The organism is Paractinoplanes tereljensis, from assembly GCF_016862435.1.
Classification (GTDB): Bacteria; Actinomycetota; Actinomycetes; order Mycobacteriales; family Micromonosporaceae; genus Actinoplanes; species Actinoplanes tereljensis.
In genome coordinates, this window is the sequence record NZ_BOMY01000020.1 from 56,585 (window position 1) to 112,410 (window position 55,826).

The 55,826-nt window shown below is 69.7% G+C and carries 57 protein-coding genes (2 of these 57 running past the window's edge); 28 read left to right on the forward strand and 29 right to left on the reverse strand.

Features of this window, described 5'->3' with window-relative positions:
- From Ate02nite_RS13675 to Ate02nite_RS13690, 4 genes are all read right to left on the reverse strand, one after another.
- Window positions 1–397 carry the 5' portion of a CBS domain-containing protein gene (locus tag Ate02nite_RS13675; protein ID WP_203805235.1) on the reverse strand. It extends 41 nt beyond the left edge of the window, so the window shows 397 of its 438 coding nt (coding positions 1–397); it begins with the start codon at window positions 395–397; the stop codon falls past the left edge of the window.
- A gap of 139 nt (window positions 398–536) precedes the next feature.
- A complete protein-coding gene (locus Ate02nite_RS13680; RefSeq protein WP_239147381.1) occupies window positions 537–1,502 on the reverse strand; it encodes a helix-turn-helix domain-containing protein in 966 nt (321 codons plus the stop codon).
- Between the two features lie 9 nt (window positions 1,503–1,511).
- The gene (locus Ate02nite_RS13685; RefSeq protein ID WP_203805237.1) at window positions 1,512–2,480 is read right to left on the reverse strand and encodes an alpha/beta hydrolase; all 969 of its coding nucleotides are present in this window, start codon (window positions 2,478–2,480) and stop codon (window positions 1,512–1,514) included.
- An 87-nt stretch (window positions 2,481–2,567) separates the two neighbouring features.
- Entirely contained in the window at window positions 2,568–3,158 is a 591-nt protein-coding gene (locus tag Ate02nite_RS13690; protein WP_239147382.1) for a TetR/AcrR family transcriptional regulator, read from the reverse strand.
- A gap of 113 nt (window positions 3,159–3,271) precedes the next feature.
- Between Ate02nite_RS13690 and Ate02nite_RS13695 the strand changes: the two genes are divergently transcribed.
- The 5 genes from Ate02nite_RS13695 (at window position 3,272) to Ate02nite_RS13715 (ending at window position 8,734) form a co-directional block, all read left to right on the forward strand.
- Window positions 3,272–5,443: a glycoside hydrolase family 3 C-terminal domain-containing protein gene (locus Ate02nite_RS13695; RefSeq protein ID WP_203805241.1), complete on the forward strand. Its 2,172-nt coding sequence runs from the start codon at window positions 3,272–3,274 to the stop codon at window positions 5,441–5,443.
- Between the two features lie 143 nt (window positions 5,444–5,586).
- On the forward strand, window positions 5,587–6,579 hold the full coding sequence (locus Ate02nite_RS13700; RefSeq protein WP_203805243.1) for an NAD(P)H-dependent flavin oxidoreductase: 993 nt from the start codon (window positions 5,587–5,589) through the stop codon (window positions 6,577–6,579).
- A 297-nt stretch (window positions 6,580–6,876) separates the two neighbouring features.
- Window positions 6,877–7,365: a hypothetical protein gene (locus Ate02nite_RS13705; RefSeq protein WP_203805245.1), complete on the forward strand. Its 489-nt coding sequence runs from the start codon at window positions 6,877–6,879 to the stop codon at window positions 7,363–7,365.
- 2 nt (window positions 7,366–7,367) lie between these two features.
- A complete protein-coding gene (locus Ate02nite_RS13710; protein ID WP_203805247.1) occupies window positions 7,368–8,432 on the forward strand; it encodes a hypothetical protein in 1,065 nt (354 codons plus the stop codon).
- Window positions 8,433–8,533: 101 nt separating this feature from the next.
- Window positions 8,534–8,734 (forward strand): DUF397 domain-containing protein, encoded by a 201-nt coding sequence (locus tag Ate02nite_RS13715; protein ID WP_203805249.1) that lies wholly within the window; start codon window positions 8,534–8,536, stop codon window positions 8,732–8,734.
- On the opposite strand, the gene Ate02nite_RS13720 is transcribed toward Ate02nite_RS13715, so the two are convergent.
- Window positions 8,683–9,387: a DUF6082 family protein gene (locus Ate02nite_RS13720; RefSeq protein WP_203805251.1), complete on the reverse strand. Its 705-nt coding sequence runs from the start codon at window positions 9,385–9,387 to the stop codon at window positions 8,683–8,685. The two genes, Ate02nite_RS13715 and Ate02nite_RS13720, sit on opposite strands and share 52 nt — an antisense overlap.
- Window positions 9,388–9,520: 133 nt before the next feature.
- On the opposite strand from Ate02nite_RS13720, the gene lexA reads away from it, so the two are divergent.
- Window positions 9,521–10,162, forward strand: coding sequence for a transcriptional repressor LexA (gene lexA / locus Ate02nite_RS13725; protein ID WP_239147383.1), 642 nt, complete (start codon window positions 9,521–9,523; stop codon window positions 10,160–10,162).
- Here the strand turns inward: lexA and Ate02nite_RS13730 are convergent.
- Window positions 10,159–11,055 (reverse strand): AEC family transporter, encoded by an 897-nt coding sequence (locus Ate02nite_RS13730; RefSeq protein WP_203805255.1) that lies wholly within the window; start codon window positions 11,053–11,055, stop codon window positions 10,159–10,161. The genes lexA and Ate02nite_RS13730 overlap by 4 nt on opposite strands.
- A 41-nt stretch (window positions 11,056–11,096) precedes the next feature.
- On the opposite strand from Ate02nite_RS13730, the gene Ate02nite_RS13735 reads away from it, so the two are divergent.
- The gene (locus tag Ate02nite_RS13735; RefSeq protein ID WP_203805257.1) at window positions 11,097–11,672 is read left to right on the forward strand and encodes a dienelactone hydrolase family protein; all 576 of its coding nucleotides are present in this window, start codon (window positions 11,097–11,099) and stop codon (window positions 11,670–11,672) included.
- On the opposite strand, the gene Ate02nite_RS13740 is transcribed toward Ate02nite_RS13735, so the two are convergent.
- Window positions 11,636–12,181, reverse strand: coding sequence for a GNAT family N-acetyltransferase (locus tag Ate02nite_RS13740; protein ID WP_203805259.1), 546 nt, complete (start codon window positions 12,179–12,181; stop codon window positions 11,636–11,638). The genes Ate02nite_RS13735 and Ate02nite_RS13740 overlap by 37 nt on opposite strands.
- Before the next feature lie 105 nt (window positions 12,182–12,286).
- Between Ate02nite_RS13740 and Ate02nite_RS13745 the strand changes: the two genes are divergently transcribed.
- Window positions 12,287–12,985 carry a hypothetical protein gene (locus Ate02nite_RS13745; RefSeq protein WP_203805261.1) on the forward strand — a complete coding sequence of 233 codons (699 nt, stop codon included), beginning with the start codon at window positions 12,287–12,289 and terminating at the stop codon, window positions 12,983–12,985.
- Entirely contained in the window at window positions 12,985–13,158 is a 174-nt protein-coding gene (locus Ate02nite_RS13750; protein ID WP_203805263.1) for a hypothetical protein, read from the forward strand. The genes Ate02nite_RS13745 and Ate02nite_RS13750 overlap by 1 nt, the downstream gene beginning before the upstream one ends.
- Before the next feature lie 9 nt (window positions 13,159–13,167).
- Here Ate02nite_RS13750 and Ate02nite_RS13755 read toward each other — a convergent pair whose 3' ends face one another.
- From Ate02nite_RS13755 to Ate02nite_RS13765, 3 genes are all read right to left on the reverse strand, one after another.
- Window positions 13,168–13,962, reverse strand: coding sequence for a hypothetical protein (locus tag Ate02nite_RS13755; RefSeq protein WP_203805265.1), 795 nt, complete (start codon window positions 13,960–13,962; stop codon window positions 13,168–13,170).
- A gap of 91 nt (window positions 13,963–14,053) precedes the next feature.
- Window positions 14,054–17,959 (reverse strand): CARDB domain-containing protein, encoded by a 3,906-nt coding sequence (locus Ate02nite_RS49420; protein WP_203805267.1) that lies wholly within the window; start codon window positions 17,957–17,959, stop codon window positions 14,054–14,056.
- A 152-nt stretch (window positions 17,960–18,111) separates the two neighbouring features.
- Window positions 18,112–19,158: a LacI family DNA-binding transcriptional regulator gene (locus Ate02nite_RS13765; protein ID WP_239147384.1), complete on the reverse strand. Its 1,047-nt coding sequence runs from the start codon at window positions 19,156–19,158 to the stop codon at window positions 18,112–18,114.
- 111 nt (window positions 19,159–19,269) lie between these two features.
- On the opposite strand from Ate02nite_RS13765, the gene Ate02nite_RS13770 reads away from it, so the two are divergent.
- From Ate02nite_RS13770 to Ate02nite_RS13795, 6 genes are all read left to right on the forward strand, one after another.
- Window positions 19,270–20,508, forward strand: a complete 1,239-nt coding sequence (locus Ate02nite_RS13770; RefSeq protein ID WP_203805269.1) for a sugar ABC transporter substrate-binding protein — start codon at window positions 19,270–19,272, stop codon at window positions 20,506–20,508.
- A gap of 8 nt (window positions 20,509–20,516) precedes the next feature.
- Complete coding sequence (locus tag Ate02nite_RS13775) at window positions 20,517–21,443, forward strand: carbohydrate ABC transporter permease (protein ID WP_203805271.1); 927 nt, start codon at window positions 20,517–20,519, stop codon at window positions 21,441–21,443.
- Window positions 21,440–22,249, forward strand: coding sequence for a carbohydrate ABC transporter permease (locus Ate02nite_RS13780; RefSeq protein ID WP_203805273.1), 810 nt, complete (start codon window positions 21,440–21,442; stop codon window positions 22,247–22,249). Before Ate02nite_RS13775 ends, Ate02nite_RS13780 begins: the two co-directional genes overlap by 4 nt.
- 89 nt (window positions 22,250–22,338) lie before the next feature.
- Window positions 22,339–24,204: a glycoside hydrolase family 127 protein gene (locus Ate02nite_RS13785; protein WP_203805275.1), complete on the forward strand. Its 1,866-nt coding sequence runs from the start codon at window positions 22,339–22,341 to the stop codon at window positions 24,202–24,204.
- A 64-nt stretch (window positions 24,205–24,268) separates the two neighbouring features.
- The gene (locus tag Ate02nite_RS13790; RefSeq protein WP_203805277.1) at window positions 24,269–25,267 is read left to right on the forward strand and encodes a LacI family DNA-binding transcriptional regulator; all 999 of its coding nucleotides are present in this window, start codon (window positions 24,269–24,271) and stop codon (window positions 25,265–25,267) included.
- Between the two features lie 59 nt (window positions 25,268–25,326).
- Entirely contained in the window at window positions 25,327–26,160 is an 834-nt protein-coding gene (locus Ate02nite_RS13795; RefSeq protein ID WP_203805279.1) for a sugar phosphate isomerase/epimerase family protein, read from the forward strand.
- Here Ate02nite_RS13795 and Ate02nite_RS13800 read toward each other — a convergent pair.
- From Ate02nite_RS13800 to Ate02nite_RS13810, 3 genes are read right to left on the reverse strand one after another with little or no spacing between them, the layout of a single operon-like run.
- Window positions 26,157–26,309, reverse strand: a complete 153-nt coding sequence (locus Ate02nite_RS13800; RefSeq protein ID WP_203805281.1) for a hypothetical protein — start codon at window positions 26,307–26,309, stop codon at window positions 26,157–26,159. The two genes, Ate02nite_RS13795 and Ate02nite_RS13800, sit on opposite strands and share 4 nt — an antisense overlap.
- Window positions 26,302–28,077 (reverse strand): sensor histidine kinase, encoded by a 1,776-nt coding sequence (locus tag Ate02nite_RS13805; protein WP_203805283.1) that lies wholly within the window; start codon window positions 28,075–28,077, stop codon window positions 26,302–26,304. Before Ate02nite_RS13805 ends, Ate02nite_RS13800 begins: the two co-directional genes overlap by 8 nt.
- A complete protein-coding gene (locus Ate02nite_RS13810; protein ID WP_203805285.1) occupies window positions 28,062–28,754 on the reverse strand; it encodes a response regulator transcription factor in 693 nt (230 codons plus the stop codon). Before Ate02nite_RS13810 ends, Ate02nite_RS13805 begins: the two co-directional genes overlap by 16 nt.
- 80 nt (window positions 28,755–28,834) lie before the next feature.
- Here Ate02nite_RS13810 and Ate02nite_RS13815 point away from each other — a divergent pair, with 80 nt between their 5' ends.
- The 7 genes from Ate02nite_RS13815 (at window position 28,835) to Ate02nite_RS13845 (ending at window position 34,578) form a co-directional block, all read left to right on the forward strand.
- The gene (locus Ate02nite_RS13815) at window positions 28,835–29,359 is read left to right on the forward strand and encodes a hypothetical protein (protein ID WP_203805287.1); all 525 of its coding nucleotides are present in this window, start codon (window positions 28,835–28,837) and stop codon (window positions 29,357–29,359) included.
- Window positions 29,346–30,341, forward strand: a complete 996-nt coding sequence (locus Ate02nite_RS13820) for an efflux RND transporter periplasmic adaptor subunit (protein ID WP_203805289.1) — start codon at window positions 29,346–29,348, stop codon at window positions 30,339–30,341. The genes Ate02nite_RS13815 and Ate02nite_RS13820 overlap by 14 nt, the downstream gene beginning before the upstream one ends.
- Window positions 30,338–31,000: an ABC transporter ATP-binding protein gene (locus Ate02nite_RS13825; RefSeq protein ID WP_203805291.1), complete on the forward strand. Its 663-nt coding sequence runs from the start codon at window positions 30,338–30,340 to the stop codon at window positions 30,998–31,000. The genes Ate02nite_RS13820 and Ate02nite_RS13825 overlap by 4 nt, the downstream gene beginning before the upstream one ends.
- Entirely contained in the window at window positions 30,997–32,166 is a 1,170-nt protein-coding gene (locus Ate02nite_RS13830; protein ID WP_203805293.1) for an ABC transporter permease, read from the forward strand. The genes Ate02nite_RS13825 and Ate02nite_RS13830 overlap by 4 nt, the downstream gene beginning before the upstream one ends.
- 201 nt (window positions 32,167–32,367) lie before the next feature.
- On the forward strand, window positions 32,368–32,871 hold the full coding sequence (locus tag Ate02nite_RS13835) for a hypothetical protein (protein WP_203805295.1): 504 nt from the start codon (window positions 32,368–32,370) through the stop codon (window positions 32,869–32,871).
- An 85-nt stretch (window positions 32,872–32,956) separates the two neighbouring features.
- Window positions 32,957–33,418: a DUF427 domain-containing protein gene (locus Ate02nite_RS13840; protein ID WP_203805297.1), complete on the forward strand. Its 462-nt coding sequence runs from the start codon at window positions 32,957–32,959 to the stop codon at window positions 33,416–33,418.
- Window positions 33,419–34,131: 713 nt separating this feature from the next.
- Window positions 34,132–34,578 (forward strand): SRPBCC family protein, encoded by a 447-nt coding sequence (locus tag Ate02nite_RS13845; protein WP_203805299.1) that lies wholly within the window; start codon window positions 34,132–34,134, stop codon window positions 34,576–34,578.
- Window positions 34,579–34,724: 146 nt separating this feature from the next.
- Here Ate02nite_RS13845 and Ate02nite_RS13850 read toward each other — a convergent pair whose 3' ends face one another.
- From Ate02nite_RS13850 to Ate02nite_RS13870, 5 genes are all read right to left on the reverse strand, one after another.
- A complete protein-coding gene (locus tag Ate02nite_RS13850) occupies window positions 34,725–35,318 on the reverse strand; it encodes a hypothetical protein (RefSeq protein ID WP_203805301.1) in 594 nt (197 codons plus the stop codon).
- Window positions 35,319–35,985: 667 nt separating this feature from the next.
- Window positions 35,986–36,432: a DUF7002 family protein gene (locus Ate02nite_RS49985; protein WP_438871201.1), complete on the reverse strand. Its 447-nt coding sequence runs from the start codon at window positions 36,430–36,432 to the stop codon at window positions 35,986–35,988.
- Entirely contained in the window at window positions 36,348–37,247 is a 900-nt protein-coding gene (locus Ate02nite_RS13860; RefSeq protein WP_203805305.1) for a tetratricopeptide repeat protein, read from the reverse strand. Before Ate02nite_RS13860 ends, Ate02nite_RS49985 begins: the two co-directional genes overlap by 85 nt.
- Window positions 37,247–38,218 carry a hypothetical protein gene (locus tag Ate02nite_RS13865; RefSeq protein ID WP_203805307.1) on the reverse strand — a complete coding sequence of 324 codons (972 nt, stop codon included), beginning with the start codon at window positions 38,216–38,218 and terminating at the stop codon, window positions 37,247–37,249. The genes Ate02nite_RS13860 and Ate02nite_RS13865 overlap by 1 nt, the downstream gene beginning before the upstream one ends.
- A gap of 44 nt (window positions 38,219–38,262) precedes the next feature.
- Window positions 38,263–38,916: a hypothetical protein gene (locus Ate02nite_RS13870; RefSeq protein ID WP_203805309.1), complete on the reverse strand. Its 654-nt coding sequence runs from the start codon at window positions 38,914–38,916 to the stop codon at window positions 38,263–38,265.
- Window positions 38,917–39,355: 439 nt separating this feature from the next.
- Between Ate02nite_RS13870 and Ate02nite_RS13875 the strand changes: the two genes are divergently transcribed.
- Window positions 39,356–40,300: a WD40 repeat domain-containing protein gene (locus tag Ate02nite_RS13875; protein ID WP_203805311.1), complete on the forward strand. Its 945-nt coding sequence runs from the start codon at window positions 39,356–39,358 to the stop codon at window positions 40,298–40,300.
- Between the two features lie 21 nt (window positions 40,301–40,321).
- On the opposite strand, the gene Ate02nite_RS13880 is transcribed toward Ate02nite_RS13875, so the two are convergent.
- Both Ate02nite_RS13880 and Ate02nite_RS13885 read right to left on the reverse strand, forming a co-directional pair.
- Entirely contained in the window at window positions 40,322–40,963 is a 642-nt protein-coding gene (locus Ate02nite_RS13880; protein WP_239147386.1) for a hypothetical protein, read from the reverse strand.
- 8 nt (window positions 40,964–40,971) lie between these two features.
- Window positions 40,972–42,657, reverse strand: coding sequence for a serine/threonine-protein kinase (locus Ate02nite_RS13885; RefSeq protein ID WP_203805313.1), 1,686 nt, complete (start codon window positions 42,655–42,657; stop codon window positions 40,972–40,974).
- A 182-nt stretch (window positions 42,658–42,839) separates the two neighbouring features.
- Here Ate02nite_RS13885 and focA point away from each other — a divergent pair, with 182 nt between their 5' ends.
- On the forward strand, window positions 42,840–43,691 hold the full coding sequence (gene focA, locus Ate02nite_RS13890; protein WP_203805315.1) for a formate transporter FocA: 852 nt from the start codon (window positions 42,840–42,842) through the stop codon (window positions 43,689–43,691).
- Here focA and Ate02nite_RS13895 read toward each other — a convergent pair.
- The 3 genes from Ate02nite_RS13895 to Ate02nite_RS13905 form a co-directional block, all read right to left on the reverse strand.
- Window positions 43,665–45,257, reverse strand: coding sequence for an acyl-CoA synthetase (locus Ate02nite_RS13895; RefSeq protein ID WP_239147387.1), 1,593 nt, complete (start codon window positions 45,255–45,257; stop codon window positions 43,665–43,667). The genes focA and Ate02nite_RS13895 overlap by 27 nt on opposite strands.
- A 63-nt stretch (window positions 45,258–45,320) precedes the next feature.
- The gene (locus Ate02nite_RS13900; RefSeq protein WP_203805317.1) at window positions 45,321–46,310 is read right to left on the reverse strand and encodes a hypothetical protein; all 990 of its coding nucleotides are present in this window, start codon (window positions 46,308–46,310) and stop codon (window positions 45,321–45,323) included.
- Between the two features lie 99 nt (window positions 46,311–46,409).
- The gene (locus Ate02nite_RS13905; protein WP_203805319.1) at window positions 46,410–47,519 is read right to left on the reverse strand and encodes an acyltransferase family protein; all 1,110 of its coding nucleotides are present in this window, start codon (window positions 47,517–47,519) and stop codon (window positions 46,410–46,412) included.
- Between the two features lie 85 nt (window positions 47,520–47,604).
- Between Ate02nite_RS13905 and Ate02nite_RS13910 the strand changes: the two genes are divergently transcribed.
- The 4 genes from Ate02nite_RS13910 to Ate02nite_RS13925 are packed head-to-tail and all read left to right on the forward strand — an operon-like array spanning window position 47,605 to window position 49,898.
- A complete protein-coding gene (locus tag Ate02nite_RS13910; protein WP_203805321.1) occupies window positions 47,605–48,756 on the forward strand; it encodes an MFS transporter in 1,152 nt (383 codons plus the stop codon).
- Entirely contained in the window at window positions 48,753–48,896 is a 144-nt protein-coding gene (locus Ate02nite_RS13915) for a hypothetical protein (RefSeq protein ID WP_203805323.1), read from the forward strand. Before Ate02nite_RS13910 ends, Ate02nite_RS13915 begins: the two co-directional genes overlap by 4 nt.
- 20 nt (window positions 48,897–48,916) lie before the next feature.
- Complete coding sequence (locus tag Ate02nite_RS13920) at window positions 48,917–49,213, forward strand: diguanylate cyclase domain-containing protein (RefSeq protein ID WP_239147388.1); 297 nt, start codon at window positions 48,917–48,919, stop codon at window positions 49,211–49,213.
- A gap of 34 nt (window positions 49,214–49,247) precedes the next feature.
- Complete coding sequence (locus Ate02nite_RS13925) at window positions 49,248–49,898, forward strand: Bax inhibitor-1/YccA family protein (protein ID WP_203805325.1); 651 nt, start codon at window positions 49,248–49,250, stop codon at window positions 49,896–49,898.
- Window positions 49,899–49,911: 13 nt separating this feature from the next.
- On the opposite strand, the gene Ate02nite_RS13930 is transcribed toward Ate02nite_RS13925, so the two are convergent.
- The 6 genes from Ate02nite_RS13930 to Ate02nite_RS13955 form a co-directional block, all read right to left on the reverse strand.
- On the reverse strand, window positions 49,912–50,616 hold the full coding sequence (locus Ate02nite_RS13930) for a WXG100 family type VII secretion target (protein ID WP_203805327.1): 705 nt from the start codon (window positions 50,614–50,616) through the stop codon (window positions 49,912–49,914).
- A 2-nt stretch (window positions 50,617–50,618) separates the two neighbouring features.
- Window positions 50,619–50,933: a hypothetical protein gene (locus tag Ate02nite_RS13935; RefSeq protein WP_239147389.1), complete on the reverse strand. Its 315-nt coding sequence runs from the start codon at window positions 50,931–50,933 to the stop codon at window positions 50,619–50,621.
- 11 nt (window positions 50,934–50,944) lie between these two features.
- The gene (locus Ate02nite_RS13940; RefSeq protein WP_203805329.1) at window positions 50,945–51,352 is read right to left on the reverse strand and encodes a YbaB/EbfC family nucleoid-associated protein; all 408 of its coding nucleotides are present in this window, start codon (window positions 51,350–51,352) and stop codon (window positions 50,945–50,947) included.
- Between the two features lie 34 nt (window positions 51,353–51,386).
- Complete coding sequence (locus tag Ate02nite_RS13945) at window positions 51,387–52,181, reverse strand: metallophosphoesterase family protein (protein WP_203805331.1); 795 nt, start codon at window positions 52,179–52,181, stop codon at window positions 51,387–51,389.
- 135 nt (window positions 52,182–52,316) lie between these two features.
- The gene (locus tag Ate02nite_RS13950; protein WP_203805333.1) at window positions 52,317–52,994 is read right to left on the reverse strand and encodes a class I SAM-dependent methyltransferase; all 678 of its coding nucleotides are present in this window, start codon (window positions 52,992–52,994) and stop codon (window positions 52,317–52,319) included.
- Between the two features lie 97 nt (window positions 52,995–53,091).
- Window positions 53,092–55,826 carry the 3' portion of a S8 family peptidase gene (locus Ate02nite_RS13955; RefSeq protein WP_239147390.1) on the reverse strand. It continues 727 nt past the right edge of the window, so the window shows 2,735 of its 3,462 coding nt (coding positions 728–3,462); the start codon falls outside the window, past its right edge; the stop codon is at window positions 53,092–53,094.

The window sequence follows — 55,826 nt, forward strand, 5'->3', positions numbered from 1 at the left end:
GTTCGGCTTCCAGTTCGTCGATGCGGTTCTTCACCACGTCGCCGATGCTCACCACGCCGCGCAGGGCGCCGTTTTCCACCACGGGGACGTGCCGGAAGCGGTTGTCGGTCATCAGGCGCTCGACCTCTTCGACGGCGGCCTCGGGGGCCACCGACCGCACCTGGGTGGTGTGGATGTTGCTCACCGGCTGGGTCAGGATGGCGGCGCCGCGAGCGGCCAGGGCGCGCACCACATCGCGTTCGCTGACGATGCCCTCGACGCGGGTGCCGTCGGAGGAGACGATCACCGCGCCGATCTTGTGTTCGGCCAGGAGGGTCAGAAGCTCGGTTACGTCTGCGCCGGGTCGTACCGTGACGACCTGGTCGCCCTTGACGCGGAGAATGTCGCTGATACGCATCGTTGCTCCCCATCTCGTGCCGGTCCGCGGTAGCCGCTGGCGGGCCGTCCGGAGACGGAAGCGCCCCGCCACGTTGCGGGCATATGCCTAGATGCAGTCAAACACGCTTTGATGTCAAGGGTGTCAACATGAGGAGGCACTAACGGGGGTGGCGGCGGAGCCTGCGCAGGGTGAGTGCGACCTGCAGCCGCAACCGCCCGGCCGGCGTGGTGATCGACCAGCCCAGGAGGTGCGCGGCCTGAGCGATCCGGTCCTGCAGGGTGGAGTGGTGCAGGCGTAACGCGGTGGCGGCGGCCCGCAGGCTGGCCGCGTCGGCGTAGGCGTGCAGGGTGGCCAACGCCCACGGCGCGGCCGTGGTCGCGTGTTCCAGGCGGTGCAGGTCGGGCACGTCGGCGTCGGCCGGCAGGTCGGCGAGCAGCGCGAGCGCCCCGAGATCGTCGTACCGCACGACCGTCGGCCCGGGATCCTCGGGCGTGCCGTCGGCGGCGAAGCGCAACGCCACCCGGGCCGCCGCATAGGAGGCCGGCAGGTCGATCGCGGGCCCGATGCCGGCCCGGGCGAACGACGGAACCACCCCGGGCGGGAGAAGGGCCGGTCCACCCGGCAGTGCTACCGCGCGAACTCCGGGGACGGCGAGATTGAGCTGGTGGACGGCCTGGTCGCGTACATCCGAAGGAGCCGAGGCATCGACGACCAGCTCGACCAGCGCGGGGTCGGCGGCCGGCGCCCGGCCGCGAGTGCGGTCCAGGACCGCGCGGGCCGCCCCAGCGGCCCGCTCCAAAATCATCGCCTCGACCGGCCCGGGTTCACCGGCGCGCTCGAGAGCCAGCAGCGCCGAGCCGTCCGGAACCACCGCCAAGCACATCCAGCCGGGGTCGCCGGATGAGGAAAGCGGGGCGGCGGCACCGGAAGCGTCGACCCGCACGTGCACCCGGCGGGCGTGGTCGTCGAGGCGGGCCGGACAACCGGCCAGGACAGCGGCGCCGCGGACGATCGCCTGCAGGCCGGCCCGGGTCTCGGTCAGGCTGTCGAAGTAGGCGATCACCCGCAGTGCGGCACCGGCGTCCGCGTCGAGCGCCGCCAACCGCACCGCGAGGTCCCGCACGTCTCGAACCTAGCCGTTGAACAGGCGGTTCAGCCAGCGCACCCGGGCATCCTGGGCGTCCCGGCTGAGCGCGGCGGCCGGCGCCATCATGTCGAAGCCGTGGAAGCCGCCGGGCCATACGTGCAGCTCGGCCCGGCCGCCGGCCTGCCAGATCCGGGTGGCGTAGGCGACGTCCTCGTCGCGGAACGTCTCGGCCGAGCCGACGTCGATGAACGCGGGCGGCAGGCCGGACAGGTCGTCAGCCCGGGCCGGGGCGGCGTAGGGCGAGACCTCCGGGCCGCCGCGGCGGTCGCCGAGCAGCGCCGACCAGCCCATGAGATTGGCCTGCCGGTCCCACACCCCGAGCCCGTCCATCTGTACCGCCGACGGGGTGTCATTGCGGTCGTCCAGCATCGGGCACATCAGCATCTGCCCGAGCAGGGCCGGGCCGCCCTCGTCCCGGGCGCGCAGGGCCAGGGCGGCCGCGAGCCCGCCGCCGGCGCTGCCCCCGGCGACGATCAGCCGGTCCGGGTCGAAGCCGAGCTCGTCGGCGTGCGCGGCGGTCCAGAGCAGGCCCGCCCAGCAGTCGTCGATCGGGCCGGGATGCGGCGTCTCGGGTGCGAGCCGGTACTCGACCGACACGATGACCAGGCCGAACTGTTCGGCCCACGGCAGCAGGGCCTCGACCCCGATACGCCGGTCGCCGAGCACCATGCCGCCGCCATGCGTGTGGTAGATGCACCCGAGCGTGCCGGCGGCCGCGGTCGGCGTGCAGATCAGCAGCGTGATGTCGGGGTCGCCGCCGAGGCCGGGCACGACGCGCTCGGCGACGGTGAACGCGCCGTCGCGGCGCAGCTGCACGTCGGTGGGCCCGGCCACCGCACCGCCGCCACGGGCCTCGGCCAGGCTGTCGAGGGTGAACGGCGGCAGCATCTCCTGGATCACGCCGAGGGCGGCGGCGAGTTCCGGGTCGAAGGGCGGGGGCAGGGTTGTCGTCACGGCGGGCCTCCTGGTGGACGGGGATGTGACCGCTGTCACCCAGGATGCGGCGCCGGGGCCTGCCCTTCGAGCGCCATCCGGCGGAATCTACCCGCCGGTTGGCGGGTCGAGGTCCCGGAAGATCATTTCGGCGGCCGCCTCCCACTGCGCGACCAGGTCGATCTCGGCCGGGTTGCGCAGCCAGTGCACCTGGAGCCCGTCCATCATCGCGGCGATCCGCACGGCCACCCCGTCCGGATCCGGGGTGAGGTCCTTGAGCAGCCGGGCGAACCCCTCCAGGGTCTTCTGCTGGCGGGCCGCGAAGTAGTCGTGCGCGGGGTGTCCGGGGGTCAGCGACTCGGCCTGGAGCACGGCGAAAAGTCGTACGATCTCGGGCTGGTTTGCATTGCGGCGCACCAGCGCCGCGCAGATCTCCCGGGCCGAGGAGGCGTCGCCGATCGCCTCGTCCAGCGAGCGCACGTCGGCCTCGTCGCGGTGATCGAGAACCGCCAGCAGCAGGCCGTCCTTGGAACCGACGTGGTGCAGCAGGCCGGGCACGGTGAGCCCGCAGCCGTCCGCCACGTCCTGCATCGACAGGCCCCAGAAACCGCGCTCGGCGATCAGCCGGGTGGTGACGTCGATGATCTGCCGGCGGCGCTCGGCGGCGGGCAGCCGGGGACGTTCGCGGCGCAGTGTCACGCGCAAAGCTCCTTCACAGCCGGTGACCTCTTGTGAGGATCACTGTGTCGAGCATATGTTGCTAAGTAGTTAATACCTAGTAGGTACTCAGTAGTCCTCCTGAGGAGCCACCCATGGAACTCAAAGACCAGGCCGCCATCACGAGTGGCTCCGCCTTCTGGTCCACCACGGCCGCCGGCGGCGTCCCGGCGATCACGCTGACCGACGGCCCGCACGGCGTACGCCTGCAGGTGGCCGGCGCCGACGACATCCTGGCCGGCCAGCCCGCCACCTGCTTCCCGCCGGCCGTGGCGTCCGGCTCGACCTGGGACCCCGAGCTGCTGCAGCGGATGGGCGAGGCGCTCGCCGACGAGTGCCGGTCGATGGGCGTGCACGTGCTGCTCGGGCCGGGCATCAACCTCAAGCGCACCCCGCTCGGCGGCCGCAACTTCGAGTACTTCAGCGAGGACCCGCTGGTGGCCGGGGTGCTCGCCACCGCCTGGGTGCGCGGCCTGCAGAGCCGGGGCGTGGGCGCGTCGCTCAAGCACTTCGCGGTCAACAGCCAGGAGACCGACCGGATGCGGGTCAGCGCCGACATCGACGAGCGCACGCTGCGCGAGCTCTACCTGCGGGCCTTCCAGCGGGTGGTGACCGAGGCGCAGCCGTGGACCGTCATGTGTGCCTACAACAAGATCAATGGGGTGTACGCGAGCCAGAACCACTTCCTGCTCACCGAGGTGCTGCGGGACGAGTGGGGCTTCGAGGGCCTGGTGATGTCGGACTGGGGCGCGGTGGTCGACCGGGTCGAGGCGATCCGTGCCGGCCTGGACCTGACCATGCCCGGCCCGGACGACGGCGGCGACCAGGCCCTGATCGAAGCGGTCAGCGACGGCCGGCTGCCGGCCGACACGTTGGCGACGTCGGCCGCGCGGGTCCAAACGCTGGTTTCCCGTGCAGAAGCGACAAGTCCCGCGACTTACGACACTGACGCCCACCACGCGCTCGCCCGCGAGATCGCCGGCCGCGGCATCGTCCTGCTCAAGAACGACGGCGCCATCCTCCCGCTGAACCCCACCCAGACCATCGCGGTCATCGGCGAATCCGCCCGCACCCCCCGCTACCAGGGCGGCGGCAGCTCCCAGATCACCCCGACCCGCCTCGACAACGCCCTCGCGGCACTGGAAGAAGCCGCCCCCGGCCAGATCCGCTTCACCGCCGACCCGAAAGAGGCCGAGAAGCTGGCCCGCGAAGCCGACGTGGCGATCGTGTTCGCCGCCACCGACTTCGAGACCGAGGGATCCGACCGCGAGTCGCTGGATCTTCCGGCCGCCGAGATCGCCCTGATCGAGAAGGTGGCGGTCGCCAACCCGCGGACCGTCGTCGTCCTGGCCAACGGCGCCGTCGTCCGCACCACCCCGTGGGACAGCAAGGTCAAGGGCCTGCTCGAGGGCTGGCTGCTCGGCCAGGCCGGCGGCAGCGCGATCGCCGACGTCCTGCTCGGCACGGTCAACCCGTCCGGCCGGCTGGCCGAGACGATCCCGCTCAAGCTCGCCGACCACCCGTCCTACCTGGACTTCCCCGGCGAGGCCGGGCACGTCCGCTACGGCGAGGGCATCCACGTCGGTTACCGCGGCTTCGACGCCCGCGAGCAGGAGGTCGCGTACCCGTTCGGCTTCGGCCTGTCCTACACGACGTTCACCTACGGCCAGGCGCACGCGATCGCCACGGACAACGGCATCGACATCACTCTCGACGTCACCAACACCGGCGACCGCGACGGCCGCGAGGTCGTCCAGGCGTACCTCAGCCTCCCCGGCTCCCGCGTCCGCCGCGCCCCGCGCGAGCTGAAGGCCTTCGCCAACGTCGAGATCCCGGCCGGCCAGACGGTGCCGGTCAAGCTGCACATCGACCGCCCCGATCTCGCCTACTGGGAGATCCGTCTCAACCGCTGGATCATCGAACCTGGCGAGTACGCCATCGCGGTCGGCTCCTCCTCCCGCCACCTGCACACCCGGGTCACCGTCTCGCTGGAGGGCGACGGCGCCGACGCGCGCATCCCGCTCGCCACCGACTCGACCATCGGCGAGTGGCTCTCCGACCCGCGCGGTGCCGAGGTGCTCGGCGAGGTGTTCGCCAAGATGGCCACCGAGGGCAGTGGTGGCATGGCCGCCGCGATGACCGCCGACCCCGAGATGATGCAGATGGCGATGAGCTTCCCGCTCGACCGGATGGCGATGTTCCCCGGCAGTCCGTTCACCCCGGAAACCCTGCGCGGGCTGGCCGACGACGCCAACAACGCCTCTTAGAAAAGTACGCCCGCCGAACAGTCCCGTGGCACTCAGTTTTCCCTGGCTGCCACGCCAGGCCGTCCGCCCGCTACGGCCGGGTGGGCGGCCGGACTGTCCGCCGCGCGACAGGATCGCGGCGCGCTTTCCGACATGGTCGGAGGATGGAACTCAGAACAAGGTTCACCGAGGCGTACGGCCTGAGCACACCCATCGCCCAGGCCGGCATGGCCTTCGTAGGAATGACCCCCGACCTGGCCGTGGCCGTCGGCAACGCGGGCGGCATGGGTTCACTGGGCGTCGGGCTGATGCCCCCACCGGCGATGCTGCAGGTCATCGCGGCGATCCGGGCCGGCACCCCGGCGCCCTTCCACGTCAACTTCATCACCGTCTTCAGCGAGCAGCCCCAGATCGACGCGGTCTGCGAGGCTGGGGTGCCGGCCGTCTCGTTCCACTGGGGTCACCCGAAGCGCGCCTGGATCGACCAGCTGCACGCGGCCGGCATCCGCGTCTTCGAACAGATCGGCGACGTGGACGCCGCGAAACGAGCGGCCGACGACGGCGTAGACGTGGTGGTGGCGCAGGGCTCCGAGGCCGGCGGCCACAACTTCGCCACGCTGCCCACGTTCGCGCTGATCCCGCTGGTGGTCGACGCGGTCGCGCCGGCCCTGGTGCTGGCGGCGGGCGGCATCGCGGACGGCCGGGGCCTGGCCGCCGCCCTGATGCTGGGCGCCGACGGCGCCTGGATCGGCACCCGTCTGGTGGCCACCGACGAGTCCCTGGCCCACGAGGGCTACAAGTCCCGCCTGGTCGAGGCCGCCGCCGGCGACACGGTGGTGACGTCCCTGTTCGGACCGGAGACCCCGGATTTCAACCCGATGCGGGTGCTCCGCAACCGGGTGATCGACGAGAAGCCGCTGTTCACCGCCGAACGCCCGATCATCGGCCACACCGTCCTGGGCGGACAGCCCATCGACGTACCCCGCTTCTCGAATCTGGTCCCGATGCGCGACGTAACCACCGGCGACCTGGACGAGATGCCCCTGCTGGCCGGCCAGGGCGTAGGCCTGATCGACGCGGTGAAGAGCGCCGGCTCGGTGATAGCCGACCTGACCGCCCAGGCCCGCGACTCCCTGAACCGCTACGGCGCCGCGTAACGAAGAGGTGGATCGCTCGTTTCATCGTGGTGGACCCGAATTCGGTCCTAGACTGCGAGGGTGGCCGATCGGTCACACTTGACCGGTTATCAGACTGTATGTTAGCGTTCCGCTGAAATCATGAGCCTTGGTTAGCTATCCTTCGCGCCGGCTCGTGGGGGATCCACCCGATCCCCGTGGCGACGATCCTGTCAGGGTCCTCGCCAAGCCTATTTAGACTCTTTCTGATTAATGGCTGCCCGATACGGGCGGCCATTTTTTTGTTTCGGGGGCCGTCATGTTGTGCGAGTTAGAACCTTGACCGAGCGAACCAGAGAGCCCGAGGAAGAAAATGACCCGGATAACATCCGGCGATCGGCGCGCCGGGTGATGGCCAAACTCGCGCCGTTCAGCTGCACCAATATCGAATATCGGGTCGACAAGGCGATCGAGGACGCCAAGGTCTCCTATCGGATCGTGGATCGGAAAAAGGATTTCAACAGCGTTTTCAAGAATGCCCGCAAGCAGGCTGTGCAGGCGTGGCTGGACGCATACCGGGACCCGATCGACAACAAGCTGGACCTCGAGGATCTGCAACGGGGGCACCGGAAGAGGTTCCCGCCCGTGACCCACGACGCCTTGCTGAAACTCGATCCGGTGGATCAGTGGGTGTATCTGTTGCGGACGCTCCGGGAATTCAACCGCTTTGAGACGATGAAGATAACCGGATTGAAGATGTGGAAGGTCGATCGGGTTCTGGTCCGCGCCGAACGGCGAATCAACGGCGAAGACGGCCCGAAGGAGTAGTCTTGTTACGTTTCCAGAGGCATTTCCGGCCGGCCGTCCCGGATCGGCCGCACGAAGATTTCTATACCCTGCGAAGGACGGCGGCGTCACAGGTCCACCAGATCGCGCGCGATCTGCTGGCCGAGGGTGAACGGAGCCTGGGCCCCGATTGCCTGCGTCTCGCCGCCAGCCGCGAGGATCCCGGGGCCGAGGTCGATCTGCTGATCTGGCGGACCTCGAAGGGGCGCCGCATCTTCGGGCAGCCGGCCCTGGCCAAGCTGGCCTGGGCCGACCGTTGGCGGGCCCGGCTGCGATCACCCCTGCTGTGGCTGCCGAGCTGGCCGAAGCTGGGCCTGCTGGGCCTGACGGCCGCAACGGCGATCTCGGCCGGCGCCTTCCAGGGCGGGGTGACCTGGGCGGCGCAGGAGACCAACGGCCGGCAGACCAGGGTGCTGTCGCAGGCCGAGGTTCGGTTCCCGGCGGTGGTGAGCAGGACCGTGCATCCGCCGGCCCCGGCCGGGAACGCCGAGCCCGAGCTGCAGCTGGAGCTGCCCGCGCCGCCCGCGGAGGACTACCTGGTCGCGCTGCAGTCCGCCGTCGGCGACCAGGCGTGCAGCTGGCGGATCGTGCGGACGGCGCCGGACGGGCCGTCGAGCGACATCCGGTTCCATCTGAGGCCGGGCGAACTGCAGCAGGTCAAGGTGCGGGCGGGCGACTGGTCGCGGCTGTTGGTCTTCTCCGACATGCCGAGCCGATGCCCGGTGCTCGGCGGAATGTTCGTGTCGGGGCGTGTCCTGGTCGTGCCCGCGTCCGAGGCCGTCCCGACGACGCCGGCTCCGTCGCCCATGCTCACGCTCACCCAACTGGAGGCGAGGGAGCCGGCCCAGGCCGCGTTGACTCCCCCGGCGCCGGAACCGATCCCGGCGACGGCCGCACCACCTGATCGCACCGAGGCGGCGAGACAGACGCCGGCCTCGAGCGCCGGCCCGACCACCGATCCGCAGACCAGCACATCCACCAGCACATCGATCAGCACGGAACCAACCAGCGCCGGTACGGCGCAGCCGGAACCGACTCCGTCGTCCTGACCGGCTGAGCACCCGCTACCCCAACTTTCCGGGGGCGGTGCAGGGAACACCACGTTCCCGGCACCGCCCCTTTTTCTGTTTCCAGAAAGAGGCGCACGCCGATGTCCGACCCCAACGAAGACACACCGCGCTGGCGGAAGAGCAGCCGGTGCCCGGTGAACGAGCACTGCGTCGAGGTCGCCGAGGCCGGCGACCGGGTGCTGATGCGCAACTCCACCCATCCGGTGGACGAACTCAGCTTCGGCCTCGATCAGTGGCGCGAGTTCCTGCGGGCGGTGCGGTCCGGGAACCTGCCGGAATGACGGGACGGGCGGCGATGGCCACAGCACGCGACCGACTCGGGTGCCCGGAACGGCTCGGCCGGGCGAGCCGGCGGGCCGGCGGCCATCGCGGCCCGGAACTCCTCGTCCAGGATGCTCAGGAAGCGACGCTGGCGGCCGCGGGCACTCCGCAGCCGCCAGTCGCCGTGCAGAACCCAGTAGGCCCGCGAGATCTCGCTGGCGGCCATCGACCGGACATAGACCCGGAGCGCGTTGTCGCTGATATCGCGGCATTCCCAGGCGTAAAGCCAGTAATTAATGATCATGTTGGTGTAGATGAATAGCCGGTCGTCAATCTGCTCGGTCGCGACGCTCGCCCCCCAGCACTGGCCGTAGGCCGGCTCCTCCATTGCCGTATGCAGGACGTTGGTGTGCATCGACCGCACCATGAGCACGCGGTCCTGATGCAGCTGGCGGCGCTGCACGAAGATGGCGACGCACAACGCCAGCGCGGAGAGCAGGGCCGAGACCGGTCCGTAGGCCTGACCGATGTCACCCAGCCGGTTCCAGTCAAGACCGTCGCTGTCGATGAAGCGCAGAACCGCGGGCGAGACGAGAATCGCGACGGCCAGCAGCCCGACGGCCGCGAAGGAGAGCGCGGCCCGCAACGTGCCGCCGAGGAGATGGGAGGACATTCTTCGGTGCGTGATGGACGGCAGGGTCATGGGCTTCCCCTCGGTCGATACTCCGGTTACCTGGAGTGTCGGCGGCGCTGTCCAACCGGCGAGCCTCCCCCGGATGGGCGGTGTGAGCTGGAAGGATCTTGGGGTGCTACTGGATGAGGACTTCGACACGTCGGTGCTGACCGAGCGACAGCGGCAGATCCTCACCGTGATTCAGAAGTGGGCGCTGCGGTATGGATATTCGCCGTCCACTCGGGAGATCGCGGACGACGTCGGGCTGGCGTCCACCTCGGCGGTGGGGCGGCATCTGCGGGCGCTCGAGGAGCTCGGGTTCCTGCGGCGTGGGCGGGCCACCCGGCCGGTTGACGTGCGGATGTTCCTGCAACCCGTGGAGGAGTCGCGGGCCGACGTGAACACGATCGGGGTGCCGGTGCTCGGGGACATCGCGGCCGGCACACCGATACTCGCCGAGCAGAACTCCGACGAGGTGCTCTCGCTGCCGCGGGATCTGGTCGGGCGGGGCAACCTGTTCGGACTGCGGGTGCGGGGCGACTCGATGATCGACGCGGCCATCTGCGACGGGGACATCGTGGTGGTCAAGCAGCAGTCGGAGGCCTACAACGGCGAGATCGTAGCCGCGATGATCGACGACGAGGCGACCGTGAAGGTCTACCGGCGGCGCGGTGGGCACGTCGTGCTCGAACCCCGCAACAAGGCGTACGAGGACATCGACGGGGACCGGGCCGTGGTGCTCGGGAAGGTCGTCTCGGTACTGCGCCGCACCTAGAGCGTGAACAGCAGCGCGATCAGCAGCAGGACCGGGGCGCACGCGATGGTGGACAGGAAGATGGCGTCGCGGGCCAGGATCAGGCCGGTCTGGAAGCGCTGGCCGTACAGGAAGACGTTCTGGGCGGTGGGCAGCGCGGCGAGCACGGTCACCGCGTACATCTCCTGATGGGGTAGGCGCAGGAGGCAGGCCAGCAGGAAGGCCAGTGCCGGCATGCCGGCGGTTTTGATGGTGACCGCCACGATGGTGGTGGCGCGGTCGGGGCCGGGCGCGAGGATACGGCGGCCGTGCAGCGACATGCCGAACGCGATCAGCACCAGCGGCACGGTGGCCTGACCGATCACGGTCAGCGGGTCGGTGAGCACGGCCGGCAGCCGGACGTCGGTCGCGGCGACCACCGCGCCCAGCGCCACCGCGACGATCAGCGGGTTACGCAGCGACGACGTGACCGTCGAGCGGAACGAACCGGCCGCCAGCAGGGTCAGCGCGATCGGGGTGATGATCAGCAGCTGCACCATCACGATCGGCACGACCAGGGCGGCGTCGCGCAGCACGTAGGTGGCGACCGGGATGCCGATGTAGTTCGCGTTGACATAACCCGCGCACAGCGCGCCGATGATCTTCGTGCCTCGGTCGCGGCGGCGGAAGATCAGCGCGTACGCGAGGAAGACCAGCAACGCCGCCGCGGCCGACACCAGCAGCGGCTCGCTGAACAGGACGTGCAGGTCGGCGCCGGCCACCACGGTGAACAGCAGGCACGGGGCCAGCACCAGGTAGACCAGCCGGCCCAGCACGTCGTCGGTGCCCGCCGGCAGGCCCGCGAACCGGCCGACCAGCCAGCCGGCCAGTACGATCGCGCCGATGAGCGCGAACCCGGACAATGCGTGGAGCACTTAGTCTGAGACCTGTTCGAACGGCATCAGGGAGAGTCTAGATGGCTTCGGTAGTGCTGTTTCACCACATCCAGGGCCTGACCCCCGGCGTGCTCGAGCTGGCCGACCGGCTGCGGGCCGGCGGCCACGAGGTGCACACCCCCGATCTCTTCGACGGGGAGCTGCCCGCGTCGATCGAGGAGGGAGCGGCCCTGACCGGCCGGATCGGCGCGGCGGAACTCGACGCCCGCGCCGACGCCGCGGCCACCGCCGGGTCGGTCTTCGCCGGGATCTCGTACGGCGTGAAGGCGGCCCAGCGACTCGCCCAGACCCACCCCGGGGCGCGCGGCGCGCTGCTGTACGAGGCGTGCTTCCCGATCACCGGCGAGTGGGCGTTCGGCCCGTGGCCCACCGGGGTCGCGGTGCAGGTGCACGGGATGGAGCAAGACCCGTTCTTCGGCCTCGAGGGCGATCTCGAAGCCGCCCAGGAGCTGGCCTCCACGGTGCCGGGCGCGTCGCTGTTCGTCTATCCGGGCGACCGGCACCTGTTCACCGACAGCTCGCTGCCCTCTTACGACGCGCCGTCGGCCGACCTGGTCGTTCAGCGGTCGCTGGCCTTCCTCGACCGGCTGAACTGATCGGCCGGCACCTCGTAGACGATCTCCCGCCCGTCCTGTTCGTCCCACTGCTCCCCCACCTTCACGAACCCGTAGTGGGTGGCCAGTGAGTAGGACGCCACGTTGTCCGGCGCGATCGAGACCCGCACGGTCTTGACCCGCGGGTCGTCGGCGGCTCGTTCCAACAGCGCTTCGAGAGCCGCGCGGGCGTAACCCTGGCGGCGGTGGGCGGGCTCCACCGCGTACCCGATCTCGACCAGGCCGGCCCCGTCCGGGGGCGCGTGGAAGCCGGCCCGCCCGACCGATACTGCCTGCTCCTCGTCCCAGATGATCCCGGTGACCCACCCGGCGACCGCCGGGTCGGCGTCGCACTGGCGGGCGCGCATCGCCCACACCCCGCGGTTCTCCGGGCCGGCGAGAAAAGCCGATACGGGTACGGGGATGGCCGCGTTCGCGGCGTCGAGGTCGCCTCGGGCGAGCGCGTGGAAGGCCGGACCGGTCAGATGCACGATGCGAACGCGTGGGGTCACCCGGCAAACCTCTCAACTGTTCGGTCAATGTCGACGTTGGACGGAACCCCAATACTGTCCCGCCCGTCTATTCCACACTTTCATCTTCACTCGATCGGGGGCGCCATGGGAATTTCGAAGAAACTGTGGATAGCGCTGGCGGTGCCGGTGGCACTGCTGGCCGGCGGTTCCGCCGCGTACGCGGCAGTGACGGTAATTCACGGTCAGGGTGAGCTGGTCAGCCAGCCGCTGACCGGCGACATAGAGGTAATCGACGCACAACTGGAGCCGCTGCTCGTGCCGGGCGTTTCCAGCGATCTGGTGCTGACGGTCCGCAACCGCAGCGCCGCGAACGTGGTCGCCGACCGGGTCCGGCTGATCCAGCCGCTGCGCGACGCCAAACCGACCGGCTGCCTGACGGCGGTGTCCGGGCCGCTGCTGAGCCCGTTCGGGGTCACCCTGCTGGACGAGCGCCGGGTCGTGCTCGGCCCCGGCCGCACCGAGACCGTCGTGGTGCCGTCGGCGCTGACCCTGGCGGCCGGCGCGAAGAACGGGTGCGGTTTCCGGGTGCTCGTCGACATCCAGGCGGTGAAGGCTCCGCCGACAACGCCGACGACAACCCGGCCCACCACCAATACTCCTACTCCCCCCACCGACCCGCCCACCAGCGATCCGAGCAGCTGGCCGTCGGTCCCGGTGACTACCGTGCCATTCCCCGACCCGCCCACCGGCGAACCCAGCAGCTGGCCGCCGACCGTCCCGACCACGCCGCCGACCACGGCTCTGCCGCTGCCCGGCACCGAGCCGACGACCTTCGAATACTGATGATCGACGAGGTCGCCCGCCACTTCACACTGGGCCCGCTGACCGCGGCCCCGGTGCGAGTGGCGGGCGGCCTCTCCAACGAGCTGTGGCGGGCGCCCTGGCCCGGATGCGGGCCCTGGCCGCCAACCTGGACACACAGTCAGGACGCATCCGGCGAGGTCTCCGGCATTTGAGGCCTGGCCTCAGCTGAGGGTGGCGGCCTGCATGTCGATGTTTCCGCAGGTGGGGTGGAAGACCCTGGTGGCCGTCCAGGTGACTACCAGGTCGTTTCCGGTGGTGGCGCGGAAGCGGATCGTGAAGCGGCCGGTTCGGATCGCCTGCTGGTTTTCCAAGCCTGCCGTGGCTTGCTTGCCGGCCAGGCTCACCGTCATCTGGCCCTGGGCCATCCAGACGCCGGCGTAGAAGTGCAGCGTGCGGGTGCTGGGGGCGGCCGGGATGCGCAGGGTGAAGCGGCTGCCGGCGCCGCATGAGTAGACGCCGGTCGGGGTGCGGGTGGCGGCGGCGGTCGGGGTGCCGCCGGTCCAGCTGAACAGCTGCGGGTTGTTGTCGTAGCGGCCGCGCGTCGCGGTTCCCCGGTCGTCCTGGATCTCGCCGGTGCCACCGGACTTACGGTCCAGCGCCTCGGCGGTGTTGAGCCCCCAGTGCACCCAGTCGCGGGTGCCCTCGGCGGCCAGGTCGACCGTCGCGGGCACGTCGGCGACGGTCAGCGACAGGATCGGGGCGGCCGGTTTCGGGGCCGGGCTGGACGAGGCCGGCGATGTCGTGGCCGGGCTGTCGGCTACGACCGAGGTCGGCAGCGGGTCGGGTGGCAGCACGGTCACCGCCGGGCTGGGGGTGAACGGCTGCCACGGCGCCGCTGTCGACAGCACCGGCGCGACCTCGTCGTCCGGCTGACGAGCGATCGCGACAACCACGGTGGCGGTGAGCGCCAGGCCGGCGAAAGCGGCCGCGGCAACCAGGACGCGCTGCCCGTCCATCCGTCTCAAGGGTGGATCCTCCGCATCACGCTTCGACGCGGAAAGGATACGGGGCGGCGATCTCCATGGGATCGCCGCCCCTCGATGTTTGTTATGGGCAGTTGACTACGTTTTCACCGGTGGTGCAGGTGTCCGTACCGGGACCGCCGTCGATCCGGTCGAAGCCGGCGCCGCCGGCCAGGGTGTCGTTGCCGAGTCCTCCGTAGAGGGTGTCGTTGCCGATGTCGCCCTGGATGGTGTCGTTGCCGGAGCCGCCGTAGACGACGTCGTCGCCGGCGAAGGCGTTGACGCTGTCGTCGCCGCCGAGCAGGCAGATGACGTCGTTACCGGTGGTGCCGGCCAGGACGTCGTTGCCCGGCGTGCCGATCTTCGTGCAACCGAGTGCGTTGTTGACCGTCGTGGTCTCGACGACCGTGTTGTTCGCCGGCACCAGGTCGGGCAGCGAGCCGGTGACCTTGGCGGTGGCCGTGATCGTGCCGAGGGCCTGCGGCTCGACGACCAGGGTGATCGTCGCGGTGGCATTCTTGGCCAGGTTCCCCTGGACGCAGGTGGCCGTGGACCCGGCGATCGTGCAGGTGCCCAGGCTGCTGGTCGCGGTCAGGATGAGCGCGGCGCTGCCGGTCAGGGTGACCGTCGTGGTCACTGCGGTGGCCATGTCGGGGCCGCGGTTGGTGACCGTGCTGGTCGACTGGAACGTGTTGGCCAGAGCGACCGGGTCCGGGCTGTCGGTGGTGACCACGGCCAGGTCGGCCGACAGCGGCGCGCTGATCGTGGTCGACGCCACGCTCTTGTTGTTCGCCGGCACCGGGTCGGTCTGGGCGGCCTCGACCGTCGCGGTCGCGGAGATCGTCCCGGCGGCATCCGCCTTGACGACGACCGTGATCGTGGTCGAGGCGCCGCTGGCGAGCGAGCCGACCGGGCAGGTCAGCGTCGACCCGTTGACGGTGCACGAACCGGCACCCTCAATCGTGTGGGCGGCACCGGCCAGCACGATGGTGGCCTTGACGTCGGTGGCGGCGTTCGGGCCGTTGTTCTTCACGGCCGCCCGGTAGAAGTACGGGGTGCCGGCCGGGACCGGGTCGGCCGAATCGGTGGTGGTCACCGACAGGTCCGCGTACTGCACCGCGGCAATCGTGGTGCTTGCGGTGGCCTTGTTGTTGGCCGGTGCCGGGTCGGCCTGAGCCGCTTCGACCGTGGTGGTCGCGGAGATCGTCCCGACCGCCAGCGGCTTCACGGTGACCGTGATCGTCGTCGAAGCGCCACTGGCAAGCGCGCCGATCGTGCAGGTCACCGTGGAGCCGGTGATCGGGCAGGAACCGGCACTCTGAATCTGGTGGTTCGCACCGGTCAGCACGACGGTCGCCTTGACGGCGGTCGCAGCGCTCGGGCCATCGTTCTTGACCACCGCGGTATAGGTGTACGGCGTGCCGACCTGCACCGGGTCGGCCGAGCCGGTGGAGGTCACGGAAAGGTCGGCCGACGGCACCGCGGTGATCGTGGTGCTCTCCGTGCTCGTGTTGTTCGCCGGCGTCGGATCAGCCTGGGTGGCCTCGGCCTTGGCGGCGGCGTTGATCGTTCCGGCGGCCTCCGGCTTCACCGTGACGATCACCTCGGTCGACGCGTCGTTGGCGAGCGCGCCGATCGTGCAGGTCACCGTGGACGCGTTGATCGCGCAGTCATCGCCGCCGACGGTGGCGCTCTGGATGGTGTGGGCGGCGCCGGTCAGGACGACGGTCGCCTTGACGCCGGTGGCGTCGTCCGGGCCGTTGTTCTTGACGACCGCCTTGTACGTGTACGGCGTGCCCACCTCGACCGGGTCGGCCGAGCCGGTGGTGGTCACCGAGAGGTTCGCCGACAGCGGCCGGGCGTTCACGGTCGTGGTCTCGGTGGCGGTGCTGTTGGCCGGGGTCGGGTCGGGCTGCTCGCCGGTGGCGGTCGCCTTGGCGGACAGCGTGCCCGGCGCCTGCGACTTGACCGTGACGGTGACGTTGGCGGTGGCGCCGGCCGCGATCGAGCTGATCGTGCAGGTGATCGTCGAGCCGTCGAGGAAGCAGGGACCGGTGCCGCCCGAGCCGCTGAGGATCGCGCTGTCGGCGCCGGACATGGCGACGGCGACCTTCACTCCGGTGGCGACGACCGGGCCGTTGTTCTTGACCGCGGCGGTGTAGACGACGTTGCTGCCGACCTCGACCGGGTCAGGGGTGTCGCTGGTCGTCACGACCAGGTCGGCGGCCGGTGCCGGGGTGATCGTGGCGGTGGCGGCGCTGGTGTTGTTCGCCGGTGTCTTGTCGAGCTGGGTCGCCTCGACGGTGGAGGTGGCGGTGACCGATCCGGCCGCGTCCGACTTCGCCGTGACCGTGATGTTTCCGGCGGTGACGGTGGTGAAGGTCCCGAGGTTGCAGGTGACCGTGGAGTTCGCGAAGCTGCAGCTACCGCGGTTGCTGCTGACCTCCTGGATGGCGTGGGCGCCGCCGGACAGGACGACGGTGGCCTTGACGTTGGTGGCGTTGTCCGGGCCGGTGTTCTTGACGGCGATGCCGAAGGAGTATGCGGTGCCGGCCTGAACCGAGCCGACCGGGCCGGTGGTGGTCACCTCGACGTCCGAGGTCGGGGGCCGGGGCGTGATGCTCGTGGTGTCGGTGCGAACGTCGTTGGCCTCCACCGAGTCGACCACATCGGAGTCGACCGTGGCAGTCGCGGTGAGGATGCCGGCGCTCGTCGGGGTCGCCTTCACCTCGACCGTGGCCGTGCCGCCGTTGGCGAGCGTGTCGAGGGTGCAGGTGGCCGTTCGCCCGCTGACCGTGCAGGTGCCGTTGTCGCTGGTGGCGCCCTGGAGGGTGGCGATGGACGACAGCGCGACGGTGAGCTTGGCACCGGCGGCGTCCGGGCCGCGGTTGGTGACGACCGCCTGGTAGGTCATCGGGGTGTCGGCCTCGACGCTGTTCGTCGGGCCGCCGGGGTTGCCGTTGTCGCTGATGGTGACGCCCATGTCGGCCAGGGACGTGGTGACGGTGCCGATCGCCACGTAAAGCGACCGCTCGCCGGCGCCGAGCGCGACATTTTGGAAGGTGCCGTTCTCGGTGTCGAGGACGTGGGCGCCGTTGCCGGACGAGGCGAAGTAGACGTGCTTGCCGTCGGCCATCATCGCCGAGTCCCAGAAGGGAACGCTGGGGATGGTGCTCGTGGATTTATCGGCGGTGACGATCTCCGTCGTCCCGTTCACGCTGTGCCCGACGTAGAGGCGGGAGCCGTCCGGAGTGATCGACAGCGTCTGCGGCCCCTCGTTGACAACGATGCTGTCGGCGACCGTCAGATCGGCCGTGTTGATCACGTGTACCCGGATGTCGCCCAGACCGGTGACGTAGGCGCGGGAGCCATTGGGTGAGAAGGCGATGGTTCCGGGGGTGCCGACGGTAAGGCTCCGGACCGTGTCCCCGTCCGGGTCGATCACCTTCAACGTGCCGGTGGAGCGGCTGGGGAGGTACACGTTGCCGTCCGGCCCGGTCCACGCTCCGTCCGCACCGGTTCCGATGTTGATCGTCTTGACGACCGTGTCGTTCGTGGTGTCGATCACCGAGACGGAGTTGCCGTTCAGGTTGGGTACGTAGAGCTTCCGGCCGGAGTCGGCGAAGGCGGGCCGGCGCGGGTTGGCGCCGACCGCGATCGACTTGACGACCTTGTCGGTGGTCAGGTCGACCTTCGACACCGAGTTCGAGCCGCCGAGCGGGACGTAGGCGGTCTTCCCGTCGGGGGCGATCGCGATTCCGGTCGCCGCCGAACTGAGCGGGATCCGGTCGACCACCGAGTTGTCGGCGGTGTTGATCACGGTCAACTTCGGATTCCCGAGGCCGGAATCCGTCGTGGCGAAGTAGGCCAGCGTGCGGGTGACCGCCGCGGCGGCGGGGGTAGCCGGCAGGACGACCGTGATCATGCCGCCTAGCAGCGCCAGGACCACGGTCAGCGGCAATCGCCGCTGCGAGGTGGATCTGTATGACATGGGAATCTCCAAGACGTATTAGACAATACGTCCGGAATTAAACCATGTTGTCCGTTTTGTCGGACTCGGATTGACCGCCGGGCCGCAGCGGGCGGACGGCCCGGTGTGGCAACCAGCGGAAACTGCTCGGCGGGACTTTTCGTAGGGCGTACTCAGAAAGGGTTTACCGCTGTTGATGCTCTGGGGATCAGGCGGCCGGGTAGTGCGCGGCGGCCGTGCTCGGGATTGCCGTTTATGGCGGCCAGCAGGAGTTCGGCAGCGGTGCGGCCAATGCCCTCCAGGTCCATGTCGATGCTGGTCAGGGCAGGGCGGCTGCCGTCGACCATGACGTCCCAGTTGTCGAAGCCGACCAGCGCCACGTCGCGTGGGACGACGCGGCCGGCCTCCTGCAACGCCTCGGCCAGGCCCCGGGCGATCTGGTCGCTGCCGCAGAAGACCGCGTCGACCTCGGCGCCGGTCGACAGCAGGATGCCGGCCGCCTGGCGGCCCCAGGCCTCGCTCCACTCGCCGAACAGGACGTTCGCGGCCGGTTCCAGGCCGGCCGCGCTCAGCGTGCGCAGCGCGGCGTCGGCGCGGACCGTGGCGGAATGGTGGTGTTCGGGGCCGGTGACGTGGGCGATGCGGCGGCGGCCGATGGCCAGCAGGTGTTCGACGGCGCGGCGGGCGCCGTCCTGCTCGTCGGGGACCACCGAGCAGTCGTCGGGGTCGGTCGAGCTGATGAAGGCGTAGACGACCGGGACCGGCAGGCCGACGCCGATCGGCGGGCGGGCCTGGGTGCGGCGGCCGGTGACGATGATGCCGTCGACCTGGCGGCCGAGCAGGGTGCGTAAGTAGTACTGCTCGCGGATCGGGTCGTCGCGGGCGTCGCACAGGAAGACGCTGACCTGGCCGGCGCCGAGGGCATCCTCGGCGCCGATCAGCAGCGGGATGCTGAACCGGCCGATGCTGTCGGTGGTGATCATGCCGACCGTGTAGGTGCGGCCGGCCTGCAGGCTGCGGGCGGCCGCGTTGGCCACGAAGCCCAGCTGTTCGGCGGCTTCCTGCACGCGGCGGCGGGTCTCCGGGCGCAGGGCGCCGCGCCCGTTCAGCGCCTTCGACGCGGTGCCCGGGGAAACTCCGGCGAGGGCCGCGACCTCGCTGATGGTGGCGGCCCGATCGATGGTTCCCAGTGTTTCCTCCCCGTTTCCCGGTTCAAGCAACCAGACCGTAACTTCCTCTTGACACGCCCGCAAGAGCCTCCTTAGCGTCAGGGCAATCGTTTTCCTTCCGTTGCCTTCAGTCCTCTCCTCGGAAGCCAAGGGGTACCGAATATGACCCTCCCCCGCCGAGGGCTGCGCGCCATCGCAGCCCTCTCGATCGCGGTTTGCCTCTCTGCCGCGTGCTCCAACGCCGACTCCTCCTCCCCTGAGGGAGCGAGCAGCGGCGGCACCTACAACATCTGGGATCCCTACCCGCAGTTCGATGACTCGTCCGACTGGGTCAAGCTGCTCACCAAGTGCGGCACCGACGCCGGTGTCACGGTCAAGCGCACCGGCTATGACACCACTGACCTGACCAACAAGGCGCTGCTGGCCGCGCAGCAGGGCAACTCGCCGGACGTGCTGATCGTCGACAACCCGGTGGTCTCCACCCTGGCCGAGGCCGGCGTGCTGAACACCACCGACGCCACCGCCGGTATCGAGCCGAACCTGCTCGCCGCCGGCCAGCAGGACGGCAAGACCTACGGCATCCCGATCGGCGCCAACACCCTCGCGCTCTACTACAACAAGAAGGTCCTCGACGCGGCCAAGGTCGACCCGGCCACCGTCAAGGACTGGGCCTCACTGACCGCCGCCCTGGAAAAGGTCAAGGCGGCCGGTAAGAAGGGCATCACCTTCTCGGCGATCGGCACCGAAGAGGGATCGTTCCAGTTCCTGCCCTGGTTCTGGGGATCGGGCGCCCAGTTGACCCAGCTCGACTCGGCACAGGGCGTGGCCGCCTTGACGCTGTGGACCGACTGGCTCAAGAACGGCCTCGCGCCCAACTCGGTGCTGAACAACACGCAGACCACCAGCTGGCAGGAGTTCGCCACCGGTGACTACGCGTTCAGCGAGAACGGCACCTGGCAGCTGGCCAACGCGAAGAAGGCCGGCTTCGAGTACGGCATCATCCCGATCCCGTCGCAGGCCGGCGGCACCGCGCCCGCACCGACCGGCGGCGAGTTCGTGACCACCCCGGTGCAGACCGACACCAAGCGGTACGACACCACGGCCAAGCTGGTCGCCTGCCTGTCCAGCGCCGACAACGCGCTCACCACCGACACCACCCTGTCCTACGTCGCGGCCACCGCCGCGGTGCAGGACAAGCAGGTGGCCGCCAACCCCGACCTGAAGGTCTGGGTCGAAGCGGTCAAGGCCGCCAAGGGGCGTACGTCGGACAACCTCGGCACCAAGTACCCGAAGATCTCCGAGCCGCTGTGGACCGCATTCCAGTCCGCTCTCTCGGGTGGCAAGTCGCCGGCCGATGCCCTGAAGGCGGCCCAGACGACGGCCGCCTCGGCAACCAAGTGACCTCTCTGATGACTCGCGCCGAGGCGGCACCCGCCGCCCCGGCGCGAGCCGCTAAACGACGCTCCGGCCAGTGGGCAGCCTGGGCGTTCCTCGCCCCGGTCGTGATCTACCTGATCGCGTTCTACGCGTACCCGCTGTACCGCAACCTCGATCTGAGCCTGCGGCACTACACGGTCCGGTCGTTCGTGCAGGGTGACGCCCCGTTCAGCGGGCTGGACAACTACCGGACGGTGGTCGACAACGCCACGTTCTGGCCGGAGTTCCTGCACACGGTCGCGTTCACCGGGGTGTCGCTGGTCTTCCAGTTCTCGATCGGGATGGCCCTCGCGGTCTTCTTCGCCCAGAACTTCCGGCTGTCGGCCACGTTGCGGGCGCTGTTCCTGGTGCCGTGGCTGCTGCCGCTGATCGTGAGCGCGTCGACCTGGTCGTGGATGCTCAACAGCGACTCCGGGGTGGTCAACTTCGCGCTCCGCTCGGTCGGCATCGATCCGGTCAACTGGCTGACGTCCCCGTCGTGGGCGCTGACCTCGGTGATCATCGCGAACGTCTGGATCGGGATCCCGTTCAACCTGGTCGTTCTCTACAGCGGACTGCAGTCCATCCCGTCGGAGATCTACGAGGCGGCGGCGCTGGACGGCGCCAACGGCTGGCAACGGTTCTGGCGGGTCACCTTCCCGCTGCTGCGGCCGGTCTCGGCGATCACCCTGCTGCTCGGACTGGTCTACACGCTGAAGGTCTTCGACATCATCTGGATCATGACAAAGGGCGGCCCGACCGACGCGTCGACCACCTTCGCCACCTGGTCCTACAAATTGAGCTTCGGAACCTTGGTGCCGCAGTTCGGGCCGGGCGCCGCGGTCGGCAATCTGCTGATCATCATGGCGCTGATCTTCGGCCTGCTCTACATCCGTATGCAGCGCAAGCAGGTGTCATGAAAAGTCGCGTCAAGACCGGCATCGGCGTCATCCTCACCGCGATCATGCTGTTCCCGGTCTACTGGATGGTCAACGTGTCCTTCACCAAGGACACCGACATGCGCCGCGATCCGCCCATTCTGTTCCCGTTCCACGGCACGCTCGAGGGCTATCGCGCCGTTATAGACCAACAAATGCCTTACCTGGGTACGAGTCTCCTGGTCGGACTGGGCACGGTGATCCTGACCGTCGCGTTGTCGGCGCCGGCCGGATATTCACTCGCCAAACTGCGGCCCCGAGGCGGCGGCGCGTTGTCATTCGTGCTGCTCATGGCGCAGATGATCCCCGGCATCATCATGGCGATGGGCTTCTACGCCATCTACCTCAAGCTCGGCGTCCTCAACAGCGCGGCCGGCTTGGTGCTCGCCGACTCCACGATCGCCGTCCCCTTCGGGGTTTTGATCTTCACGGCTTTCATGTCGGGGATTCCCAGCGAGTTGATCAACGCCGCGGAGATCGACGGCGCGGGGACATTTCGGACCTTCCGCTCGGTGGTGCTGCCGGTCAGCCGCAACGCCGTCGTCACGGTTTCGTTGTTCGCATTTCTCTGGGCGTGGTCCGACTTCGTCTTCGCCACCACGCTCGACGGCGGCGGCACCCGGCAGCCCATCACCCTCGGCATCTACCACTACATCGGCAACAACAACCAGCAATGGAACGCGATCATGGCCACCGCCGTCATCGCCTCCATCCCCGCCACGCTGCTGCTCATCCTGGCTCAGCGCTACGTGGCCGCCGGCGTCACCGCCGGCGCCGTGAAAGATTGAGGAACGCCCATGACCGAGCGCAGCGAGGGAATCAGCAAGCTCAGTCCGGAATTGGCTCATGGCAGCTCGGAGCCAAGCGAGGAGCTGGCATGACCGGCCCCGCCGTGCCGACGCCGTCGGCGCTCGCCGCCCTGCACCCACTCCCCCTGGACGCGGTCCGGTTCGACCCGAGCGGTCTGCTCGGCGGCTGGCAGCAACGCAACGTGGACGCCACCCTGCCGCACGTCATCGAGCAGTTGTCGGTCTACGGCAACCTCGACAACCTGCGCCGGATCACCGGTGACACGGACGCCGAGTTCAAGGGCATGTGGTTCGCCGACACCGACGTCTACAAGACCCTCGAGGCGATGGCCTGGTCGGGCACCTACCCGGAGTTCCTCACCGACATCGCCGCGCTGCTGGAGAAGGCCCAGGAACCGGACGGCTACCTGGACTCCTACTACCAGGTCGAACGCCGCGATCAGCAGTGGTCCGACCTGGGCTTCAGCCACGAGATGTACATCGCCGGCCATCTCATCCAGGCGGCCGTCGCCGCGGCGCGCGGCGCCGGGGCTCCCCAGTTGGTCGCGGTGGCGCGCCGGTTCGCCGATTTGCTCGTACGCCGTTTCGGTGCCGACGGCGCGGACGTGATCGACGGCCACCCCGAGGTGGAGACCGCGCTCGTCGAGCTGTACCGGTTGACCGGCGAAGTCGCGTATTTGAATCTCGCTCGGCGTTTCCTGGAGCTTCGGGGGCACGGGATGCTCGGCGACGGGCGGTTCGGGCCGCGCTACTGGCAGGATCACGCCCCGCTGCTGGCCGCCGACGAGGCCACCGGGCACGCGGTCCGGCAGGTATATCTGCTGGCCGGAGCGGTCGACGTGGCGGTCGAGACGCAGGACACCACGCTGCTGGCCGCGGCCGAACGGCTCTGGGACTCGGCGCTGGCCAGCAAGACCTACCTGACCGGCGGCCAGGGCTCCCGGCACAAGGACGAAGGCTTCGGCGATCCGTACGAGCTACCGCCGGACCGGGCCTACGCCGAGACGTGCGCGGCGATCGGCAGCTTCCAGCTCGCGTGGCGGCTGCTGCTGGCCACCGGGCGCTCGTCCTACGCCGACGAGATGGAACGGCTGCTCTACAACGGCATCGCGGCCAGCACGGCCCTCGATGGGCGGGCGTTCTTCTACTCCAACCCGCTGCAGTTGCGCACCGGCCACGACGGTTCCCACGAGGACACCCCGTCGCAGCGGCTCACCTGGTACTCCTGCGCCTGCTGCCCGCCCAACCTGGCGAGGCTGATGGCCTCGCTGCATGCTTACGCCGCGACGACCACTTCCGCCGGGCTGCAGATCCATCTGTACGGGGCGGGCACGGTTACCGCCGGCGCGCATTCAGTGGACGTCCAGACGTCGTATCCGTGGGACGAGACGATCACCATCAAGGTCCTCTCGGCCGGCGACGGGCCTTGGACGCTTTCGCTCCGGGTGCCCTCCTGGTGTCAGGATGCGCGGCTGACCGTGAACGGCTCGCTGATCCGGGCCGGGGCGCAGTCCGGATATCTGCCCATTTCCCGGACCTGGAAAGCCGGCGACGTCGTCACGCTGACGCTGGCCATGCCGCCGCAGCTCGTCGCCGCGCACCCCCGAGTCGACGCGGTGCGGGGCAGCGTGGCGCTCACCCGCGGCCCGATCGTCTACTGCCTCGAACACGCCGATGTGCCCGCCTCCCTGGCCGGGGTCGCGTTCGAGGACCTGAGCATCGATGTCGGCTCGCCGATCGGACTCGGCACCGGCATCGCCCCCGTGACGCTCCTGCCCACGCTTCGTCCCCGTACCGCTGAATCGGATTTGCTCTATCGGCCGCTCGCCCCCGGCGGCGCCGAAGGGCCCGGCGCGACCGTGCCGGCCATCCCCTACTTCCTGTGGGCCAACCGGGAAGCCGGACCCATGCGGGTCTGGATCCCATTCAGCTGACTTGATGAACACGGGCCGGGACCGCCTGCACGGTCCCGGCCCACCCACGCGGTAGTTTGCTGACATGACCCGGCCGCGCACCGCCACCATCCGCGACGTGGCCGCCTTGGCCGGCGTCTCGGTGGGCACCGCGTCCAAAGCACTGAACGGCCGCGGCTCACTGCGCGCCGACACGGTGGCCCGGGTCCGCCAGGCCGCCGACCAGCTGGATTTCCACCCCAATCCCGCCGCCCGCAGCCTGCACGCCGGCCGTACCTTCACGGTCGGCATGATCACCACCGACACCATCGGCCGGTTCTCCATCCCGCTGCTGATCGGCGCCGAGGACACCCTGGGCGCCGGCGAGATGTCGGTGCTGCTGTGCGACGCCCGCGACGACCGCATCCGCGAACAGCACCACCTGCGCATCCTGCTGAGCCGCCGGGTGGACGGCATCATCGTCACCGGCCGCCGAGCCGGCACCCGCACCCCGGTGGCCGCCGCCCCGGGCGTACCGGTCGTCTACGCCTTCCTGGCCTCCTCGGCCGCCACCGACTGCTCGGTGGTCCCCGACGAGGAGGGCGGCGCCCGCCTGGCGGTAGACCACCTGCGCACGGTGGGCCGCCGCCGGATCGCGGTGATCACCGGCCCCGAACACCACCATTCCGCGAGGGTGCGAGCCCAGGCCGCCGTGGCCCACCTGGGCGAGTCGCTGGCCGCTCCGCCGCTGCACGGCGAGTGGAGCGAGGCCTGGGGCCGCCAGGCCGCCGGCCTGCTGCTGGCCCAGCAAACCGACTTCGACGCCGTGGTCTGCGGAAGCGACCAGATAGCAAGGGGCGTGGCCGACGCGCTGCGCGAGGCCGGCCGCGCGGTCCCCCGAGACGTGGCCCTGGTCGGCTTCGACAACTGGGACGTGATCGCGCTGGCCAGCCGCCCCCCGCTGACCAGCATCGACATGGACCTGGAGGGCCTGGGCCGAGCGGCGGCGTCCCTGCTGCTGAAGGCCATCAGTGGCAGCCCGTCCCCCGGCATCCACCGCCACCCCGCCAAATTGGTGATCCGCGACTCCACTGTGGCCGCCTGAGGTCCTTTTGACGGGTTTCGCCGGACTGCCGGCCGCGCTCGGAGACCTACGCTCCGGCCATGCCCGACGAACGTTTGCTCGCGACCTGCTGGACCACCGCCGGAGCTGCAAGCCCGCTGCCGGGTGATCAGCGCAGCCCGGTGCCGATCCGCAAGCGCGTCGCGGCCGCGTCGGCGGCCGGGTTTCAGGGCATCGGGCTGCTGCACGCCGATCTCATGCCCGCGCTCGACCAGTACGGGTCCGGCGGGCTGCGGGCGCTGCTCGACGATCACGGGATCGTCGACCTTGAGCTGGAGCTGATCACCGGGTGGTGGAGCGCCGAGTCTGAACCGGTGCGCCGGGACCTGCTGGCCGCGGCCGAGGCCCTGGGGGCCCGGCACATCAAGGTCGGGCCGGACGTCTCGGACGGGCCCTGGGAGCACGATCGGTGGGTGGCCGCGTTCGCGGCGCTGGCCGCCGAGGCGGCCGAGGCCGGCACCCGGGTCGGGCTGGAGTTTCTGCCGTGGTCGAACATCAAGACCGTGCACGACGGCCTTGCCCTGGTACGGGCGGCCGGGCATCCGGCCGGCGGGCTGATCATCGACGTCTGGCACACCGAGCGGGCGCACACCCCGCCGGCCGACCTGGCCGCGGTGCCGGTGGAGTACATCGTCGGGGTCGAGCTCAACGACGCGGACGCCGAGCCGGTCGGGACGCTGTTCGAGGACACCGTGCATCGGCGGCGGCTGTGCGGCGAAGGCACGTTCGACCTGGCCGGGGTCGTCGCCGCGCTGCGGGACACCGGCTGGCGGGGACCGTGGGGCGTGGAGATCCTGTCCGACGAGCACCGCCGGGCACCGCTGCGGCGGGCGGTTGCCGACGCGTTCCGGACGGCTCGCGCCCTGGTCGGCTAGCGGTCTCGCTTCGGGTCGTCCTTCATGACCGGCTTGACCAGCGGCTCGCGGCTCGGCTTCTCGTTCGTCAGGAAGACGAGCGCGAAGATCAGGGCCGCGATGGCGAGCGGGATGCCGGCGAAGAGGAGAGCACCCTCTAGATCAGTCACCTGTCTCAAGGTACGCCGGCAGGTGGAGGGTGAACGTCGCGCCCTCGCCGGGTGGGCTGGTCACCGCTACCGTGCCGCCGTGGGCCTCGGCCAGCTTGCGGGTGATGGCCAGGCCCAGGCCGCTGCCGCCGGTCTGCCGGTTGCGGGACTTCTCGGCGCGCCAGAAACGCTCGAACACCAGCGGCAGGTCGGCGGCGGCGATCCCGGGGCCCTGGTCGGTGACCGCGATGGTCACCGTGTCGCCGACCCGGCGGGCCAGCAGGCGCACCGGGCGGCCGGGCGCCGAATGGCGTACGGCATTGCTGGTCAGGTTGCCGATCGCCTGGCGCAGGCGAATCGGATCGGCCGGCACCGTCAGGCCGTCCTCGGCCTCCACCAGCACCGGCACCGACGCGGTGCGGAAGGTGGCGGTGATCTGGGCCAGCATCTCCGCCAGGTCCACCTCGGTGCGGTGCAGGCGCAGCTCGCCGGCGTCGGCGGCGGAGAGGTCCTGCAGGTCGTTGATCACGTGCTGGAGCATGATGGCCTCCTCCAGCAGGGAGTTGACCAACTCCTCGTCCAGGACGGCCACCCCGTCCTCGGCCGCCTCCAGCCAGCCCCGGATGTTGGTCACCGGGGTGCGCATCTCGTGGGCGATGTCGCCGACCATGTCGCGGCGCAGCTGCTCGGCCTCCTGGCGGCGGGCCGCCATGTCGTTGAAGGCCGCGCCCAGACGAGCGATCTCGTCGTTGCCGCGAACGGTGACCCTCGCGGTGCCGTCGCCGTCGCGCATCCGGGAGGCGGCCGTGGTGAGCGCTCGCAGCGGGCCGACCAGGCGGCGGCCCAGCAGCGCGCCGGCCAGCACCGTGACCAGCAGGACCAGGGCGCTCACCCCGGCGATCCGGGCCTGGTTCGCCGGCGACAGGTCGAAGCCGGTGGCCGGCGAGACGCCGGGCGTGGTCAGGTAGAGCAGGGCGGCCGGGGCGGTGTAGCCGGCCAGCTGGGTGCGGCGGGACTGGGCCACGCACCGGTCCACCGCGGTGTCCAGGCCGAGCCCGGCACGGACCGCGCCCGGGTCCTCCCAGCGCCAGGTGAAGTCGGGCGACATGTGGACCGTGGGGGCGTTGCGCGGGCGCAGGCAGTCGTTGACCAGCGCCTCCAGCTGGGCCAGGGCCTTACGTTCGGTGGCGGTCGGCTCGGCCAGGGCGCCCCGCGGGCGCAGGCACGCCTCGTCGAGGGAGAGGTCGGCGCCGGGGGTCTCGACCCGCGGACGGCCGCTCGGGTCGACCACGACCCGGGCCTCGCGCGCCAGCCGGTTGGCCGGCTCGTAGTCGCCGGAATCGGTGGTGCGAAGGCAGTCCACGACCGACGCGGCCATGGCCCCGAGGGCCGTACGCTCGGCCGCCGGCAGCAGGAACGGGCCGACCGCGCGGCTGTCGATCCGCGAGGAGAGGTCCTGCAGCGGGTCCACGGTGGCGGAGGGGCGGGCCGGCAGCGCGCCGCTTCCCGAATCGGCGATCGGGGTGCCGTCCTGGCGGGTCAGCGTCACCCGGTGGCCGGTCGAGGCGGCCAGCGACCGCACCACCGGGGCGGCCGAGTCCCACGTGCGGTGGGTGGCGGCGTAGCCGAGGAGGGTGTCGTAGACGCGGGCGTCGTCGGTCAGGGCCTGCGCCTGTTCCTGGCGGATCGCCTTTGTGGTGGTGCGCACGACCAGCCAGGCGGTGGCGGCCACCGAGCAGATCGAGACCACGGCGAGGGCGGCCAGCAGGCGTACTAGGAGGGAGTGCATAGCTTGTAGCCGACGCCGTACACGGTCATCAGCATCTCGGGGTTGCGCGGGTCGGTTTCGATCTTCTTCCGCAGGTTCATGACGTGTACGTCGACCGTGCGGACGGTCACGTACCGGTCGAAGCCGTGCAGGCGGCGCAGCAGCTGGGCCCTCGTGAAGACTCGGCCGGGCTCGCCGGCCAGGGCGGAGAGCAGTTCGAACTCGCCGGGAGTGCAGTCGATCTCGCGCTGCCCGAGCAGCACTTCATGGCGTACCGGATCAATGCGTAACGAACCCACCTGGAGCGATCGATCGGGCGGCGCGGAACGCGCGGCGCCGGTGCGCCGCAGCAGCGAGCGCACCCGGGCGACCAGCTCGCGCGGGCTGTACGGCTTGGTCAGATAGTCGTCGGCGCCCAGGTCCAAGCCCATGAGCAGGTCGTTCTCGCCGGCCCGGGCGGTCAGCATCAGCACCGGAAGGTTGGACTCGGAGCGCAGCACCCGGCAGACGTCGAGACCGTCCATCCGCGGCATCAGCACGTCGAGCACCAGCAGATCGGGGCCGGAGCGCCGCCATTCGTCGAGCGCGGCGCGGCCGTCACCGACCACCGTGACGGAGTGGCCGTCGTGCTCGAGGTAGCGGCGCACCAGCTCGGCCTGCTTGGCGTCATCCTCGGCGACCAGCACATGTGCGCACATGGCGGCGAGTGTAGGCGGGATCATCGACGGCTCACGAAATCCTGACAGGATCACTAAAAGTGCCCGGCAGGGTCGCCGTCATGCGAAAAATCATGCTCGCCCTGACCGGGGTGGTGGCCCTTTCCGGGTGCGCCACCACGCCGTCCGCGGCTGTCGTCCCTTCGTTGAGCAGCCCACCGTCCACCTCTTCCGCTCCGGCCGCCGATCAGCGGCCGCAACTGCGGTTGGACACCAGCGACGAGGAGCGGCGGCGGCTGTACACCGCCTACGACGACTGCCTGGTCGGGCACGGCGTGAAAGTCCTGGTCAACATCCCCGGGCCGCAGGGCGGGCGGCGGCTCGACGACAGCGGCGACCCGAAGTCGGCCTACTTGGCGTGCGCTTCTCGTTTGCCGCTGCAGCCCAAGGAGCTCGACGAGGACGCCAACCCGAACTTCGCCGCACAGTGGAACGATCACGTTCGCTGCCTGCGTAAACACGGCATCAAGGTGCACGTGACCAAGCCCGGCGAGTGGACCTGGGACAGCGAGACCAACGTGCACCCGCCGAACGAGGACCAGATCGAGCAGGACTGCCTCCGGGAGGCCTTCGGTGCGGGCAGTTAAGGTCTCGGTCGCCGTGCTGGCGCTGGCCGCGGCCGGTTTCGGGGCTACTCGGGCCTTTCCCGGGCGGGCCGCTCCGGCTCCGGTGGCCAAACCCTCGCTCACCGTCGCCACGGTCACCCGGGCCGACCTGGCGGACAGCCGGATGATGCCCGGCACGCTCGGCTACGGGGCCGGGGTGACGGTGCGTGGCAGCGGGGCCGGCATCGTCACCCAACTGCCCAAGGTCGGCGCCACCGTGCGTCGGGGGAAGCCGCTGTACCGGGTGGACGACCAGCCGGTCGTCGTCCTGTTCGGCGGCACTCCCCTGTTCCGGCCCTTGGACAAACCCGGCCTGACTGGCCGGGACGTGGCCGAGCTGCGAGACAACCTCACGATCATGGGGTACGCCTCCCACCGCGTACGGGACAACGACGTGCTCGATAACGGTCTGCTGGCGGCCGTACACAAGTGGTTGAAAGATCTTGATCTGGATGTTCTCTCCCCCGCCCGGGCGGTCGTCCTCGATGGCCCCGGGCGGGTCTCCGCACTCACCGCCCGGCTGGGCGACCCCGCCGCCGGCGACCTGTTCACGGTCACCGGCACCGGGAAGGTCGTTACCGTGCCGCTCGACGCGTCCGACGCCGGCGGCGTCCGGGTCGGCGCGGCAGTGAGCGTCCAACTCCCCTCCGGCGACGCCGTTCCCGGCGTCGTGGGTTCGGTCGGGACGGTCGCCGAGGCCGGCGAAACCCCGAAGGTCACGGTGACCGTCAAGGTGTCCGCGGCGAAGCTGGACGCGGCGGCGGTGCAGGTCAGGTTCACCGGCCAGGTACGCAAGCAGGTGCTGACCGTTCCGGTGGGCGCGCTTGTCGCGTTGCGCGAGGGCGGCTACGCCGTGCAGAAGACCGACGGCTCGCTGCTGCCGGTCAAGACCGGAATGTTCGCCGACGGCCTGGTCGAGGTCGACCTGGTCCCCGAAGGCCTGGAAGTGGTGACCACACCGTGAGCGTCCTGGCCCTGACCAACGTCACCAAGTCGTACCCCGGTGGCGTCACCGCGCTGAACGAGGTCTCGCTGACCGTCACCGCCGGTGACCTGCTCGGCATCATCGGCCCGTCCGGCTCCGGCAAGTCCACCCTGCTCAACATCATGGGCACCCTGGACGCCCCGACCACCGGCACGGTCCAGGTGGACGGCGTCGACACGGGCACCCTGCGCGACCGCCAGCTGGCCACCCTGCGTGGCACCCGGATCGGTTTCGTCTTCCAGCAGTTCCATCTTCTCGACGCGCTGACTGCGGCTGACAACGTGGCGACCGCACTGCTCTACACCGCAGTGCCGCGCCGGCGCCGGCGTTCCCTGGCGGTGGCCGCGCTGGACCGGGTCGGCCTGGGTCATCGCGTCGACCATCGGCCTCAGCAGTTGTCCGGGGGTGAGAAACAGCGGGTGGCGATCGCTCGCGCCCTGGTCCATCGGCCTGCGCTGGTCCTGGCGGACGAGCCCACCGGGGCGCTGGACACCGCTAACGGTGCTGCTGTGCTGGCCCTGCTGGCCGACCTCAACCAGGCTGACGGGACCACCATCGCCGTCATCACCCACGACCGCGACATCGCCGCTCAGCTCCCGCGGCGGATCACCCTGCGCGATGGGCGGATCGTCCCGTGACGCCCGGTGACATCCTGCGACTCGGGCTGCTCGGGGTGCGGGGTCGGCGTGCGCGGGCTGCTCTGTCCGCTCTCGGCATCGCGATCGGGGTGGCCACGATGGTTGTGGTCACCGCTATCCCGGCGGCCGGGCGGCAGGCCCTGGCCGATCGGCTGGCTGCCCTGGGCACCAACCTGCTGCGGGTGCAGCCGGTCAGTGTTGGCGAGGACCCGACCATTCTGCCGGCCGAATCCATCGCGATGGCCGGTCGGATCGGGCCGGTCACCTCGGTCAGCGCTGTTGCCAATACGCATGCGGTGGTGCGGCGGTCGGATCTGATCGACCCCAACGACGGGTCGGGGCTTACTGTGCTCGCGGCCCGGGCCGATCTGCTGCCGGCCGCGGGGGCGACCATGCAGAGCGGTTCGTTCCTCACCTCGGCGACGTCGCGCTTTCCGGTGGCGATTCTGGGGTATGAGGCGGCGGCCCGTCTCGGCTATGCCAGCGTGCCGCCGTCCGGGCGGGTGTCGATCGGGAACCGGTGGTTCAGCATCGGCGGGATCATGGCGCCTGCTCCCCTGGCGCCCGAGCTCGACCATTCCGTTTTGGTGGGGTGGGATGCCGCTCGGACGAACCTTGGGTTTGATGGGCATCCGACTGTTCTTTATGTGCGGGCTCGCGAGGACGCCATCGATTCGGTGCGGGCGGTACTGCCGGCCACGGTCTACCCGGCGCTTCCGGGTCTCGTGCAGGTGAGCCGGCCGTCCGACGCTCTCGCGGCCAAGCGAGAAGGTGACCGCACGTTCGGGGCGTTGTTCCTCGGGTTGGCGGCGGTTTCTTTGCTGGTGGGGGCAGTTGGGGTGGCCAACACGATGGTTATCTCGGTGCTGGAGAGGCGGCGAGAGATCGGGTTGAGACGGGCGCTTGGGGCTCATCGGAGCCACATCCGGGCGCAGTTCCTTACCGAGTCGGTGTTGTTGTCGGCCTTGGGCGGGGCGGCCGGAGCGGTGACCGGCATCGTGGCGACCGCCGCCTATGTCACCTGGCAGCAATGGCCGCTGGTCATCCCGGCGGGCCCGCTGGCCATCGGGGTGGCCGGTGCGCTGGCGGCCGGGGTGGTGGCCGGCCTGTACCCGGCGATCCGAGCCGCCCGCCTGACGCCGACCGAGGCTCTGGCCACCGTTTGACCGAACCGCCTGCCGTCTCCGGGTTCGAGTCCAAGATGGCCGCCGAGAACCACCGACACGGGAAACATGAATCGACTGTGGTCAGAGCGCGAACCGTGGCGGCCGAACGCGCGGTGAGCTGGTTAAAACGTCGTCGTACGAGAGACTAGGAACGTGCGAGCGAGACGACGAGACTCCGGCAGGGAAGCAGCCGAACGGGGTGTGGCCGCCTACTTGGCGGACGATGACGCCGAGGTTTACAACCTGACCGACGCCGTTGTTCGACAGGATGCGCTCGGGGCGGCTCTCAACTTGACCGCTCTCGCGGCGGAAGCAGTCGCTGACCTGGCCGCCAGCCAAGGAGTTCAGCCCGGGCAGGCCCTGCGAGCGCTCACGGCCGACCGGCTGGAGGCGTCTCCGGAGCCTGCTGCGCAGATCACCTACCCAACTTCGATGGATGACTACGACTGGGAGATGGCCAAGGCCAAGGGTTGGATCGAGGTGACGGTTCGCTGGGCCGACAGCAGCAAGGCGATCACCATCTATGACCCGGTTCGGTTGGCTCAAGAGGTGGCGGATGCGGTGGCAGGGCAGGGCTACTTCGCCGAGTCGGCAGCGGTTGTCGTACCGGCTGTGACCAAGGAAGCGGTCGAGGATGTCATCGCGCAACTGGCGCGGAAGCGCTTCACCGACGTCGTCTGGCACGCTCGCCGGACGGCGCCGTAAAGGCTTCTCCGCCGACGGACAGTGATTGCCGAACCGGGCAGGCGCGATGACAGCGGGCCGGCGGGCCGGGTGGCAAGCTGTACCCATGGAGTCGGTGTGGGACTACCCGCGGCCGCCTCGCTTGGAGCGCACTGGTGCCCTGGTGACGGTGGTTCACGCGGGGCAGGTGATCGTCGACAGCGACCGTTGCTGGCGAGTCTTGGAGACCTCACACCCGCCGGTTTACTACGTGCCCCGCGATGGCATCGCCGATGGTGTGCTGCAGCCCGGGGCGGGCCAGTCGTACTGCGAGTTCAAGGGTGTCGCCGACTATTGGGACCTGGTCGTCGGCGACAGCCGGGTGCGACAGGCCGGCTGGTCCTACGAGCGCCCTACATCCGCGTACGCCGACCTTGCCGGTGCGGTTGCCTTCTATCCGAGCCGGGTCGACGAATGCCGGGTGGCCGGCGAACTGGTCCGGCCCCAGGAGGGCGACTTCTACGGCGGTTGGATCACCGCGGACATCATCGGCCCGTTCAAGGGCGGCCCAGGAACGATGGGCTGGTGAACGGCCATCCCCACCGAACTCACTCGGCGGTCGGCGCGTACTCAGCGGCAGGAAAGTGCACCCGGCGCCTTGCCTTGCCTTGCGGCCCGCGGCCACAGGGTGAATGCGGTTGCGCACTACCGTCAGTTGGGGAATCGTCCGCGAGCGGGGTGAGGCGTGTGCGCATACGGCTACGACGGTTATACGTCGACGCGCGTGTCTTTGTGTGGCGCGCGGAAATCCGTCACGTACAGGGTAGCGGCGACTGCCACCGCTGTATTCGCGTACGCGTTTGGGGCGATGGCCGGGCCAGTCGGGCGCTTCAAGCCGACCTGTTATCTCGTGCGCGGCCGGCACCGTGGGGCGCCTGCGCGACCGACGGCGCCTATCCCAGCTCCGCCGAGGTCCGAGCGGTCATCACCTACGCCCTGGACCACGGCTGGGGCCCCGACCTGAAGGGCGGAACGTTCGTGTTGTCCGCACGGGAACACGCAGGCCAGTTCTTCTTGCCCGGCTTCCTGCTGACTGACCGCCTGCACACACCGGACGGCGACGATCCCACAATGCAGGTGATGCGCTCCTACGAGACGGATCGACGAGGCTGACAGCCAACTGCCTCCCAGCAGATCGTGCACGCGACTGCCGCCCACCAGGTACGGCCACGACTCCGTCTCGGGCTGACGCGCGATATCAGCGCCATGACCGGAGGCCGGTACTACAGTAAACTCCGCGCCGTGAAGTCGACGGTGTCGGTAACACAGGAACGGCGTATCGCTGCGGCCCCAGGCGCAGTCTGGTACGTCGTCACAACGCCGCAAATGTACGAGCAACTGGATCCTCGTTGTCACCTGGAGTCGGCAACGGGCAACGGCGAAGTCGGATCGCAGTACGTCTTCACCGTTCGTGCCGGTCTCGCGCGGGCACGCCTTCACTATGTGATCCGCGAAGCGACCCCGGATGCGAGATGGATGGCCGAGGTCGATCGTGCGGGCAAGCATGCCGGCGTCCAACGCGCCGAACTGCTGCCGGACACGGCAGGCACCCTGCTGCGGTGGACCGTGGATATGCCGACCGGCCGTTTGACCCGTCGCCTGGTGACCGCATCGTGCAAGCGCGAGCTGAGCAAGTGGCTTACCACCGTCGACTATTACTCGCGATCCATACAGGGCAGCACCGCCTGAGCGCGACGACCGTCCATCAGCGCGTTCAGGCCCCGGCCCCGCACACCCTCGCTCCGGCAGTGAGTGACGACCCTCCGAGCTCCCAACGCGCCGGACAGCGGCAGATAAGCCCGTCGCTAGGCGCCGGTTCAATGCGCTTGGAACCGTCAGGGTGAATGGTCCGGAAAGGGATTTGGGTCTCGCGGCTCAAGGAGTGCGCCATCGTTGCCTCGTCGCCAGGTGTGGCCGGCCTCATCCCGGAATTGAATCCACGGTACGAGCTTGTTGTTGGCGTACTCGCCCTGATAACGGTATGAACCGGAGCCTCCGACGGGGTATCCGCCCAAGGGCATCCTGATATGCGTTACGCCGGGTGGGATCACTCCGATCGCCCTATCGGGCATACCTTCCGGGCCCTCAGGAGCGTATGCGATACACGCGTACACACAGCCGTGACTGTTGTTCACCACGACGAGATGCCCTGACCTCTCGTCATCCCCCGGGCCGTAGAAGAAGTTGCCGCCGTCGACGGGTGTGCGTTCATGGCGGCCGTCGACCACCGCGGCGGACGGGCCAGGGTTCTCAACGAGGTAGTAGGTGATCCGCTCAGCCTGTGCGCGCCTATCGCTCTCGAGAACATAACGACGAGCCTCTTCAGTCCGTCGTCTCTCAATTAGCAGTGATGCGACGACCGCCCCGAAAGCGAGCATGCCGCCGACTCCTGCGATCCAATCAGGCACGCTCCCCCAGTCAGGTTTCATGTCCTGATTGTTAATCAAAGGTGCAAAAAGGAAACTATATCGCGTTCGAAGCAGGCTACTGACGCTCCACTGCCTGCACTCGAACCGAGCGCGGATCGCGGCAGAGATCCGGATGTCTGACGCCGTCATCTACCCTCTGGATCACCGACCCCGTAAGAGGTCAAACCCTCCGCGAAAGCGCGACAATCCGGGCAATCCGTGAATCGACACGTTGACCTTGCGAAGTTCCTGCTCGCTCAGAACAGGACCCCTCCATGATCCACACGCAGGCCGCGTGGAGTGCCAACATGCCGGACAATTCGGCAGCTGCGATGTCGACCTTGCCGAGTTGCTGTGAGCTCCTGACGGCAACTCTCCTAGATCTACACGGATTGGGCGACGAACCGCAGCATCGCCACCGGCCGGCGGTCTGAACCGCCTACCGGTGAGAAACCGGGAGACAGACCGGAATCCGCCCGTCCGGAAACTCAGCCACTCGCAAGGCGCGCGCTCATCGGCTAAATGAGTAATCGTGACATGCCGGGTGGCGCCTGGTCTGGCTCCGTGCGGTTACCGCGTGTCTTGGTCGCGGGGTGGGCTGTCGTTGTTGAAGGCATGCCGGGAGCCAAGCCTCTTACGATGCCGTTGTCGTGCGAGGGCCGAGGGCTTGGCGTCCCTCGGGCTGGACTCAGCCGCCGGCGCCTTCGATCTTCCTGGTCAGGTCGAGGATGTCCGGGACGGCGTCCAGCACGGTGACCTCTACCAGGGCGCCGTCGCGGCCGTACCGGCGGCGGTACTCCTTCGCTTGGCGTAGCCGGTCCAGTCGTTCGGGGCTGGCCCAGAAGAAGACCCGGGAGTTGATGGCGGCGAGGTATTCGGCCAGCGACGAGCGTGGATCGATCTTCTCCGCGATGAATTTCATCGGCTTTTGATCGCGGATCACGGCCGGTGGCAGGCCCGCGCGCGCAGGACAGTGGACTGCTTGCGAGGTGCGTTCAAGAGGCGGATGCCTATGCCGGAGATGATGCCGGACGTCCGTCTCTGCTGGTCTTATCCGCCCTGAGGGTCGTATATGTCGTCGGCCTGGTCTCGGGCTTGGTCTCGTAGTTCGGTGAAGCGTTCGGTGGAGCCCCACGGGCTGGTGCGGACGCAGTCTTCGCCGATCAGGTCGTAGATGTTGCAGGCCTCGCGGTAGTAGCCGGCCAGCGTCAGGCTGTAGGCGAAGTTGTTCCACAGCAGCGGAGTCGACAGCGACCACCGGTAGCTCTCGTGCCAGAACGAGTTGTGGGCGGCGGCGTAGATCTCGCCGGCCACGTCGGTGCGCCGGAGGTATTTGTCGCCGCCCTCGGCGCGGCGGTGCTCCAGGTGTGCTTCCGCGACCAATATCGGAAGGTCGGTGCCGGGGTGAGCGGCAGCCCTGGTCCGGGCGAAGTCGAACATCATCTCGGGGCTGCCGAACCACTTGGGCTTCAGGTACTCCAGCATCTGAAGGTGGCCGTGCAGGTGGGCCGGGGAGATGTCGGTCAGCCGGTCGAAGCGCCGCCAGGCCTCCTCCGCGGGCACCTGCCGGGCCCGACTCAGGGTGACCTGGTAATGCCAGGCCTCGACGCACTTCGGGTCGCGGGCGACCACCTCGTCGAGGCAGTTCTGGGCCAGTTCGAGCCGCCGGACCCAGACCGTCAGCTGTTGTTCGCTGAGCTTGTTGCCCCATCCGGACCCGCGGGCCTCCCAGGCCCACGAGACGGCGCGGGCTCCCCTGATCAGCAGCGGCAGGATGGAGTGCGGCTCGGCGCGGACCACATCGGGGATCCACTCCTCCACACCCTTCAGATGCGCTGCATATCCCAGGTACGCCGCGAAGTGGTCGGCGTCGGCGACGGTGAGCACGGCCCGGGCCGTCGGCCAGTCCCGCTGGACGAGCGCTCGTTCGAACTGCATGAAGGACGACATCAGTCGAGACTTTCCCTGGTGTAGTTGCGGGAGCTGACGAAGAACTCCGTGTCGCCCCACGGATCTCGGGTGATCCAGTCGTCGCCGATCGAGGTGAACAGGCTCCAGGCCGGCTTGTGGAAGTCGCCGTAGGCGAACGCGTAGGCGAAGTTGTTCCAGACGATCGGGGTCAGCACCGAGGCCTCGTAGTCGTCGTGCCAGAACGAGGCCTGCCCCGCGTCCCACACCTCGTCCATGACGGCCTCCGACTCCCAGTAGTCCAGTGGGAGACCCCGATCCGGGTCGTCGGGCTTGGCCAGGTACGCCTGGTATGCGTTGTGCTCGCGGTGTGCGAGCACGACGAGGGCCGGGACGTGCGTGCCGGGGCATGCCTCGGCACGGGCGCGGGCGAATTCGAACATGGCCTCCGAACTGCCGCCCCACTCGGGGCTCAGGGCGAGAAGCATCTGCTCGTGGCCGTACCAGTTGTCCGGCTCGATCATGATCAGCCGCTCGAAACGTCGCCGGCGCTCCTCAACGGGCAGGCCCAGCGCGCGGCTTACCGCGATCGACCAGATCCACGCGTCGGCGCGGCCGGGATCGCGCCGCAGAACCTCCTCGACGTACGTCTCGGCCTCGCCTACCAGCCTCCGCCAGAGCTCTGCTCCGGCCGTGCTGATGGGACCGGAAACGCCGTCCCGGCGCAGATCCCAGGCCGAGGTCAGCAGGCCGGCGCCGCACAGCAGGAGCGGCAGGAGCGGGTCCGGGTCCCCCGGGACGACGCCGGCGATCCACCGTTCGACACCAACCGTGGTCGCCGCGACCGAGAAGTAGTAGGAACGCTCTTCCGGTTCGGCCGTCGCAAGGATCTCGCGGGCGGCCGGCCAGTCCTTGCGGCGAAGCGCACGACGCAGGACCTCGACATCGTCGTCGAGGAAACGACAGAACTCCGGAGCCTCGGCGCCCCTGCTCTTCTTCGATTTCGACCACACGGCCGCAGATCGTATGCGCTACCGAGCCGCTCCGGAAGATCAGCTCACAGCAGGGCGTCGAGGAGCTTGTTTGCTCGGTCCTCGTGTTCGGCGTAGGCGTCCGGGACTGCTGAGCGCTGCACTGCCTGGGCTGCTTCGCCCAGGGGTTTGGACTCCCAGTCGGGGACCTTCAGGAGGCGGCCGTAGAAAGCATCCGCCGCGTAGCGCGGTTTCATCAGCTCGGGGACGGTGCCCCAGCCCTGGCTTGGGCGCTGCTGGAAGACGCCGAGTGAGTCGAAGTTGGCGCCGCTTCCCTCGTTTGGCTGGTCCAGGGAGGCCGGGACGGTTGGGTTGGCCAGGTTGCGCAGGCTTGATTCCTGCAAGCCGGTCATCATCGCCACCAGCATCGCTCGGCGGGGAAGACCGCGCTCCTGGCCTACCTGCACGATCACGGCGGCGTTGTTCATCTGCGCCTGATTCAGGCCGGCCAGCGGCTGCGGTGGCCGGGTGGTGGCTGATGCCTTCGGCGATGGGGAACGGGCCGCGGCCTGCTTGGAAGGGGCCGGCGAGACCCGTACGCCTCGGGTGGAGATTGTCGTCTTGGGTTGTAGTGCGGCGTCGATCGCGACCGGGACCTCGGCCGGCTGCTCGGCGCCGCTGATGGCCAGGACACCGGCTACCGCGGCCGAGACGGCGGTCAGCACTATCAGGGTGGGCACCGCGCGGCCTCGGCGGCGGGCTCTCCGGTGCCGGCGAGTTGTTGACCAGTCCGTCTCGTACATGTTCGGCCGGGATCCGGGCCACTGGTGCGGCACGGCCGTCGACCGGGACTCGAGGTCATCGGCCTGGAGGTAGGCGACACGTTGACGCGCTGCCGGACGATCCGAGTACACCGGCGCCACAGACGCGACCGCCCTTCCGTAAACCTGGCCTTCTGTCCGGTATTACGGGGGAACGGTGGTGCCCGGATCAAACCTGAGCGGATCAGTCGCCAGGGACGGCGGATTTCGGTGTTAGCGTCCGAGGGTGGGCCTTCGCCGGGCTTTGGTGAGGCGGGCCGTTCTGTTCAGTGCGGTCGCCATCGCCGCTGTCGCGGTCGGGTGCACGGACCCGGAGAGGACTCGGGAGCCGGCCCACTACGACCCCCATGTCCGGGTCATGGACGTTGGCCACCAGGGCAATACCACTGCGGTGGTGTTCAGCCCGGACGGGCGGCTGCTCGCTACCGCGAGCTTTGACGAGACGGTTCGGGTCTGGGATCTTGCCGCCGGGCGTACGGTGCGCAGCCTGTTCACTGACGTCATCTCGTCTCAGGTTTTGGCGTTCAGCCCGGACAGCCGACTCCTGGCCACCGCCGGGGAAATCACCGATGACGGCGTCGGGAGCGTGCTGCTCTGGGACGTGGCCTCGGGAGATCGCCTGGCCACCCTGCCCGGGCTCGAGCGGCTCAACTCCGGTGTTGCCTTCAGCCCGGACGGCACCATTCTCGCGGCCGGCAGCTACAACAACGGCGGGGCCGGTGGGAGCGGCATTCCCCGGTGGATGGTCAAGCTCTGGGACGTGGCTACCAGGCGCGAAACGGCCACGTTGGCCGGCGACGGCTATGTCGTGAAGGTCGCGTTCAGCCCGGATGGTGACCTGCTCGCGGTTAGCACCGACGAGGTCCAGCTGATTCGGATGACCGACCGGCGGGTGACAGATCGGTTTCCGGGGGCGAACGCCACCTTCGGCCCGGATGGCATTCTCATCGCCGTCAGCACCGCGGGGAACGTGCTGATCCGGGACATGGCCGGGCGTACCAGTGTCACCATTCCGGCCGACTCGGTGGCGGACCTGGAGTTCAGTCCGGAGGCCACCACGCTCGCAATCGGCACCATGGACGGCGTGGTCCGCCTGTGCGACGTTCAGTCCGGCCGGATCGTCGCCACCGATCCCGGTCGGCAGCGGCATTTCAACGCCGGCGGGACCACTGCGACCGAAGGCATGGTCGCGGACCTTGCGTTCAGCCCGGACGGGCGGACGATCGCCGTCGCGGACTGGTATCGAACGATGCGGCTCTTCGACGTCGCCGGTGCGGTAGCCGGCCCCACCGCCTCCCGTTGAGGAAAATCAACCGGAGGAAAATCAACGGCGGCAGCGGTACGCGACCTTGGTGGTGGCCTGCATGGGCGTCGGTTCGGTGATGTTCAGGGTGGCGGTCTCGGTGGTGGTGCCTACGCCGTTGAACGTCCATTTCAGGGTCAAGGCGGCCGTGCGCTGGCCGCTGCCCACCTGCTCGGTCAGCACCGCGCTCGGCGGGTTGTCCGAGCGGATCCACTGGTAGCGGATCGTGCCGCTCTTGCCGTTGGTGTGCACGGTGGCGACCACGTTGACGGTGACGTCGCAGCTGTTTCCGGCCGGCTTGGGCACCGCCACCGTGGCGCTCTCCACCACCAGTGGGCTGAGGCGCTGCCACAGGTAGAGGCCGACCACCACGACCAGGGCGAGCGTCAGCAGGCTGGAGAGGATCGACACCAGCCGGCGCCACCGCGGGCGGCGCGGGGCCGCGGGGGCGGTCGGCCAGCTGGGAGCGGCGACCGGCACGCCGGGGCCGAAGCGCACTTCGATGGCGGGCGGCGGCGCGCTCCGCTGTGCGGGCGGGACGACGTGGGCGGTGGTGTCCGGGTTGCCGAGGTACACGGTGGGGACGGGGCGGTCGATGGTCGCCCACGGGTCGGCGGGCGGGGGCATCGCTCGGTCGTCAAAGGGGTCCTGCGGGCGAGTCACGCCTGCTCCTAACCGGGGGTGCAGACGTTGGTGAGGGTCACGTACACCGGTTTCGCGGATTGGGTCTTGTTTCCCGCGGCGTCGGCGGCGTTGGCGTAGACCGGAATCCGGGTGGCCGACTTCGGTGCGGGCAGCGGGCCGAGCGTTCCCTGGAAGGCGCCTCGCCCGGCGGACTTCATCGCGACGGTCGAGGTGCTGCCGTTCAGGGCGTAGGTGAAGCTGACCGTCAGGGACCCCGCGTCGCTCTGGTCGTCGGAGACGGTGACCGCGATGGTGCTGGTGCGGGTGCCGTACTGGCAGTTCTCGGCCTCCAGGCCGGTCGGGCTCGCGCTGACCGTGCCCACCAAGGGCGCGGTGGTGTCGGCCGGCGGAGGCGGCGAGGTGCTGGTCGACGGGCTCGGCGTGGGCGTGGTGGTGGTCGTCGGCGGCGTGGTGGTGGTCGGGGCCGTCGGGGTGGTGGGGGTGGTGCCCGGGTCCGCCGGGGTGGTCGTCGCCGGGTCGCCAGGGTTCGTGGTGGTCGGTGTGGCAGAGGAGGGCGACGGCAGCGCTGAGGAAGCCGATGATGGCGTCGCCGCCGAGACCGTGGGGTCCGAACTCGACGGCCCGGCCACCGCCGGAGCGACGATGAGCGGGCTCTTCGGGCCGTCCGCGACGTCCGGGGATTCGGCGGCGGCGTAGCGGTACCCCGCCCCGCCGACCAGCAGGGCCGCAACAATGCCGCCGGCCGCCAGCGCGGTCATCTTGCGTCCGCGCCGGACGACCCCGGGCCGGCTGGCGCCGAGCGTCGTGGTGGCCAGGCTGGTGGCGCCGCCGGCACGCTCCGGGAAAGGCCACAACAGGGCCAGCAGGGCGGCCCGCCGGGCCAGGTCGTCCCACCCGCTCTTTTCCCAATCTTGGCCGTACGCCGTGCCGGCCACCCGCTCCAGGATCTCGATGAAGGCGAGGGCGTGCTGTGGCCGGTCGGTCGGCTGCTTGGCCATGCCGTGCCGGAGCAGGTCGTGCACCGCCGCGGGCGCGGGATCGGTCGGGATCGGGGCGTTCGCGTGCTGCTCGTGCAGGGCGAACAGGTTCGGTCCGTCGTACGGTGGCTTGCCGGTCAGGCACTCGAAGAAGGTGGCGGTGGCGGCGTAGATGTCGCAGGCCGGGGTGGCCGGGAGGCCGGTCCACTGCTCGGGGGCCATGTAGCGCGGCGTGCCGGTGACGATGGTGTCGGCGCCCTGGCCGACCGACGTGGCGATGCCGAAGTCGGCAAGCTTGCTCCGGCCCTCCCCGGTGACCAGGACGTTTTCCGGCTTGTAGTCGCGGTGCACGACTCCGTGGGCGTGCGCCGCGCCCAGCCCGGCCAGGGAGCCCTTGAGCACGCAGAGCGCCGCCTCGGGGGTGGTCGGGCCGTGCTCGCGCAGCATCTGCCGCAGCGACACCCCGTTGACCAGCTCCATCACGATCGCCGCGCCCTCGGCGGACTCGACGTATTCGTACAGCCGGGAGACGTTGGGGTCGTTGATCTGCCCGAGTAGTCGGGCCTCTTTGCGGAAGGCGTCGCGGAACGACGCGTCGTCGCCGAGGGCCGGCGTCAGGTACTTGATCGCGACAGCGGTGCCCGAGGCGTCGTGGGTCGCCAGCACGACGCTGCCGGAAGCGCCGGCGCCGAGCGGGCGAACAGGCGTGTAGCCGGACAGCTGCCAGCCGCTCATGCGAAGCACTCCACCGTGAAGGGGCGGATGTCTGCCTCCGCCGCGCGGCCCATTGTGTCCGGGCAGAGACGGTGATGGATCCCCGCAACGGCTGATTTCGTCGGCCGGACGGGCGACCCCGAACCCGGCCGGGTGACTTTCGGCCCGTCCGGACGGGAGGGGTACCGGCCTACGATCCCGGCATGTCCATGCTCAGCCCGGTGCAGATGGCTCAGGCGGCCGAGGACGCCGCGTACGGCAAAGCCACCAGCAAGCCGCTGAAATCGTTCCTGCTCGGGCTGACCGGTGGGGCGTTCATCGCGCTGGGGTTCGTCTTCTACGTGACCAGCCAGGTCGGGGCGACCGGGCTGGCCTGGTCGGGCGGGGTGAAGGTGGTCGGTGGCATCGTGTTCGCCACCGGGCTGGTGCTTGTCGTGCTGACCGGTGCCGAGCTGTTCACCTCGTCGACCCTCACGCTGACCGCGCGGGCCAGTGGGCGCATCACCTGGGGTCAGCTCTTCCGGAACTGGGGCGTGGTCTACGTCGCCAACTTCCTGGGCGCACTGACCGTGGTGGCGCTGGTCTATCTCGGCGGGGTCTGGCGCAACGCCAATGGTGGCTGGGGCGCGGTGGTGCTGCACAGTGCGCTGACCAAGGTGCAGCACACCTACGTGCAGGCCGTCGCGCTCGGCATCCTGTGCAACCTGATGGTGTGCCTGGCGGTCTGGGCGGCGTACTCCGGCCGTACCACCACGGACAAAATCCTGGCCGTCACCATGCCGGTGGCCCTTTTTGTGGCCACGGGTTTTGAGCATTCGGTGGCCAACATGTTCATGATCCCGCTCGGGCTGCTGATCAAGGACCATGCCGACGCCGGCTTCTGGAGCGGCGCCGGCCTCTCCCGGGGCGATTTCGCCGACCTGACCTGGTCGCACTTCCTCCTGCACAACCTGGTGCCGGTCACCGTGGGTAACGTCATCGGCGGTGGCATCATGATCGGCGTCTTCTACTGGACGGTCTTCCGGGGATCAATCCACCGGGAGATCGCGGCGTAGCACCTTGCCGGTGGCGTTGCGCGGCAGCGCGTCCAGGAACACGACGTCGCGCGGGACCTTGTAGCGGGCCAGGCTCGCCTTCACGTGGTCCTTGATCACCTGGGGATCGCGGGCCGCGTCGTCGGTGGGCACGATGAAGGCGCGCAGGCGCTTGCCGAAGTCCGGGTCGTCCACGCCGATCACCGCGACCTCGACCACGTCGTCGCGTTCGGCGAGCAGGTTCTCCACCTCGACCGGGTAGACGTTCTCGCCGCCGGAGATGACCATGTCGTCGTCGCGGCCGTCGATGAACAGCAGGCCCTCGGCGTCGAAGTGGCCCTGGTCGCCGGTGGCCATGTGGCCGTCGATGACCTGCTTGTGCTGGCCGTCGGTGTAACCCTCGAACGGGATTCCGGTGCGCACGAACACCCGGCCGTGCACCCCGGCCCCGGTGATCCGGCGGTCCTGGTCGTCGTAGAGCGCGACGTGCACGGTGACCGGCGGCTTGCCGACCGTCCCGGGCGCTCGGCGGGCCTCGGCCGGCTGGGCCACCGAGGCGACGGCGACCTCGGTGGAGCCGTACACGTTGTAGACCACGTCGCCGAACGCCTCGTGGAACCGGCTGGTCAGCTCGGGTGCCAGGGCCGAGCCGGCGACGAAGACGGTCTTCAGCGACTTCGTGTCGTACTTGCTGATGACCTCCGGGCCGAGGGCGAGGATCCGGGTGAGCATGGTGGGCACCGCGACCAGCATCTGCGCCCGGTGCTCGGCGATGGCCGCCAGGATGCTCTCGGCGTCGAAGCGGCGCAGCAGCACGGCGTGGTTGGCCAGCGACAGCCCGACCGTCCAGGCACCGAAGCCGGTGCTGTGGAACAGCGGCGACGCGAACACCGCCGCACCCTGCCGCGGGAACGGGATGCGGTCCGCGATCAGGGCGCTGGCCAGCGGCGACACCTTGGTGCGGGGCGCGCCCTTGGGCAGTCCGGTGGTGCCGCTGGTGAGGATGATGAACCCACCCGGCCGGTCGGGCAGCGGCAGCGGCGTGACGGGGTGCGCCGCGATCAACTCGTCGAGAGTCGTGTCCGAAATAGAAGGCGTGGACGAACCCCAGGTCAGGTAGCGCGGGATGTCGTCCGGCAGGCCCTCGACCAGGTCGGCGAACTCGCTGTCGTACAGCACCACCCGGACCTTCTCCCGGGCCACCACCTCGGCGAACTGCTGCTTCGCGAGGCCGGTGTTCATCAGCGCCAGGCGCAGGGTGGCCCGGGCGGTGCCGCTGATCGCCAGCAGCAGACCGCGGTGGTCGCGGGCCAGGACCCCGACCACCGCCCGGTCCGGCAGGCCCAGCTCCTTCAGGGCATGGGCCAGGGCGTTGGACTGCTCGTCCAGCTCCCGGTAGGTCAGGGTCCCCCGGTCGTCGGTCACCGCCGGGAAGTCCGGGTGCTCGGCGGCCGCCTTCATGATCAGAGCGGCCTGCGGGCCGAGCCGGGCGTTGTTCACGGCGGCGCGCAGCAGCCGCCGCGGACGCGACAGATTGATGATCCCGATCTGGTGCATCCGCAGGACGGCGTGCAAATGCTCGATCATGGTCAGCGCCCTTGTTCGGTGTTCCCCCGACGACTTGGCGTGACCGTAATGGAGTGACCTCGATCACGGCAAGGGCATCAGCCCGCGATAGAACGCCACCGCGGCCGGGGCCTGATCCAGGCTCTGGTCGCAGGCGTTGGCGTCCGGCCCGGCCCACCACTTCATGAACAGGGCGGCCGGCATTCCCCGGTATTCGGGGCCGATGGTGGACGGGTTGCTCGCGGCCGCGGTGATGACCTTGACCCAGGCGGTGAACTTCTCGGCCTTCGGGTCCCAGTTCTTCTCGGCGCAGGGGCCGGTGCCGTCCTGCACGGTGGTGCCGATCTCGCCGACCGCCCACGGCTTGCCGGTCTCCCGCCAGACGTCGCGGGCGTACCGGAAGAACTCGTCCGGAGTGGCGTAACGGCCCTGCGCGGTCGGCATGCCCGGGAACACGTAGGTGTCCCAGGAGACGAGGTCGGCCGGGTCGTTCTTCTTCTCGACGAACAGACGCCAGTCGCCGCCCTGCTTGGCCACGCTGTAGTGCTGCCAGAACCACATCAGGTTCTTCTCGAGCGTGATCAGCGGACGGGCCGGGTGGGCCTGGATGATCTTGCGGTAGGCGCGGTAGGTCTCGAGGTAGACCTCCGGCTTGGCGCGGGCGTCGTGGTGCTTGGCCCAGTTGTCCTGCACCTCGTGGAAGTAGATGATCGACACGCGTACGTGCTTGGTGTTCGCCCAGTCCAGCAGCGCGCGAAGCCGAGCGTCGTCGCGGGTTTTGTGCGACACCGTGATCGCCTCGTCGGGGTGCCTCGCGACCGCCCAGGCCAGCAGCTTGCCGGGCATGTTGTTGTCACCGGGCAGTGGCAGGAGCCCGGGGCTGAACAGCCGGATGCCGATCGGGCCGCCCCCGTACTGCTTCCGCTGCTTTTCGTACAGCTGGCGGAAGGTGTCGAAATCATCCTTGGCCGGCCCCTGCGTCGTGGCGATCACCGTGAACCGGGTGTCCGGGCCGGCCGCCTCGGCCTGCGCCGGCACCATGCCCAGGCTCGCGACCACAACGGTCGCCACCATCAAAAAACGTCGCACCAAAATCCCCCGTTGAGCGAAATGTCCGTTTCGCCGCCGAAGGTACGCACTTAACCGAGCTGACGGTGGCACTTTCTCGAAAAATCAGCCCACCAGCACCCGCCGGTCCTCGGTCGCCCGGATCTCGGCCCACGAGCGGTACCGCTGGAACGGGAACTCGAACACCCGCGCGAAGAACCACGCGCCGACCAGCGACAGCCCGCCGCCCAGCACGGTCGTGACCAGGAACGCGGCGACCCCGTGCCCGAGTCGCGGCGCGACCAGCTTCAGGCTGATCGCGACCACGATCGGGAGGTGGATCAGATAGAGGCTGTAGGAAAAAGAGCCCAGCCGCTCCAGCGGCCGCGAGTCGAGCAGCCGGATCAGTACGGCGGGCCGCCCGCTCACGATCGCCAGCAGGAACGCCGTCATCGCCGGCGCGATCGCCATGTCCACCCAGTAGTAGTGGCCGGTGAACCAGCGCACGCCCTGATGCAGGATCAGAGCGCCGACCGGCACCGCCGCCAGCACCGAGATCAGCAGCCAGGGCAGCCGGCGGAACCGGTCCCCCGCCGCGACCACCCCGGCCGCCACCACCCCGGCCGCAAAGACCGGCACGAGGTGCGGGGTCAGCCAGTTGTCGCCGGTCGGCGGCGATCCGTCGAAGACCACGAACCCGACCACCACCACCGGCAGCGTGACGACGGCCAGCATCACCGCCGGGCCGAACCGCCGGCACAGCACCAGCAGCAGCGGAAGCGCGCCGTACAGCAGCACCTCGACGCTGATCGACCAGAAGGCGCCGTTCGGCGTCGGCGCCGGGATCAGGTCCTGCAGCAGCAGGGTGAAGACCGCCACCGACTTGGCCGTCGGCTCCGGATTGTGCGGCTGGGGCACCACGAACCACGCGATGACCAGGCTGAACGCCAGCGCACCCCAATAGGCCGGCAGGATCCGCCAGGCCCGCCGCCGGACGTACCGGCCGAGGCCGCCGAGCCGCCACCCGTTCCGGGCGGCCGACATGGCCAGCGAAAACCCCGACAGGACCAGGAACAACACCACGGCGAGCCGGCCGAAACCCAGCCAGCTCAGCCAGTCCGGGCCGCGATAACGAGGAAAACCCCGGAAGGTGTACGCCCAACAGTGGAACAAAAGCACATACAGGGCACAGAGGCCACGCAGACCATCCAAGCCGGCCACCCGTTTCCCGCTCACCTCACAGATCACGCACAGCCGCCGCAAAAGGTTCGACCGGTTTTAATCGGTGTCGCCCGGAAGGCTCGACCGGTACGAAGATCAGGTGCCCTTCCTCGCGCTCGTCGCCGCCGTACTCCTGCTGGGCATCGCCGACTCGATGGTCAACTCGTACATCGTGCTGTTCGCCGCCGACGTGGTCGGCCTGACGCCGCTGCAGATCGGCGTGTGGGCGTCGACGTCGGCAATCGGCGGGATCACGATCAGCTGGTGGCTGGGCCGGGCGTTCGACCGCCGGCCCGCCCGGGCGTACGCGATCGTGGTGACCCTGCTGGGCGCGGGCGGCTACCTGCTGCTCCCCCGGGTGTCCAGCTTTCCGGTGCTGTTGCTGATGGCGGCGACCGTGCTCGGCGCGATGGGCGCGGCCTTCCCGCAGTTGTTCACCCTGGCCCGCTCGGTGCTCGGCGAGGGCACCGCCGGCCAGCGGTCCGCCCCGCTGCTGCGCTCGGCCTGGTCCCTCGCGTGGGCGGTCGGGCCGCTGCTGGGTGCGCTCGTGCTGTCCCGGGGCGGCTACTCGTGGCTGATGTGGACGGCCGCCGTGGTGTTCCTCGGATCCGCACTGACCGTCTTCGTGGTGCCGCGGCCCGGGCCGGTCTTGGTGACCGGCTCGTCGCCGGGCCGCACCCCGGTCCTGCTGATCGTGAGCGTCACCCTGTTCTTCACCGCGATGTTCGCGGGCGGGCTGGCGCTGCCACTGTTCGTCACCCGCGCTCTGCATCAGCAGCCCGCCTCGATCGGCGTACTCTTCAGCGTCTGTGCCGCGGTCGAGGTGGTCGCCACGCTGGGGTTGGCCATGGCCCCGGCCCGGGTGAGCCAGCGGGCCCTGATCCTCGGCGGCTTCGGCTCCTTCGTCGGTTACTACGCCCTGACCGTGGTGTCCTCGGGCATGGCGATGCTGGTGATCGGGCAGGCTTTGCGCGGGGTGGGAATCGCCATCGTCGGGGCCGCCGGCATCCGCTACTTCCAGGACCTTCTCGCTCCCGCGACCGGCCGGGCCACCACGCTGTTCGCCAACGCGTCCACCGCCGGCTTGCTGGTCTCCGGCGTACTGTCCGGCCTGGCCGTCGAGCATTTCGGCTACCGCACGACGCTGCTGCTCTGCGGGGTGGTTTCCGCGCTGGGCGCGGTCGCCTTCACCCTCGGTTCCCGCCGCCGGCGGCTCAGCCCCGCAGAGGATCAGACGATCGTTAGAGGGTGAAGGCGTTCTGGCGAAAGCTCGGCCCGCCGAGGAGCCTGGGCGGCCGGATCCGCTGGCTGTTCCTGCTCAACATGGCGTTCTTCCTGATCACGACGCTGGCGTGGGTGGCTGACAAGGCCGCTGGGCGGTCGTCACCCTGATCGACGAGGACGGCGAGCGGGTGGTGGCCGAGGCCGGCACCCCGCCGGAGGATCTGACCGGCACCCTGAACCTGGCCGACATGCCGGCCGAGATCGCCGTCGACCTGCACCGGATGGCCTTCCACGACGGCCTGACCGGCCTGGCCAACCGGATGCTGCTGCGCGACCGCACCACCCTCGCGGTGGAACGAGCGAAGCGCGGCAGCCACGCCGCCGTCATGCTGCTGGACCTGGACGGCTTCAAACCTCGACCCGGCCCTCTCCGCCTGACCATCCCCGGCGAAGGATGTCCGCACATTCGCGGCGGTTCACAGTGATGGGTCAGACCATCCGGAACCACGGGAGACCGCGATGACCGAGACCTATGCGGCCGGGCCGGCCGTTCGCGACCGCGGCCACACGCTGTTCGCACAGACGATGGGTTATGTCGCGGCGACCACCGGCCTGTTCGCCCTCGGCACGTACCTCGGTCGCAACTTTCCGGGCGGCATCGCCTTCCTCGCGTACCTCGCGGCGCTCGCGGCCCTGATCGGCATGCAGTTCAGCGTCCGCCGATCGCGGCAGACGACGGTAGCGTTACTCGGAGCGTTCGGCTTGCTGATGGGGGTGGCGGTAGCACCAACCCTGGTCTACTACGCCAGCACCGACCCGCAGGCACTGTGGCAGGCCGGCGCCGCGACGGCGCTGTTCGTCGCCGCGTTCGGTGCGGCCGGCTTCGCCACCCGCCGCGACCTCACGGCCCTCGCCCGAACGTGCTTCTGGGCCCTGCTGGCCCTGCTGATCTTCGGCGTGGTGCTGATCTTCGTGAACATCCCGTACGGAAGCCTCATCTACTCCGTACTCGGCCTGCTGATCTTCGCGGGTTTCATCATGTTCGACTTCCAGCGCCTGCGCCGATCCTCCGACCTCGAGTCGGCACCCCTGCTGGCCGCGTCGATCTTCCTCGACATCCTCAACGTGTTCCTGTTCTTCCTGCGCATCTTCCGAGGCGGCAACCGCTGACGGCAGTTACCGGTCAGTCCTCCATCAGGGCGGAGAGGTTCTGCAGGCTGGTGATCAGGGCGCCGGTGTAGCCGAAGATGCGGCTGCACCACTTGGCGACGGCCGCGATGATCTGCGCGGTTACCAGCGGGATGGTGACGATCGCCAGCGCCTCGGCGGCCCACACGATCACCCGGGCCACCAGGTCACAGATCAGGTCGCGGACGATGTCGCGGGTGAACTGGACCAGGTTGCCGGCCGCCCGGGTGGCCGCCGACATGGTGTCGGCCAGCACCGCGAGGCCGCCGAGGCCGTCCACGTTGTTGGCCATCATCGATCGGTACGAGTCGGCGGCGGCACCGCCCCAGTCGGGCAGGTCGGCGGCGAGGTTCGCGTGCAGATCCGCGGCCATGGCCTGCAGCGCGCCGGCCATGTTGGCCCACGTCTGCGCGTGCGCCACCACCTGGTCGGGGATGCCGGCCAGCCTGTCGAGCACGTCGCGCAGCGGCTCGAAGTGCTCCATCACCCAGCCCAGGCCGTTGGCCAGCAGCGCGCTGAACGGGTCGATCACGGTCGCCGCGGCGTCACCCACCAGCGACCCGCCGGCCAGCAGCCCGTCCACCCAACTACCGCCCTGGACCGACTGCTGCAGACCCTGGAAGCCGTCGGCAAGCGAGATGCCGGTGTACGCGGTCCGGGTGGTCGTCGACGTGGCCACCAGCGAGGAGTTCGACACCATGGTCAGCCCAGCCCGCCGGCAGCCCGGATGGTGCTCTGCGCGTTGCCGTCGACGGCGTCGTAGTCGCGACCGGTGGCGTCGAGGGCGTCCGCCAGCAGTTGCAGGTTCTCCTCGGCGTACGCGTAGAGGTTGTCCTGGCCGGCGTGCCGGCGTTCGAGGATCGCCGACATCCACCCGCACAGCAGGCCGTACGCCCGGTCGTCCTGCGAGATCGCGCTGCTGGCGCCCTTGATCGCGGCGAGCTGGTCGCGCACGGCCCGCACGTTGGCGGCGTGCCGGAACAGCTGTGCCGAGTCCACCTGAAAGGCATCCGACACGTCAGTACCCCTTACTCGTCCTCGTCGGCCGGACGCTCCAGCGCCTGGCGCATCCGGTCGGCGGTGGTGCGCGCCGAGAGCGAATCCGGGCCCATCGTCTCGACCGCGATCTCGTGCGCCCGATCGGCGGCCTTGGCCCGGGCCTCGTGCAGCGCGGTCATCACCGCACGGGCCACCGCCCGCGGCTCGAAGCGGTGAATGCGGTCGGAGAGCTCGAGGTTGACCAGCACCCCGGCGGAGTCGATGGTGACCTCGGCGAGGCCGTCGCCGTCCCGCGCGGAGACCCGCAGCCGCCCGAGCTGTTCGGTCATGGCGGCGGCCCGCGCAGCGGTCCGGTCAACGTTCTCCTTCCACGAGCGCAGGTACTCGCGGGACGCGTCCGGATCCAGAAACGCCTGGGTATCGGAGACCTCAGACATGCGCCGCAGTCTAACAACGACGCGCACCAGTGAATCAGCTCGTCAGAACGACCACCCGGGCATCGACGTTGACGATGTGCCCGTCGCCGAGGACCGCCACCGGGTCGTCCCAGTGCACGTGCCCGCAGAGCGTGAGCGCCGGCGCGCGCCGTTCCAGTGCGCCGCGCACCGCGGCCCGGCCGAGCTGGGCGGGTCGGTCGCCGGTCGGCCCCTCGTGCAGGAGCAGCACATCCGGGGGCGGGTTGGTGAGCTTCCCGGCGAGCGCGAGGAAATCCTTCTCGGTACGCCGCAGGGCGCGCCCGGGGTCGCCGACGATCCCCGAGATCCCCGCGACCGTGACGCCGCCGAAGCTCCGGCGGTCACCGTCCAGCAGCGCGACGTCCGGGCCGAGCTCCGCCACCTGTCCGGCGGTCACCTCATCGTGGTTGCCGGCCACCCCGAACACCATCGAGCATCCCGCGGCAGCGAAGGCCAGCCAGACGTCGAGGACCGCGCCGGACGCACCACGCCGGTCGGCGCCGGGAGCCGAGTACAGATCCCCGGTGAGCAGCACGCCGACCCGGCCGGCCGGCGGCAGCAGCCCGCTCTCCGCCCACACCCCCAGATAGTCGGCGAGCGCGATGCCGAGCAGCACCGGATCCCCGCCGAGTGGCGAAGGCGCGACCCCCTGCAGGTCCCCGGCGGCGATCAGCGCGTCGCAGCCGGCCGGAAGCCTGTCGACCGGCAGTCGCTCGACCCCGAGCTGAACGTTCTGCGGAACGCCGCCGGGCCCGGCCGCCCGGTACGGAACCGTCGCCAGCCACTCCGGCCGGGTGCCGACCAACCGCATCGGCCGCTACTCCATAACGCCGCGGTAGAGGAACCACCGCTGGCTGAGCGGCGCCGGCCGACCGCCGTATCCGTACATCTGAGTCAGCGTAGTTGCCGACACTCAACGTGCCGCCCGGGACCAATGCGTGGCGGGTCAGGTGGCGGTCGCGGCCACCCAGGAGTGATCTTCGGCAAGCCAGCGAATGGCCTCGAATCCGGCGTTATGGACGGCAGACGCAAGGTCGTCGTCGGTGAGACGGCAGGCGGTAAAGGTGTGTGTCCATGGGCGACTGTCGGCCCGGTACTCGATGGTGGCGGTGAGGAGCGGGCCGTCGCGGTGCACGGCGGCGATGGTGTAGCAAATGCCGTCACGTTCGGCGCTGGACGGGACGAGCGTGTCGAACCAGTCCAGCGGATGGCGTTGGATGATCATGGACCCGCCCAGCGCGGTATGGCGTCGTGCCGTCTTGAGCATCGCGGTGCGAAGTCCCGGGTCCGGTGTGTTGATCAGCGTGCTGGCCAGCAGCACGGCGTCGAAGGTCCGGCGTAAGTCCAGGGTCTGGATCGGTGAGCAGACCGTATCCAGATCCGCCGCGTGAACCAGCATGTCCGGGGACTCGTCCACGCCCAACGTGGGGTGGCCAAGCTCGGCAAGTCGCCGCAGGGTGCGGCCTGTGCCACAGCCGAGTTCCAGGACACTACTGCCGAGTGGGATCGCCTGGTGCGTGATCTCAGCCTCGCCTGTTGGCGGGAGGAGGACGTAGAAGGCGACTGCACAGCCGTCCGGCGTAATTGGTCCAGGTCCGGTGCCGGTGTTGGCGCGGGTCGTCATGGCCCAAGCATGATATGCAGCTGAATCGGCGTGCTGGGGGGATAGACAGCCGAGCCGCGCTTGGCGCCATGAGCGGCCAAACGCGGCTCGGATTTGGTTATGCCCTCCCGTATGCGCGGAGCACGGTCTGGGTCACCGAGTTGCCGGCTCGGTCGGTAGCGGTTACTCGCAGCGACACCGTGCCGGTGCCGGACGGCACCACGAACTTTCCGCCCAGGCCGGGCGCCTTCTTCCAGGTCGCGCCCTCGTCGGTCGAGAGGGCGACGGTCACCGTGCGGGCTCCGGGGACAGTGACGCCGAGCAGGTGGGGCCAGGTCGTCGCCGTGCCGGTCAGGGAGACCGGGGCCTCGTATCCGATCTGGAGCAACGGCAGGGTGCCGGGCTTCGATGAGTGGAACGTCCACTCGGTGCTGGTTGGGCGGGCGTACTGCCACTCGTTGCCTGACCGGGCCGTGGTCAGCGCCAGGCGGTAGGTTGCCGCGCCGGGTGGGATCGGGATGTCGCGCCAGGCGTCTCGGGTCTCGGTGATCAGCGTGCCGTTTCGGTAGAGGCGGGCATTCGACTGGTCGGCCTCGTCGATGGTGAAGTGCCTGTCGCTCGCGTCTACGAAGTCGGCTATGCGCAGGTTCAGGACGTCGCCTGTGCGCTTGTTTGTGTAGCCAGCAGGGGTTGCTGGGCGGACCACCGGCGCGGCCCACGTCTCGGTGGCCGTGCCGGGGCGCGGGTAGGAACGCGGCTGGTCGGCGAAGCCGGTGTCCAGGGCCGATCCCAGGTCGCCCCACGGGTATTCCTGGTGGACGTGGTGTTGCCAGATGCTGTCGCCGGCCGAGATCCACTCCTCGCGGACGGACGGGGTGGCTACCGCGCGCTGCTGGTCGTTCCACGCGTAGTCCTGCCACGGGCGCCAGCCGAAGCGCTGTTCGCGCACCCAGCCGAGGCCGCCGTTGTGGGCGTATCGGCTGGTGATCCGGTACGAGTTGGCGGTGCTGACCCGGTGCACGATCTGGTCGGGCACCCGGCCGGTGGAGACCTGGAGAACGTCGTACAGATAGGGGCTGTTCGGGGTCATCGTGAGGTCGACGGTCTTGCCTTTGGCCTGGATCTTCTTGGCGGCGTCGTCGGCGATCAGCAACGCCGGGATCGGCAGCCGGTCCTCGGGCGACGCCGACGGGTCCCACACCGTCCAGGCCGCCGACTCGGGGCCGCGGTCCAGCAGCACCAGGGCCGCGCCGGCGTCCGCCGCCTGCTGCACCTTCTCGTAGTCGTCCCCGTCGGCGGCGAGCACGACGGCCTTGCCCTTGACCGGTCCGCTGAGCGAGAAGGCGAGTGGGTAGTGCCGGGTGCCGGTGAACACCGGCGAGGTCGGCATCGCGCGCAGGTCGTACGTTCCGGCCGACGGCACGACCGCCCGGGCGAACGGGGCGACCAGCTGCCAGCGCGACGAGAACTCGTAGCTGCCCTTGCGGAGCGGGGCGGTCGGCGTCACGTTGACCTTCTCGGTGGCGCTGAAGTCCATGAAGCCGTTGGCGATCTGCCGGCCGGTGCCGGTGACCCGGTGCACGTAGTAGCTGAGCACCGCCTGCTGCTGGGCCGGCTTCGGCGTCTCGATCTTGATCGGCTTGGCCTTGCGGGCGTCCAGCACGACCGTCATGTCTTTGTCGATGTGCAGTTCGGGGATGGTGACCAGGGTGTCCTCGGGGTGCAGGCCGGTGCCGACCGCCAGGGTGGCGTCGACCAGGTAGTCGCCCTCGGCCACGTCGACCCAGCCGGATTCGCCGCTGCCCAGGTAGCCCAGCGTGTCGAACCGTTGGTCGTCGCCGAACATCTGGAACACCGGCACGCCGGTGGGTTTGCCGTCCTGGCCGACGGCGGTGAAGGTGACCCGGTGGTGCGGCGGGTCGATGGTGGCGCCGAGCGCGGTGGTGACCAGCACGCCGCCGGGACCGGTGGCGGTCAGCCAGCCACCCAGCACACCCTTCGCGCTGCCGTTGCGATTGAGGGTCAGCGGCACACTGGCGCTGCCGCCGGCCGGAACGGTCACCGTCTTGGCCGCGCTGACCACGCTCAGACTCGAGGACAAGGTCAAGGTCAACGGCAAGGGCCCACCATTGCTGTACGTCACTGAGCGGCCGACCGCCTCGAGGCCGAAGTCGGCTACCCCGGTTCCGGTCACCGTCTGGGTGGTGGCCCGGAGCAGGTCGACCCGGCCGGCGCCCTGGCCGTACACGGTCGCGGACGTTCCGGTCTTGGCCGTGCTGACCAGGGCGTCCTTCAGGTAGGGACCGGACCAGTCGGGGTGTTCCTGGGCCAGGATCGCGGCCGCGCCGGCCACGTGCGGGGTGGCCATCGAGGTGCCGGACGCGGTGGTGTGCAGGTCGTCGACGGGCGGGCCCATCGTGGTGCCGGCCGCGCGGGCCGCCACGATGTCCACGCCGGGCGCGGTGATCTCCGGCTTGAGTCCCTGATCGATCAGGCGCGGGCCACGGCTGGAGAACTCGGCGAGCTCGTCGTTGCGGTCGACCGCGCCGACGGTCAGCGCCGAGGTCGCCGCCCCGGGCGTACCGACCGTGTAGTCGCCGCCCTCGTTGCCGGCGGCGACCACGAAGAGCGCGTCGCTGCTGAGCTGGTTGACCGCCTCGCTCATCGGGTCGGTGCCGTCGGTCGCGGAGCCGCCCAGGCTCATGTTAACCACCTTGGCGCCGCTGTCCACGGCCCACTGCATGCCGGCGATGATCCCCGACTCGTACCCGGTGCCGCTGTCGTCGAGCACCTTCCCGACCAGCAGCTGCGCGCCAGGGGCGACGCCGGCCGCGATCGACGCCACGTGCGTGC

Bases quoted from the DNA above. Each gene is read 5' to 3' on its own strand.
- Ate02nite_RS13745 (WP_203805261.1), top strand. From the start codon at position 12,287: ATGGGAATTTCGAAGAAACTGTGGATAGCGCTGGCGGTGCCGGTGGCA.
- Ate02nite_RS13895 (WP_239147387.1), bottom strand. From the start codon at position 45,257: ATGATCGAGCATTTGCACGCCGTCCTGCGGATGCACCAGATCGGGATC.
- Ate02nite_RS13715 (WP_203805249.1), top strand. From the start codon at position 8,534: ATGTCCGACCCCAACGAAGACACACCGCGCTGGCGGAAGAGCAGCCGG.
- Ate02nite_RS13945 (WP_203805331.1), bottom strand. From the start codon at position 52,181: ATGCGGTTGGTCGGCACCCGGCCGGAGTGGCTGGCGACGGTTCCGTAC.
- Ate02nite_RS13735 (WP_203805257.1), top strand. From the start codon at position 11,097: ATGGCTTCGGTAGTGCTGTTTCACCACATCCAGGGCCTGACCCCCGGC.
- Ate02nite_RS13840 (WP_203805297.1), top strand. From the start codon at position 32,957: ATGGAGTCGGTGTGGGACTACCCGCGGCCGCCTCGCTTGGAGCGCACT.
- Ate02nite_RS13875 (WP_203805311.1), top strand. From the start codon at position 39,356: ATGGACGTTGGCCACCAGGGCAATACCACTGCGGTGGTGTTCAGCCCG.
- Ate02nite_RS13885 (WP_203805313.1), bottom strand. From the start codon at position 42,657: ATGAGCGGCTGGCAGCTGTCCGGCTACACGCCTGTTCGCCCGCTCGGC.
- Ate02nite_RS13900 (WP_203805317.1), bottom strand. From the start codon at position 46,310: ATGGTGGCGACCGTTGTGGTCGCGAGCCTGGGCATGGTGCCGGCGCAG.
- Ate02nite_RS13755 (WP_203805265.1), bottom strand. From the start codon at position 13,962: ATGGACGGGCAGCGCGTCCTGGTTGCCGCGGCCGCTTTCGCCGGCCTG.
- Ate02nite_RS49420 (WP_203805267.1), bottom strand. From the start codon at position 17,959: ATGTCATACAGATCCACCTCGCAGCGGCGATTGCCGCTGACCGTGGTC.
- Ate02nite_RS13770 (WP_203805269.1), top strand. From the start codon at position 19,270: ATGACCCTCCCCCGCCGAGGGCTGCGCGCCATCGCAGCCCTCTCGATC.
- Ate02nite_RS13795 (WP_203805279.1), top strand. From the start codon at position 25,327: ATGCCCGACGAACGTTTGCTCGCGACCTGCTGGACCACCGCCGGAGCT.
- Ate02nite_RS13790 (WP_203805277.1), top strand. From the start codon at position 24,269: ATGACCCGGCCGCGCACCGCCACCATCCGCGACGTGGCCGCCTTGGCC.
- focA (WP_203805315.1), top strand. From the start codon at position 42,840: ATGTCCATGCTCAGCCCGGTGCAGATGGCTCAGGCGGCCGAGGACGCC.
- Ate02nite_RS13750 (WP_203805263.1), top strand. From the start codon at position 12,985: ATGATCGACGAGGTCGCCCGCCACTTCACACTGGGCCCGCTGACCGCG.
- Ate02nite_RS13720 (WP_203805251.1), bottom strand. From the start codon at position 9,387: ATGTCCTCCCATCTCCTCGGCGGCACGTTGCGGGCCGCGCTCTCCTTC.
- Ate02nite_RS13810 (WP_203805285.1), bottom strand. From the start codon at position 28,754: ATGTGCGCACATGTGCTGGTCGCCGAGGATGACGCCAAGCAGGCCGAG.
- Ate02nite_RS13860 (WP_203805305.1), bottom strand. From the start codon at position 37,247: ATGTCGTCCTTCATGCAGTTCGAACGAGCGCTCGTCCAGCGGGACTGG.
- Ate02nite_RS13940 (WP_203805329.1), bottom strand. From the start codon at position 51,352: ATGTCTGAGGTCTCCGATACCCAGGCGTTTCTGGATCCGGACGCGTCC.
- Ate02nite_RS13925 (WP_203805325.1), top strand. From the start codon at position 49,248: ATGACCGAGACCTATGCGGCCGGGCCGGCCGTTCGCGACCGCGGCCAC.
- Ate02nite_RS13695 (WP_203805241.1), top strand. From the start codon at position 3,272: ATGGAACTCAAAGACCAGGCCGCCATCACGAGTGGCTCCGCCTTCTGG.
- Ate02nite_RS13785 (WP_203805275.1), top strand. From the start codon at position 22,339: ATGACCGGCCCCGCCGTGCCGACGCCGTCGGCGCTCGCCGCCCTGCAC.
- Ate02nite_RS13780 (WP_203805273.1), top strand. From the start codon at position 21,440: ATGAAAAGTCGCGTCAAGACCGGCATCGGCGTCATCCTCACCGCGATC.
- Ate02nite_RS13850 (WP_203805301.1), bottom strand. From the start codon at position 35,318: ATGAAACCTGACTGGGGGAGCGTGCCTGATTGGATCGCAGGAGTCGGC.
- Ate02nite_RS13775 (WP_203805271.1), top strand. From the start codon at position 20,517: ATGACTCGCGCCGAGGCGGCACCCGCCGCCCCGGCGCGAGCCGCTAAA.
- Ate02nite_RS13700 (WP_203805243.1), top strand. From the start codon at position 5,587: ATGGAACTCAGAACAAGGTTCACCGAGGCGTACGGCCTGAGCACACCC.
- Ate02nite_RS13805 (WP_203805283.1), bottom strand. From the start codon at position 28,077: ATGCACTCCCTCCTAGTACGCCTGCTGGCCGCCCTCGCCGTGGTCTCG.
- Ate02nite_RS13815 (WP_203805287.1), top strand. From the start codon at position 28,835: ATGCGAAAAATCATGCTCGCCCTGACCGGGGTGGTGGCCCTTTCCGGG.
- Ate02nite_RS13950 (WP_203805333.1), bottom strand. From the start codon at position 52,994: ATGACGACCCGCGCCAACACCGGCACCGGACCTGGACCAATTACGCCG.
- Ate02nite_RS13930 (WP_203805327.1), bottom strand. From the start codon at position 50,616: ATGGTGTCGAACTCCTCGCTGGTGGCCACGTCGACGACCACCCGGACC.